57 protein-coding genes and 2 pseudogenes (2 of these 59 cut by a window edge) are annotated in these 55,800 nt (G+C 64.2%); 21 read left to right on the forward strand and 38 right to left on the reverse strand.

All coding sequences use genetic code 11. The features are described from left to right. The 4 genes in view from DPM33_RS11230 to DPM33_RS11245 are tightly spaced (at most 12 nt apart) and all read left to right on the forward strand, a layout consistent with a single transcriptional unit that may run on beyond the window. Positions 1-141 carry the final stretch of an Ldh family oxidoreductase gene (locus DPM33_RS11230; protein WP_245442075.1) on the forward strand. It extends 876 nt beyond the left edge of the window, so 141 of the gene's 1,017 nt are visible here — the last part of the coding sequence; the start codon falls outside the window, past its left edge; it ends in the stop codon at positions 139-141. Beyond that, positions 138-1,784, forward strand: a complete 1,647-nt coding sequence (locus DPM33_RS11235; protein ID WP_112097496.1) for a hypothetical protein — start codon at positions 138-140, stop codon at positions 1,782-1,784. Before DPM33_RS11230 ends, DPM33_RS11235 begins: the two co-directional genes overlap by 4 nt. Further along, positions 1,781-2,362, forward strand: a complete 582-nt coding sequence (locus DPM33_RS36645) for a DUF3726 domain-containing protein (RefSeq protein WP_208648383.1) — start codon at positions 1,781-1,783, stop codon at positions 2,360-2,362. The genes DPM33_RS11235 and DPM33_RS36645 overlap by 4 nt, the downstream gene beginning before the upstream one ends. Before the next feature lie 12 nt (positions 2,363-2,374). Next, positions 2,375-3,481: a class I SAM-dependent methyltransferase gene (locus tag DPM33_RS11245; protein ID WP_112097497.1), complete on the forward strand. Its 1,107-nt coding sequence runs from the start codon at positions 2,375-2,377 to the stop codon at positions 3,479-3,481. Between the two features lie 48 nt (positions 3,482-3,529). Here DPM33_RS11245 and DPM33_RS11250 read toward each other — a convergent pair whose 3' ends face one another. Then, entirely contained in the window at positions 3,530-5,599 is a 2,070-nt protein-coding gene (locus DPM33_RS11250) for an oxidoreductase (RefSeq protein WP_112097498.1), read from the reverse strand. Positions 5,600-5,819: 220 nt separating this feature from the next. Between DPM33_RS11250 and argE the strand changes: the two genes are divergently transcribed. After that, positions 5,820-6,974 (forward strand): acetylornithine deacetylase, encoded by a 1,155-nt coding sequence (argE, locus tag DPM33_RS11255; protein ID WP_112097499.1) that lies wholly within the window; start codon positions 5,820-5,822, stop codon positions 6,972-6,974. Between the two features lie 6 nt (positions 6,975-6,980). Here argE and DPM33_RS11260 read toward each other — a convergent pair whose 3' ends face one another. The 5 genes from DPM33_RS11260 to DPM33_RS11280 are packed head-to-tail and all read right to left on the reverse strand — an operon-like array spanning position 6,981 to position 11,883. Beyond that, a complete protein-coding gene (locus tag DPM33_RS11260; protein WP_112097500.1) occupies positions 6,981-7,916 on the reverse strand; it encodes a LysR family transcriptional regulator in 936 nt (311 codons plus the stop codon). 48 nt (positions 7,917-7,964) lie between these two features. Then, on the reverse strand, positions 7,965-9,455 hold the full coding sequence (locus tag DPM33_RS11265) for an aldehyde dehydrogenase (protein WP_112097501.1): 1,491 nt from the start codon (positions 9,453-9,455) through the stop codon (positions 7,965-7,967). Positions 9,456-9,476: 21 nt separating this feature from the next. Next, positions 9,477-10,151, reverse strand: a complete 675-nt coding sequence (locus tag DPM33_RS11270; RefSeq protein ID WP_112097502.1) for a DUF1028 domain-containing protein — start codon at positions 10,149-10,151, stop codon at positions 9,477-9,479. A gap of 5 nt (positions 10,152-10,156) precedes the next feature. Then, positions 10,157-10,573 (reverse strand): RidA family protein, encoded by a 417-nt coding sequence (locus DPM33_RS11275; protein WP_112097707.1) that lies wholly within the window; start codon positions 10,571-10,573, stop codon positions 10,157-10,159. 35 nt (positions 10,574-10,608) lie between these two features. Continuing rightward, the gene (locus tag DPM33_RS11280) at positions 10,609-11,883 is read right to left on the reverse strand and encodes a flavin-containing monooxygenase (protein WP_112097503.1); all 1,275 of its coding nucleotides are present in this window, start codon (positions 11,881-11,883) and stop codon (positions 10,609-10,611) included. Between the two features lie 348 nt (positions 11,884-12,231). On the opposite strand from DPM33_RS11280, the gene DPM33_RS11285 reads away from it, so the two are divergent. Next, positions 12,232-13,851, forward strand: coding sequence for a GMC family oxidoreductase (locus DPM33_RS11285; RefSeq protein ID WP_112097504.1), 1,620 nt, complete (start codon positions 12,232-12,234; stop codon positions 13,849-13,851). A gap of 88 nt (positions 13,852-13,939) precedes the next feature. Here the strand turns inward: DPM33_RS11285 and DPM33_RS11290 are convergent, their stop codons facing one another. From DPM33_RS11290 to DPM33_RS11305, 4 genes are all read right to left on the reverse strand, one after another. Then, positions 13,940-14,698, reverse strand: coding sequence for an ABC transporter ATP-binding protein (locus DPM33_RS11290; protein ID WP_208648390.1), 759 nt, complete (start codon positions 14,696-14,698; stop codon positions 13,940-13,942). Positions 14,699-14,817: 119 nt separating this feature from the next. Further along, positions 14,818-15,621: an ABC transporter permease gene (locus DPM33_RS11295; RefSeq protein ID WP_112097506.1), complete on the reverse strand. Its 804-nt coding sequence runs from the start codon at positions 15,619-15,621 to the stop codon at positions 14,818-14,820. 134 nt (positions 15,622-15,755) lie between these two features. Then, entirely contained in the window at positions 15,756-16,715 is a 960-nt protein-coding gene (locus DPM33_RS11300) for an ABC transporter substrate-binding protein (protein WP_245442076.1), read from the reverse strand. A 324-nt stretch (positions 16,716-17,039) separates the two neighbouring features. Then, positions 17,040-17,798 (reverse strand): GntR family transcriptional regulator, encoded by a 759-nt coding sequence (locus DPM33_RS11305; protein WP_245442077.1) that lies wholly within the window; start codon positions 17,796-17,798, stop codon positions 17,040-17,042. A gap of 87 nt (positions 17,799-17,885) precedes the next feature. Here DPM33_RS11305 and DPM33_RS11310 point away from each other — a divergent pair. The 3 genes and pseudogenes from DPM33_RS11310 to DPM33_RS11320 form a co-directional block, all read left to right on the forward strand. Continuing rightward, positions 17,886-18,554: pseudogene (locus DPM33_RS11310) on the forward strand (hydroxypyruvate isomerase family protein); the annotation flags it as partial. After that, positions 18,551-19,819: pseudogene (gene otnK / locus DPM33_RS11315) on the forward strand (3-oxo-tetronate kinase). The pseudogenes DPM33_RS11310 and otnK, both read left to right, overlap by 4 nt. An 87-nt stretch (positions 19,820-19,906) precedes the next feature. Beyond that, positions 19,907-20,662: an SDR family NAD(P)-dependent oxidoreductase gene (locus DPM33_RS11320; protein ID WP_112097509.1), complete on the forward strand. Its 756-nt coding sequence runs from the start codon at positions 19,907-19,909 to the stop codon at positions 20,660-20,662. A 173-nt stretch (positions 20,663-20,835) separates the two neighbouring features. Here DPM33_RS11320 and DPM33_RS11325 read toward each other — a convergent pair whose 3' ends face one another. From DPM33_RS11325 to DPM33_RS11350, 6 genes are read right to left on the reverse strand one after another with little or no spacing between them, the layout of a single operon-like run. Continuing rightward, positions 20,836-22,095, reverse strand: a complete 1,260-nt coding sequence (locus DPM33_RS11325) for an ABC transporter substrate-binding protein (protein WP_112097510.1) — start codon at positions 22,093-22,095, stop codon at positions 20,836-20,838. A 49-nt stretch (positions 22,096-22,144) separates the two neighbouring features. Next, positions 22,145-22,573 (reverse strand): DUF4440 domain-containing protein, encoded by a 429-nt coding sequence (locus DPM33_RS11330; protein ID WP_112097511.1) that lies wholly within the window; start codon positions 22,571-22,573, stop codon positions 22,145-22,147. A gap of 5 nt (positions 22,574-22,578) precedes the next feature. Further along, on the reverse strand, positions 22,579-23,634 hold the full coding sequence (locus tag DPM33_RS11335; RefSeq protein ID WP_112097512.1) for an aldo/keto reductase: 1,056 nt from the start codon (positions 23,632-23,634) through the stop codon (positions 22,579-22,581). Next, a complete protein-coding gene (locus DPM33_RS11340) occupies positions 23,631-23,984 on the reverse strand; it encodes a TIGR04076 family protein (protein ID WP_112097513.1) in 354 nt (117 codons plus the stop codon). The genes DPM33_RS11335 and DPM33_RS11340 overlap by 4 nt, the downstream gene beginning before the upstream one ends. Then, positions 23,977-24,474, reverse strand: a complete 498-nt coding sequence (locus DPM33_RS11345; RefSeq protein WP_112097514.1) for a DUF3830 family protein — start codon at positions 24,472-24,474, stop codon at positions 23,977-23,979. The genes DPM33_RS11340 and DPM33_RS11345 overlap by 8 nt, the downstream gene beginning before the upstream one ends. Further along, positions 24,471-25,199: a GntR family transcriptional regulator gene (locus tag DPM33_RS11350; protein WP_112097515.1), complete on the reverse strand. Its 729-nt coding sequence runs from the start codon at positions 25,197-25,199 to the stop codon at positions 24,471-24,473. Before DPM33_RS11350 ends, DPM33_RS11345 begins: the two co-directional genes overlap by 4 nt. Before the next feature lie 145 nt (positions 25,200-25,344). Between DPM33_RS11350 and DPM33_RS11355 the strand changes: the two genes are divergently transcribed. The 7 genes from DPM33_RS11355 (at position 25,345) to DPM33_RS11385 (ending at position 32,850) form a co-directional block, all read left to right on the forward strand. Continuing rightward, entirely contained in the window at positions 25,345-26,145 is an 801-nt protein-coding gene (locus tag DPM33_RS11355; RefSeq protein WP_112097516.1) for an ABC transporter ATP-binding protein, read from the forward strand. Continuing rightward, the gene (locus DPM33_RS11360; RefSeq protein WP_112097517.1) at positions 26,142-26,891 is read left to right on the forward strand and encodes an ABC transporter ATP-binding protein; all 750 of its coding nucleotides are present in this window, start codon (positions 26,142-26,144) and stop codon (positions 26,889-26,891) included. The genes DPM33_RS11355 and DPM33_RS11360 overlap by 4 nt, the downstream gene beginning before the upstream one ends. Next, entirely contained in the window at positions 26,888-27,796 is a 909-nt protein-coding gene (locus DPM33_RS11365; RefSeq protein WP_112097518.1) for a branched-chain amino acid ABC transporter permease, read from the forward strand. Before DPM33_RS11360 ends, DPM33_RS11365 begins: the two co-directional genes overlap by 4 nt. Next, positions 27,793-28,770 carry a branched-chain amino acid ABC transporter permease gene (locus DPM33_RS11370; protein ID WP_167449024.1) on the forward strand — a complete coding sequence of 326 codons (978 nt, stop codon included), beginning with the start codon at positions 27,793-27,795 and terminating at the stop codon, positions 28,768-28,770. Before DPM33_RS11365 ends, DPM33_RS11370 begins: the two co-directional genes overlap by 4 nt. Next, positions 28,767-30,065: an NAD(P)/FAD-dependent oxidoreductase gene (locus tag DPM33_RS11375; protein ID WP_112097710.1), complete on the forward strand. Its 1,299-nt coding sequence runs from the start codon at positions 28,767-28,769 to the stop codon at positions 30,063-30,065. Before DPM33_RS11370 ends, DPM33_RS11375 begins: the two co-directional genes overlap by 4 nt. A 156-nt stretch (positions 30,066-30,221) precedes the next feature. Beyond that, a complete protein-coding gene (locus DPM33_RS11380) occupies positions 30,222-30,695 on the forward strand; it encodes a hypothetical protein (RefSeq protein WP_112097519.1) in 474 nt (157 codons plus the stop codon). Positions 30,696-30,774: 79 nt separating this feature from the next. Further along, positions 30,775-32,850, forward strand: coding sequence for a sigma-54-dependent Fis family transcriptional regulator (locus DPM33_RS11385; RefSeq protein WP_112097520.1), 2,076 nt, complete (start codon positions 30,775-30,777; stop codon positions 32,848-32,850). Positions 32,851-32,951: 101 nt separating this feature from the next. Here DPM33_RS11385 and DPM33_RS11390 read toward each other — a convergent pair whose 3' ends face one another. The 10 genes from DPM33_RS11390 to DPM33_RS11435 all read right to left on the reverse strand — a co-directional run bounded on the left by DPM33_RS11390 (position 32,952) and on the right by DPM33_RS11435 (position 43,359). Beyond that, a complete protein-coding gene (locus DPM33_RS11390) occupies positions 32,952-33,431 on the reverse strand; it encodes a DUF1097 domain-containing protein (RefSeq protein ID WP_167449026.1) in 480 nt (159 codons plus the stop codon). Between the two features lie 154 nt (positions 33,432-33,585). Then, positions 33,586-34,275 carry an aquaporin gene (locus DPM33_RS11395; protein WP_112097522.1) on the reverse strand — a complete coding sequence of 230 codons (690 nt, stop codon included), beginning with the start codon at positions 34,273-34,275 and terminating at the stop codon, positions 33,586-33,588. Positions 34,276-34,347: 72 nt separating this feature from the next. Then, on the reverse strand, positions 34,348-35,391 hold the full coding sequence (locus DPM33_RS11400) for an NAD(P)-dependent alcohol dehydrogenase (protein WP_112097523.1): 1,044 nt from the start codon (positions 35,389-35,391) through the stop codon (positions 34,348-34,350). A gap of 30 nt (positions 35,392-35,421) precedes the next feature. Next, positions 35,422-37,053 carry a molecular chaperone GroEL gene (gene groEL / locus DPM33_RS11405; protein WP_112097524.1) on the reverse strand — a complete coding sequence of 544 codons (1,632 nt, stop codon included), beginning with the start codon at positions 37,051-37,053 and terminating at the stop codon, positions 35,422-35,424. 76 nt (positions 37,054-37,129) lie between these two features. Then, positions 37,130-37,927, reverse strand: a complete 798-nt coding sequence (locus DPM33_RS11410; RefSeq protein WP_112097525.1) for an iron-sulfur cluster assembly protein — start codon at positions 37,925-37,927, stop codon at positions 37,130-37,132. Between the two features lie 5 nt (positions 37,928-37,932). Continuing rightward, entirely contained in the window at positions 37,933-38,955 is a 1,023-nt protein-coding gene (locus DPM33_RS11415; RefSeq protein WP_112097526.1) for an amidohydrolase family protein, read from the reverse strand. A gap of 69 nt (positions 38,956-39,024) precedes the next feature. Continuing rightward, entirely contained in the window at positions 39,025-39,393 is a 369-nt protein-coding gene (locus DPM33_RS11420; protein WP_112097527.1) for an MmoB/DmpM family protein, read from the reverse strand. Positions 39,394-39,409: 16 nt separating this feature from the next. Beyond that, positions 39,410-40,468, reverse strand: coding sequence for an aromatic/alkene monooxygenase hydroxylase subunit beta (locus tag DPM33_RS11425; RefSeq protein ID WP_112097528.1), 1,059 nt, complete (start codon positions 40,466-40,468; stop codon positions 39,410-39,412). Positions 40,469-40,521: 53 nt separating this feature from the next. After that, positions 40,522-41,580: an NADH:ubiquinone reductase (Na(+)-transporting) subunit F gene (locus DPM33_RS11430; protein ID WP_112097529.1), complete on the reverse strand. Its 1,059-nt coding sequence runs from the start codon at positions 41,578-41,580 to the stop codon at positions 40,522-40,524. Between the two features lie 105 nt (positions 41,581-41,685). Beyond that, on the reverse strand, positions 41,686-43,359 hold the full coding sequence (locus DPM33_RS11435) for an aromatic/alkene/methane monooxygenase hydroxylase/oxygenase subunit alpha (protein ID WP_208648384.1): 1,674 nt from the start codon (positions 43,357-43,359) through the stop codon (positions 41,686-41,688). A 557-nt stretch (positions 43,360-43,916) separates the two neighbouring features. Here DPM33_RS11435 and DPM33_RS11440 point away from each other — a divergent pair. The 4 genes from DPM33_RS11440 to DPM33_RS36165 are packed head-to-tail and all read left to right on the forward strand — an operon-like array spanning position 43,917 to position 46,045. Next, the gene (locus DPM33_RS11440) at positions 43,917-44,372 is read left to right on the forward strand and encodes a hypothetical protein (protein WP_245442080.1); all 456 of its coding nucleotides are present in this window, start codon (positions 43,917-43,919) and stop codon (positions 44,370-44,372) included. Further along, entirely contained in the window at positions 44,372-44,716 is a 345-nt protein-coding gene (locus DPM33_RS11445) for a hypothetical protein (RefSeq protein ID WP_112097531.1), read from the forward strand. Before DPM33_RS11440 ends, DPM33_RS11445 begins: the two co-directional genes overlap by 1 nt. Beyond that, on the forward strand, positions 44,713-45,840 hold the full coding sequence (locus DPM33_RS11450) for a WD40 repeat domain-containing protein (protein WP_112097532.1): 1,128 nt from the start codon (positions 44,713-44,715) through the stop codon (positions 45,838-45,840). The genes DPM33_RS11445 and DPM33_RS11450 overlap by 4 nt, the downstream gene beginning before the upstream one ends. Positions 45,841-45,871: 31 nt before the next feature. After that, positions 45,872-46,045 (forward strand): hypothetical protein, encoded by a 174-nt coding sequence (locus tag DPM33_RS36165; RefSeq protein WP_167449027.1) that lies wholly within the window; start codon positions 45,872-45,874, stop codon positions 46,043-46,045. Between the two features lie 159 nt (positions 46,046-46,204). Here DPM33_RS36165 and DPM33_RS11455 read toward each other — a convergent pair whose 3' ends face one another. The 12 genes from DPM33_RS11455 to DPM33_RS11510 form a co-directional block, all read right to left on the reverse strand. Beyond that, complete coding sequence (locus DPM33_RS11455) at positions 46,205-47,095, reverse strand: D-glutamate cyclase family protein (protein ID WP_245442081.1); 891 nt, start codon at positions 47,093-47,095, stop codon at positions 46,205-46,207. A 92-nt stretch (positions 47,096-47,187) separates the two neighbouring features. Continuing rightward, a complete protein-coding gene (gene sctT / locus DPM33_RS11460; RefSeq protein WP_112097533.1) occupies positions 47,188-48,003 on the reverse strand; it encodes a type III secretion system export apparatus subunit SctT in 816 nt (271 codons plus the stop codon). Positions 48,004-48,012: 9 nt separating this feature from the next. Next, on the reverse strand, positions 48,013-48,282 hold the full coding sequence (locus DPM33_RS11465; protein WP_112097534.1) for an EscS/YscS/HrcS family type III secretion system export apparatus protein: 270 nt from the start codon (positions 48,280-48,282) through the stop codon (positions 48,013-48,015). An 18-nt stretch (positions 48,283-48,300) separates the two neighbouring features. After that, positions 48,301-48,954, reverse strand: a complete 654-nt coding sequence (gene sctR / locus DPM33_RS11470; RefSeq protein ID WP_112097535.1) for a type III secretion system export apparatus subunit SctR — start codon at positions 48,952-48,954, stop codon at positions 48,301-48,303. After that, the gene (gene sctQ, locus DPM33_RS11475) at positions 48,944-49,921 is read right to left on the reverse strand and encodes a type III secretion system cytoplasmic ring protein SctQ (protein ID WP_167449028.1); all 978 of its coding nucleotides are present in this window, start codon (positions 49,919-49,921) and stop codon (positions 48,944-48,946) included. The genes sctR and sctQ overlap by 11 nt, the downstream gene beginning before the upstream one ends. Positions 49,922-50,073: 152 nt before the next feature. Then, complete coding sequence (sctO, locus tag DPM33_RS11480) at positions 50,074-50,562, reverse strand: type III secretion system stalk subunit SctO (RefSeq protein WP_167449029.1); 489 nt, start codon at positions 50,560-50,562, stop codon at positions 50,074-50,076. After that, entirely contained in the window at positions 50,549-51,907 is a 1,359-nt protein-coding gene (locus DPM33_RS11485) for a FliI/YscN family ATPase (protein ID WP_112097538.1), read from the reverse strand. Before DPM33_RS11485 ends, sctO begins: the two co-directional genes overlap by 14 nt. Continuing rightward, positions 51,904-52,524: a type III secretion system stator protein SctL gene (sctL, locus tag DPM33_RS11490; RefSeq protein WP_112097539.1), complete on the reverse strand. Its 621-nt coding sequence runs from the start codon at positions 52,522-52,524 to the stop codon at positions 51,904-51,906. The genes DPM33_RS11485 and sctL overlap by 4 nt, the downstream gene beginning before the upstream one ends. A 4-nt stretch (positions 52,525-52,528) precedes the next feature. Next, entirely contained in the window at positions 52,529-53,146 is a 618-nt protein-coding gene (locus DPM33_RS11495; RefSeq protein WP_112097540.1) for a SctK family type III secretion system sorting platform protein, read from the reverse strand. Next, positions 53,143-53,973 (reverse strand): type III secretion system inner membrane ring lipoprotein SctJ, encoded by an 831-nt coding sequence (gene sctJ, locus DPM33_RS11500; protein WP_245442082.1) that lies wholly within the window; start codon positions 53,971-53,973, stop codon positions 53,143-53,145. The genes DPM33_RS11495 and sctJ overlap by 4 nt, the downstream gene beginning before the upstream one ends. 16 nt (positions 53,974-53,989) lie before the next feature. Continuing rightward, entirely contained in the window at positions 53,990-54,610 is a 621-nt protein-coding gene (locus DPM33_RS11505; RefSeq protein ID WP_146770229.1) for a hypothetical protein, read from the reverse strand. 19 nt (positions 54,611-54,629) lie between these two features. Further along, positions 54,630-55,268 (reverse strand): type III secretion protein, encoded by a 639-nt coding sequence (locus tag DPM33_RS11510; RefSeq protein ID WP_245442083.1) that lies wholly within the window; start codon positions 55,266-55,268, stop codon positions 54,630-54,632. A 237-nt stretch (positions 55,269-55,505) separates the two neighbouring features. Here DPM33_RS11510 and DPM33_RS11515 point away from each other — a divergent pair, with 237 nt between their 5' ends. After that, positions 55,506-55,800: the 5' portion of a L,D-transpeptidase gene (locus tag DPM33_RS11515; RefSeq protein WP_342634329.1), read on the forward strand. The gene runs 353 nt beyond the window's last position; the window shows 295 of its 648 coding nt (coding positions 1-295); the start codon lies at positions 55,506-55,508; the stop codon falls past the right edge of the window.

Consider the following 55,800-nt stretch of genomic DNA (forward strand, 5'->3'; position numbering starts at 1 on the left):
GTCGCCGGCGCCTTCACCGGCGAAGCGAGGCTTCCAGGCACGAAGCGTTTCGGCACGCGCGAGCGCAGCGCAGTCGAAGGCATCGAGGTGGCGGCTGAAACGCTTGCCACCTTGGAGAAGCTCGCAGGGACCACGGCATGACGGCGATCGCGCTTCGCCCGCCCGAGATCGTCATGCGCCTGCAGCGGCTTGGCGCGGCGCATCCGACGCGTCTCAGCTTCCTGCGTCAGCTGATCCGCCGCGCCGCCAGAGAGAAATGGCGCGTGCGCAAACATCTGTTCGATCTCGACGACAATGGTTTCGGGCGCGCGGTCTATGCGGTCGAGACACCGGCAAGGACCTACAGCCTGGTCGCGTTCTCGACCCCGCTCGACGACGAGAAGCGGTCCGACCGGGTGATCGCGCAGGCCTGGGACACCAGCTACGCGCTTTACGACGGATTGCCGGACTCAGCCGAGATCGCGCGGCTGGAAGCCAATGCGCCGCTGCAGGAAGCAGGCCGCTACACCAGCCGCGAACTCGTGCTGGCGCGCGCGAACAAGAGCGTGCGGCTGTTCGAGGAGGTTGCCGCAACGCTGGCGCAGGGCCGCCAGCCGGACGAGGAGCAACTGCTCGGCGTTGGCTATCTGCTTCGCACCACGGCGGTCTACGGCAACGGCAAGTTCGGCATCGCCGATCGCGACGAGATCGCCTCGCGACCGGAGCTTGCCGGATCCTTCCAGGCCGAGATGCTCACCGTCTGGCTGATCCGCTCCTTCACGCTCGATCTGGTCGATCACATCGCCCATCGCCGCAATCCGGCCGGCGCGGCCAGACTGGCGCCGGATTTGCGCAGGGCGCTCGGCGTGGGCAATGCGACGGGGCTGGGCATGGCTCCTTTCCTAGTTCGCCATCCGCTGCTGACGCATAGCTGGTTCCTGGCGCGCGAAACCGCGCTCGCGCGGGTACGCGCCGAACCACATGCCGGCAAGGTGGAACGAAACGCCTTTTCGAAATCTCTCGCCGATCTGCGCCGACGCGTCGCCCGCTGGCACAGCGACGACAGCCGCCAGGCCGCAGCAACGCGGTCGCTCGCCGACGACCTCGACACGCTGGCGGAAAATCTCGACCGGCTTCTGGCGAAGCCGCGCCCCTGGGATCCGCTCTACCGCTTCGCCGAACACCATTTCTCGCTCGAGGGGCAGGAAGCCTGCGTTTCGCTGATCCTCGAACCCCACGGCACCCTGGTCGACGATCTCGGCGACACGATGAAGGCCGACGAGACGCACGGCCACGCAATCGACGGCAGTATGAGTTGCGCCTCGCTCCGCCAGGCGCTTCTCGACTCCTATTCCTGGGCGGAAAGCGTCGACTTCGCTGACCCGGCCGCCAATGCGCGCTTCTGGTATGTTTCCGCGGAGAAGCTCGAGCCGAGGCTCGGTGAGCGCTTCGAGGAGGATGGCGCCGAGCTTGAACAGCCCTTGGCCACCGCGCGCGACGCGCTCGGCCTGGCCGCCGCGCTATCCGAGGAGCCGGCCTCGAGCCGCGTCGCGGACTTCCTGCTGCGCCGCCCGGAATGGCGCCATGCGGTTCGGCGCGCCCAGATCGTCGCCAAATTCCCCTACGCCGAGATCCACGACAATCTGATCGGCGCCGAATTGCGGCCTGTCGACATTTTGCGCGCCAAGCTCGCTTTCTTCGGCGCGCGCAGTTTCGATCCGCGCTCCGACCGCTGGCTGCGCATTGCGCTGTTCAGCGGCGAACCGCTGATCGAGGACGTCGGCACGGCAGGAGAAGCCGCGTGATCGACCTGTCGCTCAACGAGGTGGAAACGCTGAGCACCAAGGCGGCGCGGGGTGCCGGATTTTCGTGGGGCCTGGCCGAGGACATTGGGCGGGCGGCAAGGCGGATCGCGGTCGAAGACGAAGCCTGGGGCGTGGCCATGCTGAGCCTTGCCGAAAACGCGCAATCCTTCGCGGCACCCGATCCTGCCCGCGCGGCGCGCTGGCGGTGCGGCGAGGCCGACAAGCCGGCCGAAAGGCCGCTCTGCCCTATCCGGACCGCGGCCCTGCTGCTCGACGATCCGCCTTCGGCGAGCGCGATACCGCTGGCGATCCTGGATGTCGGCCTGCCGGTCTGGCTCGACGCAATGCTGCGCCGATCGAACATGCGCGTGGCGGAGCGGCCCGAGTTGCTGACGCCGCGGGCAGACGTGGTCATCGAAAACCGCGCCGAGGTGGCGCAGCCGGTCACGGGCCGGCGCGGGGCGATCGAGGAACGGACGCTCGCCGCGCTGAATTCCTTCGCGGCCAGAACCTATGTGCCCGAAAGCGAAAGGTCGCGCGTGCGCGGCGCCGGCGGAGGCCGCGTCGACGATGAATAAGGGGAGAGAAGAATGAGCGCAGCCGACGGCCAGAAGATCGCCATGCGGGGAGCGGGTTACTATTCGGCGAACACCGTCGGCGCCAAATACGTCATCGACAAGGTCGCCGATCTCGTCGTCGAGGCCGTCGCCAAGATGCCCCGGCTCGCAGACGGCCAGCCATTCGCGATCGCCGATTTCGGCGCGGCCGACGGCGGCACGTCGATGGACATGATGCGGCGGCTGGTCGGCGCCGTGCGGAAGACAGAACCGGATCGGGCGATATCGATCACCTACACCGACCTGCCGCACAATGATTTCTCGACCCTGTTCAGGCTCAGTCAGGGACTTCTCGGGACCTCCACCGAGGCGCCGCTGGCCGAGACCCCTTCCCTCTACATCTTCGGCAGCGGCACCAGCTTCTATCGCCAGATCGTGCCGGACAATTCGCTCTCGTTCGGCTTCTCCGCCACCGCGATGCATTGGATCAGCAAGCGGCCCTGCATGATCGCCGACCATGTCCAGGCGGTCGGCGCGAGCAATGCCGAGCGCGAGCAGTTCCGCGCGCAGGCCCTTCGCGACTGGGAGACGATCCTGCTTGCCAGGGCGCATGAACTGCGGTCCGGCGGCAGGCTCGCGCTGGCCAATTTCTGTATCGATGAAGAAGGCCGCTATCTCGGCCATACGACGGGCGCCGACATGTTCGATTGCTTCGCGCGCCATTGGCGCGACCTGCTGCGCGCCGGGCGGATCAGCGAGACGGAATACGTCAACGCGACGTTCCAGCAATTCTACAAGACGCCGGACGAGTTCGCAGCACCCTTCCGCGATCCCGCCTCGCCGGTGTCGCAGGCCGGACTAAAGCTGGAGACGATGTTCACCATGGTGACGCCCTGCCCCTATGCCGAGGCGTTCCGGACCCACCGCAACGCGCCGGATTTCGCCAGGGCCTATGTGCCGACTCTGCGCTCCTGGTCCGAAACCGTTTTCGCGAACGCGCTCGATCCCGCGCGACCGGCAAGCGAGCGCTCGGCAATCATCGACGATTTCTACAACACCTACGAAGCCGATGTCGCACGAACGCCGGAAGATCACCGCATGGACTACGTCCACTGCGTGACGGAGATCGTCAAATCGTAGCGGACCGGCTTCAGCGTCGCGCCATCCGACCACATGATCGGACGGCCTCTATTCGGCCGCCAGCGCCGTCACTTCCCGCCGGAACGGCAAGGCATCGCCGATATCGGCTTCGTCCAGTTCGCGGGCGAAGCGATGGCCGGCATAGGTTGCCCAGGCGATGGGTCCCGGCGCTTCGGCGTCGCCGATGACCTTGGCCGAACGGATGCCGTTGCCGGTCCACTCGTTTTCCCGGGCCTTGAGATCGCGCCACACGGCATCGTCCTGATTGCGCGACGTCACCAGGACGACGGCGTCGGCCGCCAGCTCGCGGCGCGCGCCGGTATAGACGCAGGCCGTGACGACACCGCCCGCAGCGATGTTCGTAACGGTCCTGTTGAGGACGATATCGACTCCCAGCTCCGCCAGGCGGCGGTGGATGGCCCCCTGCTCCAGCGTGTTGCGGGTCCAGTCCGAGACATAGGCCGATGGGGTCACCAGGGTCACCTTCGCGCCCTGGCGCGCCATCAGCTCGGCGAGCACGCCACCCATGTAGTAGTGGTCGTCGTCGAACAGCACGACATTGCCACCCGGCACCTTGCCGCCCATCAGATCGTCCGGTGTGTAGACTGGCGTGGCGGGATCGATCGGCATCGGCACGACATGGGCGCGCGCGACGCCGTCGCGACGCCATGTCGATCCGGTGGCGATGGCGACGTTCTGGAAGCCAAAGGACAGGATGTCGTCCGCCGTCAGCCGGCTTTCGAAATAGATATCGACATTCGGCATCCGGCTGAGCTGATACTGCCGGTAGTCGCGCACCCGGCCCCAGGCCGAGAGGCCGGGCAGCAGACATTCGCGCGCCACGCGTCCGCCAAGCTCGGTGTCGGCTTCCGCTATCGCCACCTGATAGCCGCGCAGGCCGAGCGCGCGGGCGGCTTCCAGTCCGGCGGGTCCGGCGCCGACGATCAGCACGCTGTCGCTGTCGCCCTTGGCCTGCATGCGCTCCGGATGCCAGCCCTTGCGCCATTCCTCCATGAAGGTCGGGTTCTGGGTGCAGCGCGAGATCGACATCGTCATGTCACCGGTGATGCAGATGTTGCAGCCGATGCATTCGCGGATGTCCTCGATCCGTCCCTCCTCGACTTTCCTCGGCAGGAAGGGATCGGCGATCGACGGCCGGGCGCAGCCGATGAAGTCGAGCGTGCCCGATTTGATCATCCGCACCATCACGTCCGGCGAGGTGAAGCGGCCGACGCCGACGACCGGCTTCGTGGTCAGCCTTTTGATGCCGGAGACGAGGCTTTCCTGCGCCGCCTCTTCCTTGAAGCGCGACGGCCCCGAGCAATCCTCCCAAGCGCCGTGCGCGAGGTCCCAGAGGTCGGGCAGCTCGGCATGCATCTCGATCATGTCGCGGACTTCCGAATTGGCGAAGCCGAGTTCGCCGATCATCTCGTCCAGCGACAGCCGCAGTGTCAGGCCGCAAGTGTCGCCGATCGCGTCGCGTCCTTCCTCGATCAGCTCGCGCATCAGCCGCGAGCGGTTTTCCAGCGAGCCGCCATATTCGTCGCTGCGCTGGTTGGTGGCGGTGGACAGGAAATGCTGGATGATGCCGAAGCCGTGCGCGCCGTAGAGGCACACCAGGTCGAAGCCCGCCTGCTTCGCGCGTTTGAAGGCGTTGCGGTGCCAGCGGCGCAGGTCGCGGATATCCTCTCTGTCCATGGCGCGCGCCTGCACCGGATCGTTGGTGAAGGTGCGGATCGGCAGGGCCGAAGGCCCGCGCGGAACCTCCTTGGTGTAAAGATTGGGCCCGTTGATGCCGGAATAGGCGAGCTGGACACCGGCGAGTGCCCCGTACTCGTGCATGGCCTTGGCCATCTTGGCCAGCGCCGGAATGTCGGCATCATCCCACAACCTGAGCTCGATGAAGGGCGTGATCTCGGAGGTGTGATGCATCTCCGTCTGCTCGGTGAAGATGACGCCCCATCCGCCTTCCGACTTCATGCGGCGCATCTCGGCCGCGGCCGACGGATCGCGATAACCACCGCCATTGCAGTGCGGAACCTGGTAGAAGCGGTTCTTGGCCGTCACCGGGCCGATCTTCATCGGCTCGAACAGAATGTCGTAGCGTGGGTCGCGCATAATAGCTTCCTTGATGCCGGTTCGGTCCTGCCGATCCGCCGAGACTACTCATAAGTTGGCGCTGGCGCGGGAAAACTATGGATTTCTTCTGCGCCGATTAGGACGCGCCTAATCGCCCTTGCATGGATTAGCCTCAGATGAACCGGGGCTGAGACAAATGCGACTTCAGCGCTGCCGCACCGCGGTGCTACACAGCCGGCTGCGGCAACGGACAAGAGACATGGACAGCATCAGTATCCTCGAAAAGCTGCTCGCCTTCCCGACGGTGAGCCGCGACTCCAACCTCGACCTGATCGGCTATGTGGCCGATCTGCTCCAAGCAAACGGCATAACCAGCCAGCTCATCCACAGCGCGGACGGCCACAAGGCCAATCTCTTCGCCACCATCGGGCCGGCCGACAGACCCGGCATCATGCTGTCCGGCCACACCGATGTCGTTCCCGTCGACGGCCAGAACTGGACATTGCCGCCCTTCGCGATGACCCAGCGCGACGGCAGGCTTTACGGGCGCGGCGCGGCGGACATGAAGGGCTTCGTCGCCTCCGCCCTCGCGGCCTGCCTGAAGGCTTCGAAAATGGCGCTTCGCACGCCCCTGCATCTGGCGCTCTCCTACGACGAGGAGGTCGGCTGTCTCGGCGTGCGCGACCTGATCGAAATGCTGAGCGCGGCGCCGCAACGCCCACTGCTCTGCATCGTCGGCGAGCCGACCAACATGCAGGTGGCGACCGGGCACAAGGGCAAGCTCGCAGCGCGCGCCGTCTGCAAGGGACGCGAAGGCCATTCGGCGCTCGCTCCGCTGGCGCTCAACGCCATCCATCTCGGCTGCGATTTCGTGCGCGCCCTGCGCGACGAGCAGGAGCGGCTGGCCCGCGAAGGCGCCCGCGACGGCGACTACGACATTGCCTACACAACCGTGCATGTCGGCAGGATCAATGCCGGCGTGGCGCTCAACATCGTGCCCAATCTCTGTCAGGTCGATTTCGAGATCCGCAACGTCGCCGCCGACGATGCCGGCGACGTTCTCGACAGGCTGCGCGGTGCCGCGGCACGCATTGCCGCCAACGCCGCTTCGATCGCGCCCGAAGCCGCGATCGACATCGAGATCACCAACACCTATCCGGGCCTCGACACGCCGGCCGCCTCGGAAGCGGTCGCCTTCGTCAAATCGCTGACCGGCGCCAACGGCACCATGAAAGTCGCTTACGGCACCGAAGGCGGATTGTTCAGCCGCGATCTAGGCACGCCTGCCGTCGTCTGCGGGCCGGGCTCCATGGCGCAGGGACACAAGCCGGACGAGTATGTCAGCCTCGAGCAATTGCGGCGTTGCGACGAGATGCTGGAGCGACTGCTGTCGCGTCTCACTGACGGGCCGTGAAATTCCTCATTTGACGATGCGTTCGGTGCCGAAGACGCCCTGCTCGACGACGAAGCGCCGGCAGTGGTCGATGAAAGCCTGCACCGTCAGCGTGCGATGCTCGGCATTGGGCAGCGCAATTCCCATGGTCAGCGGCCTGATGTCGCCCAGCAAGGGCACGAAGACCAGCAGCTTGCCGTCCGGCGACATGGTGTTGAGCGGCCGCATGTTGGCGATGCCGTAGCCGAAGCCGTTGGCCACCATCGAACGCATCACGGCGATGTCGCCGGTGCGCTCGGCGATCTTGGGCCGCAGGCCCTTGGGCTGGAAAGCCGAGAGGAAATATTCGCGGCTATAGGGCAGGTCGAGCAGCACCATCGGCTCGTCGACCAGTTCCTCGGGCGTGATGCCCGCCCTAGCCGCCAGGTGGTGCGCGGCCGGCAGCATCACATAGGCCGGCAACTGCATCAGCGGCTCGAAGGTCATGTCCTGCGACAGTTCGAGATCGTAGGTGAGCGCAGCGTCTATTTCGCCACGCTGCAGCATCTCGAACAATTGGCCCTGGTTGCGCTCGAACTGCCGGACGCGCACATCCGGATAGGCGTCCTCGAACTTTTTGCGCAGCGCCGGCAGCACGATCTGCGCGAAGGTGAGCAGGCAGCCGACCGCCAGCGGTCCGCGCACCTTTTCCGCGATGTCGCCGGCAATGTCGTGCAGCGCGTCGGCGTCGTTGAGCAGGCGCGCGGCTTCCTTGAGGAACAGGCGGCCGCCCGCCGTCAGTGCAAGGGCGTGCGAATGCTTGCGCACGAAGAGCTGGACGCCGAATTCCGCTTCGAGCTGCGCGATCGAGGCCGAGATCGACGGCGGCGAGACATTCACCTGCTCGGCCGCCTTGGCGATCGAACCTGCCTCGCCAACGGCGACGAAATATTCGAGTTGTCTGAGCGTGAAGCGGAGCGGCATGGCGCTATGTTGCCGGTTTGCACCCAGTGATCAAGTCGCGGCCGCTCCTCAGTACTTGATCCAGGTGGTCTTCAACGCGGTGTATTTGTCGAGCGCGTGCAGCGACAGGTCGCGTCCGAAGCCGGATTGCTTGACGCCGCCGAAGGGCGTCATCGGGCTCAGCGCATCGACGGTGTTCACCGATACGGTGCCGACCCGAAGCCGCTCGGCGACACGATGGGCGCGCGACAGGCTGTCGGTCCACAGCGACGCTGCCAGGCCATAGATGCTGTCATTGGCAATCCGCAGCGCCTCGTCTTCGCTGTCGAAGGCGATCACCGACAGCACCGGGCCAAAAATCTCGTCGCGGGCAAGCGGATCGTCGGGCGCGACATCGTCGAAGATCGTCGGCTGCACGAAACTGCCGCGGCCGTCGACCGCGACCCGATCGCCACCGGTGACCAGCCGGGCCGACTTCCTGCCGCCATCGATGAAGCGCATCACCGTCGCGGCGTGCCGCGCGTCCACCATCGCCCCCATCCGGGATGCCGGGTCGAGCGGGTCGCCCGGCTGCGACGCCGCCGCGCGCTCCGCCAGTTTCTCGACCAGCGCATCCTTGACGCTGCGCTCGACCAGAAGCCTGGAATTGGCCGAGCACACCTGCCCCTGGTTGAAGAAGATGCCGAAGGCAGCCATGTCGGCCGCGGCATCGAGATTCCCGCAATCCGCGAAGACCAGATTGGGACTCTTGCCGCCCGTCTCCAGCCAGACCTGCTTCATGTTCGACTGGCCGGAATACTGCAGGAACATCTTGCCGACGGCGGTCGACCCGGTGAAGGCAAGGCAATCGACATCCATATGGCGGCCAAGCGCCTGGCCGGCCGTCTCGCCGAGGCCCGGCACCACATTGAGCACGCCGGCGGGCAGGCCGGCCTCCATGGCGAGCTCCGCCAGCCTGAGCGCCGAGAAAGGTGACTGCTCGGCCGGTTTCAGCACCACCGAATTGCCGGCCGCCAGCGCTGGCGCGCATTTCCAGGTCGCCATGTCGAGCGGGAAATTCCAAGGCACGACGGCGCCCACGACCCCGAGCGGTTCCCGCCGCACCAAAGCGAGGTCGCCCTGCCCCGTCGGCGCCACCTCGTCATAGACCTTGTCGATCGCCTCGGCGTACCACTGGAAGATCGCCGCCGAGCCCGGCACGTCGATGCTGGCGGCATCCTTGACCAGCTTGCCCATGTCCAGCGACTCCAGCAGCGCGAGCTCCTGCAGGTTCTCGCGCAGCAGCTGCGCCAACCGCAGCAACACCTCCTTGCGATGCGCGGGGCTCGTTCGCGACCAGACGCCGGCCTCAAAACTGCGGCGCGCCGCGGCGACGGCAAGGTCGATGTCCTCCTCGCCGCAGGAGGCGACCTCGGCGAGCGTCGCTCCCGTGGCCGGATTGATGCTGGCGAAGGTCCGGCCGGAGCGCGCCGGCACCGCCTTGCCGTCGATGAAGGCCTTGTCGCGGAAACGGATCGCCGACGCCTTGCCGATCCAATCCTCGTGGCTGAGTTGGCTCATGCTGGTTCCAGACTGTCGGGGCTACTCGTCGCCGGGAACGCCGTAGCTCGGCGCATCGGACGGGTTCAGGGCGCGGGTGACATAGGCGTCGAGCTGGGGCTTGTAGATCTCCCACAGCGTTGCCAGTTGCTCGATCGGGCAGTCCTCGGTCCAGTCGCAACGCAGGTCGGCGACGGGCCACGACACATCGCGCACCAGCTTCATGCCGGCGGAACGGACCGGCCCTGCCTCGCCGCCGGCCTTGAGCGCGGCGCGCATGGTGGCGATCAGCCGGTCGCCGAGATCGCCTTCGGAGGCAAGGAAAGCGTCGACCATGGCCTGCGGGATGCCTTCATTCGCAAGCAGGTTACCGCCGCAGGCGACGTCCTCGCCGCGCGCCTCGGCCCAGATGCCGAGCGCTTTCGGCCCCGAATGAATGGCGCTGCCGCCGGCCACATCGACCGCCAGGACCTGCCGGTATTCGCTGAAAGCGGCGGTACGCTTGATGATCGCGACGGCCTCGGCGGCTGAGGCGCCGCGCGTCATCAGTTCCAATGCCCGCGGCCCGAGCGTCGGGTCGGTGACGTTCTGGCTGGCGACCGCGCCGACGCCGGCCTGCGCGTAGGCGCAGCGGGCCGCGACCGCGGGAGACGACGAGGACACCGCCACCCCGAACATGCCTGTGCGCCGGCATCGCGCGACGATGGAGAAGGTCATGGCGCTCAGTCCGGGATGACGGCGGTGCCGTCGATCTCGACCAGCCAGTCCGGCCGCGCCAGGGCCGACACCACCAGGCCGGTCGAAACCGGATGGACGCCCTTGATGTATTCGCCCATCGTCCGGTAGACGGCTTCGCGGTGGCGGACGTCGGTGATGTAGACCACCACCTTCACCAGATGCTCCATCGTGCCGCCGCACTCCTCGATCAGCTGCCTGATGTTCTGCATGACCTTGTGGGTCTGCTCGACCGGATCGTGGCTGTCGATATTCTTGGCCGTGTCGAGATCCTGCGGGCACTGCCCCCGCAGATAGACAGTGCGGCCGCCGCGCGTGACGACCGCCTGGCAGAGGTCGTTGTCGAGCTTCTGCTCCGGATATGTATCCTTCGTGTTGAATTTGCGAATTCGCGTATGCGCCATCTTGGTCTCCATGAAGTCGGGCTCGCAGCTTTTGGTCAGGCGTCCACGGGCTCGCGCGTCGCGGCGGCGTGATAGGCGAGATATTTGCGCTGCGTCGAAATACGGTCGGCCACGTGCTTGGCATCATGCCAGACGCCCCAGATGAAACTCGATCCCCTGCGCGACTGCCAGGGCAGCCCCAGGAAATAGATCCCCGGCTCGACCGAGACGCCGCGCTGGTGCCTTGGCCGGCCCTTCTCGTCGAAGGTATCGACCTTCAGCCAGCTGTAATCGACGGCAAAGCCCGTCGCCCAGATGATCGACGTCACCCCGGCCTCGGCCAGATCGAGCTCGAGGATCGGATTGGTCACGCATTCCGGGTCCGAGCCGATTTTGCGGAGGTCAGGCTCTTCCGGAAGGTCGAGGCCGTTGCGCGCGACATAGGCGTCGGCTTCGTCGAGCAGCGACATCAGATTGGCGTCGCCCCGGGCAATGTTTTTGGCAAGGTCGGGCGCGAAGCTCATCACGCCGTCCTGGTAGGTCTTGGCCATGCCGACCAGCGTCATCCCCTGCGCGGCCAGGCGACGGAAATCGATCGTCTCGCCGCCGCGCGCACCGCTGACGGCGATCGTCACATGTTCCGTACCGGGTCCGGGGGTTTCGAGGTCCCACTTGCCGAGAACGCCCAGCCACCAGCAGAAGTCGCGCCCGCGATAGGCGCGCGGCGGACGGTCATGCGCGCCGACGGAGAGATAGACGCGCCGGCCGGCGCGCTGGAGCTCGTCGGCAATCTGGACGCCCGAGGATCCCGCGCCGACCACCAGCACCGCGCCTTTCGGCAACTGGGCCGGATTGCGGTAGGCGCTGGAATGTATCTGCAGGATGCCTGCGTCCGCGGGTACGAGAGGCGGGATGACAGGGACCTGGAAAGGTCCGGTCGCGGCCACGATACTGTTGGCTTCGATCACGCCATTCGACGTCTCGACGCGGAATCCTGGACGGCCGGCATTCTTCTGCACCGACTTGACCTCGACGCCGCAGCGGATCGGCGCATCGATCCGCTCGGCGTAGGCGGCGAAATAGTCGGCAACCTCCTCCTTGGACGGAAACCCATCGGGGCCGGTCACGGGAAACTCCATGCCCGGGAACCGGTCGTGCCAGGCAGGACCGTTGGCGACCAGCGAGTCCCAGCGCTGCGAGCGCCAGCGCTCGGCAATGCGGCCGCGTTCGAGGACCAGGTGAGGCACCCCGCATTTGCTCAGGTGCTCGCTCATGGCCACCCCGGCCTGGCCGCCGCCGACGACAAGCGTGTCTACCTTCTCAACCGACATGCTCAGTCCTTTTTCTGACCATCCGACAGCTTCCGCTGCGCGGGATGAAGTCGATCTTGGGCGGATGGCGCATGCAGACGGGCTGCGCCATCCGGCCGCTTCTCTACTGGCGCCCACAAGTAGCAGCACGTGCCGGCGCGCGCCCATAACGAATCTCCGAAGTCACGCGTAACCATTTCCGAATTTCTCGCGCCGATGGACGAACCTACAGTTCCAGCGGTGGGATCGGCGCCGCCGCATGAGGTGGCGGGCGAGCCAGGCACGTGTCGGCGCGGAAACTGGTTCCGGAACAGGGATGCGATCCGTTCCGTCATGCCTCGAGCGCCGGCATTCTCCAGGGGGCTGGGCATGCAGACTGAGAATTTCGACTACATCGTCGTCGGCGCCGGCTCGGCCGGTTGCGTGGTCGCCAATCGGCTGAGCGCCGATCCATCCGTCAGGGTATGCCTGACCGAGGCCGGCGGCAGCGACGACAGTCTGCGGGTGAAGGTGCCGGCCGGCATCCTGTCGCTCTACGGCAACCCCAGTTACGACTATTGTTTCGTCGGCGTGCCGCAACAGCATCTCAACAACCGCAGCATTCCGGTCAATCGCGGGAAGGCGCTGGGCGGATCCAGCTCGATCAACTCGATGGTCTATATTCGCGGCGCCGCCGAGGACTACGACGAGTGGGCCGGTCTCGGCTGCGCCGGCTGGGCTTACCGCGACGTGCTGCCGGTGTTCAGGAAGCTGGAGCGCAATCTCCTCGCCCAGGACCCGCGCTATCACGGCGCCGACGGCGAACTGCTGGTCGACAATCCGCGCGACCCGAACGTGCTTTCGGGCATGTTCGTCAAGGCCGGGAAAAATGCCGGCCTGCCCGCCAATCCCGACTTCAACGCCGAGAGCCAGTTCGGCCTCGGCATCTACAACGTCACGCAGGATCGGGGACAGCGCTTCAGCAGCTTCAGCGCCTTCATGCGTCCCGTGCTCGATCGCAGGAACCTGACGGTGCTCAGCGAATGCGAGGTGATCGATCTGGTCATTTCCGAGGGCCGCGCCACGGGAATGCGCGTGCGGCATGACGGCCGGCAGAAGCAGCTCTCGGCCAGCCGCGAGATCGTGCTTTCGGCTGGTGCCATCAACTCGCCCAAGATCCTGATGGCCTCCGGCATCGGGCCGGCAAGTGAACTTCGGCAGATCGGCATCACGCCGGTTCTCGATCTGCCCGGCGTTGGCAAGAACCTGCAGGACCATGTCGACGGCATGATCACCGTGCGCTCCAGGAGCACCAGGACGCTCGGCCTGTCGCTTACCAACCTGCCGCGCGTCGCGGCGGCGCCCTTCCAGTATTTCGCGCGCCGCAAGGGCATGCTCACCACCAATTATGTCGAGGCCGGCGGCTTTGCCAAAACCCGGCACGCCAACGGCCTGCCCGACATCCAGTTCCATTTCGTGCCCGGATATCGCAGCCATCGCGGCAGGCTGATCGAATACGGCCATGGCTACGCCATTCACACCTGCGTGCTCCGGCCGAAAAGCGTGGGCGAGATCAAGCTCTCACGCGACAGTTCCCGACGCGACGTTCTCATCGATCACCGCTTCTTCGCGGATGAGGAGGACGCCATGGTGCTGGTCGAAGGCATCAAGATCGCGCGCCGGATCCTTGCCGCATCCGAGTTCGACGAGGTGCGCGGCAAGGAGATGCTTCCGGGCAAGGATATAAGCAGCGACGACGAGATCCTCGCCTATCTGCGCGCCGAAGCGCTGACGGTCTATCACCCGGTCGGAACCTGCAAGATGGGAACGGACGACATGGCCGTCGTCGATCCGGGGACGCTCACGGTGCGCGGCGTGGAAGGGCTTAGGGTCGCGGATGCCTCGATCATGCCGAAGCTGATCGGCGGCAACACCAACGCGCCGAGCATGATGATCGGCCAGAAGGTTTCCGAGATGATCCTCGGTTCGGCACATAGCGGCCAAAGGTAGAGATCGCCTCGGCCTTCGACGTTTGGGGGCAGTTCAGCGTTTGCGCGCAGAACTGCCCCCAACTCCTTGCGTATGCTCGCGATTGCTCTCAGTGATCCTCGTCGATCTCGTCGTGCAAAAGGCCAAGGATGCGGCGCTTGAGCGCGATGAAGTCGGGCTCGAGGATCACGTCCATCGAGCGCGGCCGCGGGATGTCGACCTTGATCTCGGCCTTGATCTTGCCAGGCCTCGCCGTCATCACCAGAACGCGGTCGCCCAGCACCAGCGCCTCGTCGATGTCGTGGGTGACGAAGAGCACGGTCTTCTGCTGGCGCTCCCAGACGCGCAAGAGCAGCTTCTGCATGGTGCCGCGCGTCTGGCTGTCGAGCGCGCCGAACGGCTCGTCCATCAACAGGACGGCCGGGTCGTTGGCGAGCGCGCGCGCAATCGCCACGCGCTGCTTCATGCCGCCTGAGAGCTGCGCCGGGTAATGGTCGGCGAAGGGCGCAAGGCCGACCTCGTCGAGATACTGGTCGACGATCTGCCTGCGCTGTTCCGCCGGCAGGCCCTTGCGCTTGGGCCCGTATTCGATGTTGGCGCGCACGGTGAGCCAGGGAAACAAGGTGTAGCTCTGGAACACCATGCCCCTGTCGGGACCGGGTTCGATCACTTCCCTGCCGTCGACCTTGATGGTGCCTGAAGTTACATCGTTGAGGCCGGCCGCAAGATAGAGCAGGCTGGATTTGCCGCAGCCCGAAGGGCCGACGATGACGCAGAACTCGTTTTTGGCAACCTTCAGCGAAACGTCGTCCAGCGCTAGCACGCCATTGGCGTCGCCGTAACGCAGTGTCACGTCCTCGATGGCCATCGTGGTGCCGGCCGACCGCGGATCGCCGGCTGCATGGGCGGTACCTGCCGGATTGTTCGCCTTGATGGATTCGCTCATGGCCCTTGATCCGACTGCGGTTTGCGAAGATGCGTTCAGGATCAAGCTGCCCATGGCGCGACCCTCGCTCGGATGATGCGGAATGCCGTGTCGGTGATGAGGCCGAGAAGCCCGATCGCGGCGATCGCCATGAAGATCACATCGACCTGGAAGCCGCGCATCGCCTTGAGGCTGATATAGCCAAGCCCGCTCGACGCCGCGACGAGCTCGGCCACGACGAGATATGTCCACGCCCAACCCATGGTGACGCGAAGCGTGTCGAGGATCGCGGGAAGCGCTGCCGGGAAAATGACATGCCACACCGCTTCGCTGCGCCTGGTGCCGAGCGTGTAGGAGGCGTTGACCAGGTCCCTCGATACGCTGCGCGCACAGTCGGAGATCATCACCAGCTGCTGGAAGAACGTGCCGAAGAAGATCACCGCTATGCGCTGCTCGATGCCGATGCCGATCCACAGGATGAACAAAGGCACGAAAGAGGTGACGGGCAGATAGCGGATGAAGTTGACCAGCGGCTCAAGCGGCGCCTGCACAGCCCGGTAGGTGCCCATCCACAGCCCCAGCGGCACCGCGATCACCGAGGACACGATGAAGCCCAGGATCACCACCTTGGCACTGGTCAAGGTGTGGTAGAACAGGCTGCCGTCCAGGGACATGCGATAGGTCGTCTGCAGCACCGTTCCGGGTGTCGGCAGGAACATGTTCGGCACGACGCGGCCGTAGGACAGCAAAGCCCACCCGCCGATCACGACGACCCACATCGCCAGCGCGAGCGTCGTTGCCGTGCTGGCGGGAATGTTGGCGAATGGGGTCGTCAGGCGCGTCCACGCCGTCCGCCTCTGAGCCATTAGATGGCCTCCGTTGATTTAAGCGCCAAACCCTGGCTTCGGGAAAGCAGGGACGGCCCCGAGAGGCCGACCAATCCGGGCTTTCGGAAAAGCGGGGCCGGCCGGTCCAGGCCAGCCCCGACGATCTCAAAAGCTCACTGTTCCTTGATGAAATCGGTGTCGAGGATGGTTTTGGCGTCGATCGTCATCTTGAGCTTGCCGGCCTTGCCCCAGATGTCCTGCGCGAAGTTCACCAGGTCGGAGGCTTCGCTCTTCTCGGGTGTGCCGAAGAATTGCAGGTTGCGATCGCGGTCGTAGTAGCGCACGCCCTTGGCGCCGGCGGCGAAATCCTCTGGCTTTTCGAGATAGCCGCCAATGCCCTTGGCCATGATCTCATAGGCCTTGTCCGGGTTGGTCTTGATGTAGTCGACCGCCTTGTAATAGCCCTTGATCAGAGCCTTCACGTCCTCCGGATGCTTCTCGATCAGATCGCATTTGAGCGCGATCACATCGACGATCAGGCCAGGAGTCGTGGTGGAATCGATCAGCACCTTGCCCTTGCCGCCCTTGCGGACTTCGGTGAGGTGCGGCTCCCAGGTCACGGCGGCGGGAACCTGGCCGGCGATGAACGCGGTCGCGGCGTCGTCCGCGGTCATGTTGGTGATGGTGACGTCGTCCTCGGTCATGCTTTCCTTTTTCAGCAGCACGTTGAACCAGAATTCGGAAATCGAGCCCTCGTTCAGGGCCACCTGCTGGCCCTTCAGATCTTTGAGCGACTTGACGTCTGCCTGTGTGACGACCCCGTCGCCGCCATGGCTGTCGTCGAGCGCCAGCACATATTTGAAGCAAAGCTCGTCCGAGCGGTACTTCATCAGCTCGTCGACGGTGGAGGCCGCGCCGTCGAGGTCGCCACCGGCCACCGCTGCCATGTAAAGCGCTGATTCTTCGATGATCTTCAGGTCGACATCGACGCCGGCTTCCTTGAAGTAGCCGAGGTCGCGGGCAAGAAACAGCGGCCCATAGCCGACCCAGGTGGTCATGCCGAGGCGAATGGCGCCGGCGTCGGCGGGAGCGGCAAGCCCCAGGCCGAGCAGGCCCGCGCCGACCGCGGTCATCAAGCAATTTCGGAATGTCTTCATTGTCGTGGTTCCCCATGGCTGTTGCCGGCATCGGCCCATCCAGTGGCCAATGCCGGGCGGTGTTTCGGCAGCCGCTCTCTTGTTGTGCGTCGCCTCCCAGGCGAGCCTTGCGTGTTCTTAGGCTCCGCAAGAGAGCATTCGGGCCAGACCGCCAAAAGAAGTCTTTTTCTGTCCTTTGCTTCGCCGAAACCGAAGCAGCGGGCCATTCCTCGTCGACGGGCTTATGGCAGCGCGGGCGGCCGCGGTTCCGGCGGCGCGTCGGAGGCTGGATAGCGGGCGACTCCGGCCACCCTTGCTTGATTATTTCCGGCCTGACGGTCGTCGAGGATCGGCCTGCACGCCATCGCGGCTTGCGCCATCCGATTCGCTGTCGGCAATCAGCGAAAGGTAACGCTCGAGCGCCTTCGCGAACTTGGCGTGCCAAATCTCGTGCGCGGTACGCAGATCACCGTCGCGCAAGCTCTTGAAAAGCTTGACCACATACTTCTCGGCGTCGCCTTTCCGGTCTGTGTAGACGACCCCCAGCTGTTGGTTGAAGCGCCGCACGTCCGCCGTCAGCTCGGAAAAGTAGCGAATGGTCCGCTGCAGCCCCGTCGCATCGATGATCGCCTGCTGGAACTCGAGATCGTTTCGGACCGTCTCGGCCTGACTGTCGAGGTTGGCAAACTTGACGGCGTTCTCAGCCAATTTTTCGAGCCGCTTGAGCTCGGCCGGGACCAGGCGGCCTGGCTCCGCGAGCAGATGATCCAGGGCAATTTTTCCCAGCGCCATGCGGATGTTGTAGACTTCAATGACGCTGTCCGCATCAACCGCGCTGACGGATGCTCCCTTGTTCCGCTTGAGCTCGACGAACCCCTCGCGGGCAAGCAGGCGCAAGGCTTCCCGGACCGGATGCCGGGACACGTTCAGCATGTCGGTGAGTTGCTGCTCGACCAGCCTGTCACCCGGCTTGAAGTGCCCGGCAATGATCGCCTTGCGGATTTGCTCCGCGGCGAACTGCGTGCTTTCCATCTGCGTCATGGGAGCCATGATGGCGCCGGTTTCATTTGCATGTCGCATCAAGAGCCTCCCAAGGCGACCGCAGGAGATCGGCTGCACAGGCATTCGGAATGTAGACTATATACGAATATGATCCCCTGATGAGAAGAATTCGCGCCCGAGGCCATCGAGAGGCGGCTGAGGCAGCACGCGCTCGACCTGGCCTTGTTCAACCTTCCCCCGGGAGACTGGGCTTCCGGCGAGCGCGGCATTGCCGCCTTGCCTAACCGTTTCGAAGAATTCCGGTCAGGCGTCGACAAGGCGCTGGACTACGCGCAAGCGACAGGCGCGCGCTCGCTCCACATGATGGCCGGTCTTGCCGATCCGTCAGACGCCGATACGGCAAGAAGCTACCGGCGGGCGGTGGACTTCGCCGCGCCAAAGCTGGCGGCCCACGGCCTGAACCTTCTCCTGGAACCGATCAACGGCCGCAGCATGCCCGGCTACTTGCTGAACGATTTTGCGCGCGCCGCGGCACTGATCGAGGAACTCGACCAGCCGAACCTCAGGCTTCAGTTCGACGTCTTCCATCGCCAGATCATGCATGGCGACATCACCGAGAGCTTCCGCTGTCTGCGGCCGATGATCGGGCATGTGCAGATCGCCGGCGTGCCCGCGCGACACGAGCCGGACGCCGGCGAGGTCGACTACCGGTACTTCTTCGAACTGCTCGAAAGGAGCACCTACTCCGGTTTCGTCGGCTGCGAGTATCAGCCCGCCGGTTCGACGACGTCCGGCCTTGGCTGGTTCACGCCATACCGGAGACGCCGCAAATGACGGTCGTCCTCGCAGCCATCGCCGATGACTACACGGGCGCCTCCGACCTTGCCAACACCTGGCGCAAATGCGGTCTTCGAACGGCCCAGACCATAGGCATCCCGACCGACCGCGGCCTGTTCGAAACCATCGATGCGCTTGTGGTCTCGCTGAAGATCCGTGCCGCGCCGGCAGTCGACGCGGTCGCGAGAGCGCTGGAGGCCGAGGAATTCCTGCGGCGGATCGGCGCCCGCCACGTCATGTACAAGATCTGCTCGACCTTCGATTCGACCGACGCCGGCAATATCGGTCCGGTCACCGATGCGCTGATGGAGCGGGCCGGACAGGACTGGGCCGTCGTCACGCCGGCATTCCCGGAAGCCGGACGCACCGTCTACAAGGGACACCTCTTCGTCAACGATGTCCCGCTCGACGAAAGCCCTTTGCGCCATCACCCCATGAACCCGATGCACGACGCCAATCTGGCGCGCGTTCTCACCAGGCAGTCGAAGCATGCGGTCCATATGCTCGATGTCCAAACGGTCACCCTCGGCCCGGATCGTTGCAGGGCGAAAATCGCCACCATGCCCGGACGGCGGAAGTCGATTATCGTCGACGCCATAGGCGACCACGATCTCGATGTCCTGGGAGGAAGATTGGCATTCTCCGGCGCCGTTTCGACAGGCGCCTCCGGGCTCGGCGGTGGGTTAGCCAAAGCGGTTCTGAGCGAGCGCCCAGCCGAAGGATCGATGGCGAAGCTTGCCGCCGTCGGCGGCCGGGCGGCAGTCATTGCCGGCAGCTGTTCCGCCCGCACGCTGTAGCAAATCGATGCCGCCGAGAGACAGATGCCGGTTCTGCGCCTCGATCCCCGTCATATCGTGACCGGTGGAAGCGTCGTCGAGGACGCCCTCGATTTCGCGCGACGCCATCTCGAGGCCGGGCCGGTGCTGATCGCAGCCTCCGGCAGCCCCGAGGCGGTTGCGGCCATTCAGCAGGCGTACGGCAAGCACGAGGCCGGGCAGGCGATCGAGAACGCGTTGGCGGAAATCGCCATCGGTCTTGTCGAAACCGGCGTTCGCCGACTGGTGGTCGCGGGCGGCGAAACCTCGGGCGCCGTGGTCGACAGGCTGGCGATCGGAGCGTTCGAGGTCGGCGACGAACTTGCCGCCGGAGTGCCGATGCTGCGCACCATCGGACATCCAGGAGGCGATCTGGCGATGGCGCTCAAGTCCGGCAATTTCGGCGGTGTGGACTTCTTCGCGGAAGCGCTGTCCCGGCTCGCCTGAAATCAGGGGAGACGCCGACACTGGAGATCCCCCTATCCTGCCGGTGCTTATCGACCCTGGTGTAACCATCAACGACCGGAGACCATCATGACCAGAAGCTTTGAAGGCAAGACCATCGTCGTATCGGGCGCGGCAGGCGGGGTCGGCCGAGCTGCTGTTGCACTCTTCATCGAAAGCGGCGCCCGGGTATGCGCAACCGATATCAGCCCGGCCGTTGCCGATCTGGAACGGGACGCGCCTGGCGACATCGTCGCGGTTGCCGCGGACGTCACCAAGGCTGCCGACGTCGAGAATATATTCGCGACGGCCGAGCAGCGGCTCGGCCCGGTCGACGTGCTCGTCAGCAATGCCGGCTTCATCATTTCCAAGTCCGTGCACGACACCAGCGAGGACGAGTGGGACCGCGTCATGAACGCCAATGCCAAATCCTTCTTCCTGATGTCGAGGCGCGCGCTGCCGTCGATGCTCGCGCGCGGCAACGGCTCGATCGTGGCGACGGGATCGATTTCGAGCGTCGTCGGCTTGCCGGAACAGGCGGCCTATTGCGCCGCCAAGGGCGCCCTCCTGCAACTGGTGCGGCAGATGGCCGTGGACTATGCCTCACACGGCATCCGCGTGAACGCCGTGGGAGCGGGATCCATCAATACGCCGTTCCTCACGCGCTACCTCGAAGGCCTGGATGACCCGGCCGCCGGCGAGGCGGCGATCAAGAGCGCGCATCCGATTGGCCGCTGGGCCGAGCCCAGGGAAATCGCCGACGCGATCCTCTATCTGGCGGGCCCGAACGCCTCTTTCGTGACCGGGCATATTTTGATGGCCGATGGTGGCTGCAGCGCTCGCTAGAGCAAAGGCGCGAAGCGGTTGGGCTCGGCTGCTGCGCCGTTGCCTCTATTCGGAATTGCGTAAAAACAAAGAGATAGAGCAGCTCGGCGTTTCCGCGAAACGCGGAAACATTCTAAGCCGCTGGTCCAGCGGCGATCCAAGTCGGAAGGATCGCCGCCGGGCAAGTATTCCCCTTACTGCAGTTTGGCCTGCAGCGCGTTGACATCATCCGTGGTCATCTCGCCGTCGGTCGTGACCTTGCCGTCGACGATCTTCCACAGCCGGAATGGCCCGGTGATGTCGCCATATTTGTCGAAGGAAACCGGGCCGATGACACCTTCGTAGCGGATCGGCTTGCCGTCCTTGATCAGGCCGAGCGCCTTGGCGAATTCCTCCTTGCCGGCATAGATCGGCGCGCCTTGCGGATCGACCGCCTTGTACATGGCGTCCTTGATCTTGGCCGGGTCGTCGGAACCGGCGATGGCGATGGCAAGCCCGACAATGGCGCCGGCGTCGTAGGAACGGTCGGCGGCCGGGTTCGACGGCTCGATGCCGGAGAAATCCTTGTAGTTCTTGTTGAAATAGTCGGTCGACGCGGTCGGGCTGGTGCCGGAGGACGTGCCATAGGCATCCTTGAGATAATCGGCCCCGACGGAGTCGATGAAGTCGGGGCTGTTCATGCCGTCATTGAGCAGGAACTTCTGCACGCCGCCCTGCGAGATCCAGGTGCGGGCGACGGTGGCGCCGTCGACCGGCGTGCTGACGAGATAGAGTCCGTCCGGCTCGCCGGCCATCGCCGCCGTCACTTCCGAGGCGTAGCTCGACTGCTTCTCGTTGTAGGGCGTGTCGGAGACGATGGTGCCGCCGAGCGCCTTATAGGCGCGCGAGAACTCGGCCACCATGTTGACGCCGAAGTCGTTGTTGACGTGGATGATCGACAGTTTCTTGAAGCCCTTGTCGACGGCGTATTTGGCGGCGGCCACGCCCTGCAGGGCATCCGAGGTTATGGTGCGGAAGAAGATGCCGTTGGTCTTGCCGTCGCGGCCGAGCGCGGTCAGCGTCGGCGACGAGGAAGCGGGCGAGACCTGGACGATCTTCGCCGGCGCGGTCACCGAGGTGAGGATCGGGATCGACACCGAGGAGATGATGCCGCCGATGATCACAGGCACCTTCTTGACCTGCACGAGCTGGGTCGCGGCGTCGACCGCGACATTGCCTTGGCTCTGGCTGTCGCGCGTGTCGGTCGCGAGGTCGCAGCCGCGCACGCCGCCGGCGGCATTGATGTCGCGGAAGGCCATCTCGACCGACTTGGCGCCGGCCTGGCCATATTCGCCGGCCGGGCCGGTCAGCTCCATGACGAGGCCGACGGTGATCTTGCAATCGGCGGCGTGAGCCGCACCGGCCACCGTGACGAGAGCGAGCGCGGTGGTGATTTTCAGTATCGTGCTTCTCATTGTTGTTCCCCTTGAGTTACTCGACTGTGGTCTGATCTCTCGAGCCTGTTCAGCGTTCCGGCACCTGCAGCCAGGTCTCATGCAGATGTCGCCATTCGACGCCGTTGGGCGCCGATGAACTGGTGGTGAAGACGGCGCTCGACCGGCGGCGGCTGCGCTTGCCGTCGCGCAACTGCGCCTCGACATAGAGGACGACGATCGTGTCGTCGGTTCGCCAGCCGGGCCTGATGTCCTCGATCGAGATGGCAAAGCCGTCATCGCAGGTGGCGCGGCTTTGCCAGACATGGTCGATGACCGCATCGCGATCGAGGATCGCGCCGCTCGGCGCGATCATGGTCAAGTCTTCGCCCATGACGGCTTCGAAGCGGCCGAAGTCGACGGTGTCGGCACGCGCGGCGACGAACCAGTCGACGAAGAAGCGGTGCAGATCGACAATCTCGGTGCTGGCGCGGGAAAACAGCGAGGCCTCCTGGCTCATGGCGCTCACACCCGGCCTGCGTTCAAATTGTAGTGCATGATCGAGCCGTGGCGGCCATGGCGGTCGCGCTCCAGCGCGTAGACGTCGCCTTCGAGACCCGGGCTTTGCGCGATCACGGCGCCGATCGCCGCCTTGTCGTCAGGGCTCAGTTGCAGGTCCATGATTGCCGCGTTGGCAAGCGCATGCGCCTGGTTGCGGGCGCCGACGATGACGGCGGCCACCCGCGGCTGTTGCAGCACCCAGGCGCTGGCGATGGTGGCGATGTCGACGCCGTGGCGGTCGCCGACCGTCTTCAAAGCCCGCAGCAATTGCTGGAAAAGGTCCCAGCCGCCGAAGTCGTCGATGATCAATTTGTATTTGACCAGCGAGCGGTTCTCGAGCGGCGTCGCCGGTTCGGCAGCGCCAAGCCATCGATCGCTGAGGAAGCCGCCGGCGACGGAACCGTAGCACAGGAAATGCATGCCATGCTGCTTCGCCAGTGCGGCAAGGCTTGCCGCCGGTCGCTGGTCGAGCACGGAATATTGCAGTTGCTGGCTGACCAGCGGAATGCCTGCCGCCAGGATCTCGGCGAGCCGTAGCGTGTCGAAATTGGTGGTGCCGAGATTGCGCAACTTGCCTTCGAGCCGCAGCTCGTTCAGCCAACCCATCGCTTCGACATAGCGGGGCTGAGCATAGTCCCACCAATGGAACTGCACGAGGTCGATGCGCTCGGTCTTCAGCCTGCGCAGCGACTGGTCGACGATGCCCCTGATGTAGTCGCGGCTGATGCCGGCCAGCCTTTCGAGATCGGGAACCAGCTTGGTGTGAACCTTCATCCTGGCGGCGGCATCGAGACCGCGTTCATTGGCGAGCCGCAGCCGCGCGGCGCCGATCAGCTCCTCGACGCCGGTATAGATGTCGGCGCAGTCGTAGGTGAAGATGCCGGCGTCGAAAGTGGCGATCAGATCGGCCACCGCCTGCTCGCGGTCTATCGCGCCATGGCCGCCGGCCAGTTGCCAGCCGCCACGAATGACGCGCGAGATGGTATAGCCGGTGGCTAGCTCGAAAGTCCTGGCGGTCATTTGTGCTCCGTCTTCCCCGGCATCGGCACCGCCGTCGTTTCGGCATGGCTGAACCGCCGCTTGGCCACCCTGACGATTCTCAGCCGGCTGGCGCAGTTCGGGTCGGGACAGGCAATCTCGGCGTCCGACGTCATCCAGTCGTTGGCGTGCGTCGGCCGCTGCTTGGCCGCGAGCAGCGGCAGCACGGCGGCAATGGAATAGATCGAAAAGCCCTGCCCCGCCGGCAGCGACAGCATCTCGCCCTTGAGTTCGAAATAGTCGCCGGCCTTGGCGCCGCAATAGATCGGCTTGCCCTCGGGAATGACCGCTTCGACGCGCAGGTCGAAGAGCTCGAAACTGTCGTCAGCCATTTGAGGCCTCCACCAGGCTGAACGAGATGTCGCACGCGCCGTTGCGGCGGATGATTCCGCAGGCGGCGGCGAGCTGCTCGCGCTGTTCGGGCAGCACCTGCGCCACCACGCTGCCGGCGAGCCAGCCGATCGGGAAGAACAGGCGCGCGTCCTGGCCGTAGAACAGGCCGATGTCGAAGATCGCGTTCGGATTGCCGCCCCACATGCGTGGCGGCACATAGGAGAGCACGATGTCGCCGGGCTGCGGCGTCAGGGTGGCGTTCTCAGCAGGCAGCGGCCGGGCGTAGCTCTGTCCATGAAGATGCGGCGGCGGCACAGGGCAGGAAATCTCGGGACCGGTCCACATCGCATGGATGCCGGCGACGACACGCGGCTCGGCCAGATAAGCCCACAGGAAGGCGGCGTTCTCGGGCGCCTTTTCCGGCAAAAGCAGCGCGGTCGCGGACAGGCCGGAACGCGGCTCGCTGATTTTTATGGCGCGTCGTGTCATGTCGCCTGCATCCCGGATTTCAGTTTGTCACGCAGGAAGGCGAAGGGCCGGCTGATGTCGGCGACCAGCGCCTCGCGCGCTGCCTTCGCGTCCTGCACCGCTAGTGCCGCGACGATGCTTCGGTGATAATGTGCGGTATCGACCTCGCCGGCTTCCGAAAAGGCGTAGATGGCGACACGGATGCACGGCCCCGATTGCAGCCAGAGGCTTTCGATCATCGGGATCAGCACCGCCGACCCGCAGGCGCGGTAGATCTCGAAATGGAAGCTCTGATTGAGCGTCACCTCGCGGTCGACGTCCTTCTTGTGCTTGAGCGCGCGGATCTCGTCCCATTCGCGCAACAGACCTTCGACCGTCGCGATCTGGCGCGGCCCCATGCGCGAGGCCGCGAGCGAGATCGCCTCGCCCTCGATCAGGATGCGGGCGCGCAACAGGTCGTCTATGCGATCCAGCGTGATCGGCGGCACGCGTACCGAGCGGTTGGGCAGCGCCTCGAGCGCCTTTTCCGTGATCAACCGTCCGAGCGCCTCGCGCACCGGCATGGTCGAGGTGACCAGCGCGTCGGCAAGGCCGCGTATCGTCAGCACCTGGCTCGGCTCGAACAGGCCGCCGATCAGAGCGCGGCGCAATTCGGAATAGACGCGATCCTGCACGGTCTCGCGGCCGACCGGCGCGAGCTGCGCGGCGATCACCTCGTTGTTGCGCTCGATAGCGGCCTTCTGCATGGCGCTCCCAATCTCGACCCTCTGGGGTCCGGCCGTTTTCAGTCTTGCGAAAGAAAATAAAGCCGAATAGCGTGATCAAAGCAAGTGTGATCACATATCAAAATATTCATGAGGCGGGAAACAACCGCTTCGGCCAGAGGGACTGATGAGCGAGACGGCAAGACAGCATGGGCCGCAGACCCATGCGCCGGTTCTGGCAGCCACCAACATCACCAGGCGCTTCGGCGGCCTGGTGGCAATCAACAATGTCTCGTTCGAGGTGCGGCCGGGCGAGATCCTCGGCCTGATCGGTCCCAACGGCGCCGGCAAGACGACGATGTTCGACCTGCTCGCCGGCAGCATCCTGCCGACCAGCGGCGAGATCCGGCTCAACGGCGCGCTGGTGTCGGGCGAGGCCGCGCATCTGCGCATCGGACGCGGCCTGGGGCGCACCTTCCAGATTCCGCGGCCGCTGCCCAATCTGACGCTGATCGAGAACGTCATGCTTGCCGCGCAAGGGCAGAGCGGCGAGCGGCTGCTCGCCAATTTTCTCACGCCGTGGCGGGTCGCGGCCGAGGAGAAGGTGGCTGCGAAGAAAGCTGCCGATCTGCTGGAGCTCGTCTCACTCACCCGGCTGGCGCACGAGCCGGCGCGCGTGCTTTCCGGCGGCCAGCGCAAGCTGCTCGAGCTCGCCCGCGTGATGATGGCCGATCCGGCGATCATCCTGCTCGACGAGCCGGCCGCCGGCGTCAACGCCACGCTGCTCGAGGTCATCATCGACCGCGTCCGCGATATCAACCGGAGCGGCATCACCTTCCTGTTGATCGAGCACAACATCGACATGGTGACGCGGCTCTGCCATCGCGTCCTGGTGATGGCGAGCGGCGAGCTCCTGTGCGAGGGCACCGCCGACGAGGTGGCGCGCGACCCGCGTGTCATCGAGGCCTATCTCGGAGGCGCGGCATGAGCGAAACCGTGCTCGACGTGCGCGATCTCGAAGCCGGCTACGAGCCTGGCGTGCCGATCGTGCGCGGCGCCTCGATCACCGTCGACAAGGGCGAGATCGTCGTCGTTCTCGGGCCGAACGGCGCTGGCAAGTCGAGCCTGATAAAGGCCGTCGCCGGCCTTGTCCCGATCAGCCGGGGCACGGTGCTGCTCGACGGCAAGGACATCACCGCGGCGCCCGCCCACACCATGGTCCGCCTCGGCCTCGCCTTCGTGCCGCAGACCGAAAACGTCTTTCCGCTGATGTCGGTCGAGGACAATCTGAAGGTCGCCTGCGGCATCCTCGAGCGGCGCCAGGCGCCCGCCAGCATCGAGGAGATGTATGCGATGTTCCCCGACCTCGCGCGCCAGAAGCGGAGCGCCGCCGGCAATTTGTCGGGCGGCCAGCGCCAGATGCTGGCCGTGGCGCGGGCGCTGATCGTCCATCCCAAGGTGCTGGTGCTCGACGAGCCGTCGGCTGGCCTGTCGCCGAAATTCGTGGCGGTGGTGTTCGAGATGCTGGCAGCCATCCGCAAGTCCGGCGTCACCATCCTTCTGGTCGAGCAGAACGCCAAGGCAGCCCTTGCCATCGGCGACCGCGCCTATGTGCTTGTCGAGGGCAAGGAGCGGCATGAGGGCGTCGCCTCGACGCTGTGGGACGATCCTGTCGTCGCCGAGCTCTATCTCGGCCAGCGGCCGCTCAAGCGGGAAGCGGGAGGCGCGGCATGAGCCTGCAATTCATCGTCGACGGGCTGCTCGCCGGCTCGATGATCGGCCTCGGCGCCATCGGCGTGACGCTGACCTATTCGATCCTGCGCTTCTCCAATTTCGCTCATGGCGACTTCATGGCCTGGGGCGCCTATGCGACGCTGGTTTGCGTCGGCGCCATCGGCGCCCTGTTCGGCAAGGTGGCGCCGATCGCGCCGCTGTCCTTCGGCTGGCCGCTCATCCTCGGCCTGATCGTCGGCATGGCCTTCACCGCTTTGCTGGCGCTGCTGCTCGACAAGCTGCTCTTCTCGCGGCTGCGCCGGCAGGAACAGGCGATCATTGTCGTCATGGGCAGCTTCGGCGCCTCGATGGCGCTGAGAAGCCTGCTCGAATTCGTCTTCACCTCGCGCCCGACCTATTTCAGCCGCGCCATCCAGATCGCCATGCCGGTCGGCCTTGGCATCCGCATCACGCCCGACCAGATCGCGCTGCTCTTCCTAACAGCTGCGTTGGTGCTCGGCGTGCACCTTCTGACGACCCGCACCCAGACCGGCCGCTCCATGCAGGCGATGAGCCAGAACCCGGCCCTTGCCCGCATCGCCGGCATCGACGTCGCCGGCGTCGTGCGGGTCACCTGGGTCATCGGCGCGGCACTTGCCTGCGTCGCCGGCGTGATGATCGGCGTCTTGGTGCAGATCCGTCCGCTGATGGGCTTCGACATGCTGCTGCCGATGTTCGCCGCCGCCATCCTCGGCGGCATTGGCAGCATTCCGGGCGCCGTGGTCGGCGGCCTGATCATCGGCCTCGCCGAAGCCGGCGCGGTACAGCTGATCGGCGCTGAATGGCGCGCCGCGGTTTCCTTCATCATCCTGATGGCAGTGCTCATCGTGCGCCCCATCGGGCTCTTCGGGGTGCGCGAGAGATGATCGATCTGGTGGGCTACGGCGCCTTCTTCCTGACGACGGCATTGATCTTCTCGCTGATCACGCTGGGCCTCAACCTGCAATGGGGACTGACCGGCCTGTTCAATGTCGGCCTCGCCGGCTTCGTCGCCATCGGAGCCTACACGTCCGCGCTCTTGACCACGCCCGACGATCCCGCGCGACTGGGCGGCCTTGGCCTGCCGATCGTCGTCGGCTGTCTGGGCGCGATGGTCGTCGGCGGTCTGGCCGCGGCCCTCACCGGCTTCGCCACGCTGCGCCTCAGATCCGACTACCTGGCCATCACTACCTTCGGCGTCGCGGTGGTGGTGCAACTTGTGGCGCTCAATGCGCAGACGCTGACCGGCGGACCTTTCGGCATCGGTTTCATTCCACGCCCGTTCGGCGGCCTTGCCGAAACACCGCTGCTCTTCAATCTGACTAACCTCGCCATCGTCCTGGCTGTGACGCTGGCCGCATATCTTGCGCTGGAACATCTCGCGCACAGCCCCTGGGGCCGGGTGCTGAAGGCGCTGCGCGAGGACGAACGCGCGGCGGTCTCGCTCGGCAAGAGCGCGCGCTTCTATCGTGTCCAGGCCTTTGCCGTCGGCGGAGCGATCATGGCGCTTGCCGGCGCGCTGCAGGCGCATTTCATCGGCTTCATCGCGCCCGACAACTACCTGTCGATCCTCACCTTCCAGGTCTGGGTGATGCTGATCGTCGGCGGCTCCGGGAGCAACGCCGGCGCCGTTGCAGGCAGCGTGCTGGTCTGGGCGATATGGGCGGGCTCGGGCGCGCTCACCAGCGTGCTCTTCGCTCCGGAACAACAGGCACGAGCCGCATCTCTGCAAATCGTCGCCATCGGCGTTATGCTGTGCGTCATCCTGCTGGTTCGGCCAAACGGCCTGTTCGGTCAACGTCCACGGCAGGTTCGTTTCGGCAAAAAGGCGAAGGTCATCGCCGGCGAAAGCGGATCCTGAACGCAATGGCGCGGCAGGAGGCGCTTTCCCTGTGGCACGCGGTCAGCCGCGATCGCCATGCCCGGCCAATGCTGGATGAGAGGCTCGATGTCGACCTTGCCATCGTCGGCGGCGGTTTCACCGGCCTGTCGACCGCGCTCCATACCGCCGGCAAAGGCCTTTCGGTGGCTGTCGTCGAAGCCGAAATCATCGCCTGGGGGGCGACCGGCCGCAACGCGGGCTTCGTCGTCCCGAACTTCGCCAAGATGGATCCGGACGCCATAGTGACGCATCTCGGCGCGGAGCGCGGCGAGCGGCTGATCGGGTTCGCCGCAAGCAGCGCCGACCTCGTCTTCAACCTGATCGACAAGCACGGCATCGCCTGCGACGCGGTGCAGAACGGCTGGATACAGGCGGCGCACTCACCGGCTGCTCTCGAAACGATCCGGTCCCGCGCCCGGCAATGGGCGAAGCGCGGCAGGCCGGCGGTCATGCTCGACCGACAACAAACCGAGGCGATGACCGGCGCACGCTTCTATGTCGGCGGCTGGATGGACCGCTCGGGCGGCGTGCTCAATCCGGTCGGATTCGCGCGCGGATTGGCCGATGCGGCCGAAAAAACCGGCGCGCGGATTTTCGAGCACACGCGCGTCGCATCGATCGACCGCGCGTCCGACGGCTGGACGCTGAAGATGCCGTCGGGTTCACTGCGTGCCGGCAAGGTGCTGATCGCCACCAACGCCTATGGCGGCGCGCTCAATCCGACATTGCGGCGGACCTATTTTCCACTGAAGGTTTTCCAGATCGCGACGGCGCCGCTGTCGTTGAGGATGCGAGAGCGCCTGCTGCCCGGCGGTCAGGGTTTTTCCGACACCAGACGCAATCTTCTCACCTTCCGCTTCGATGCCCAGAACCGCCTGATCAGCGGCGGCATGCATGTGGTAGGCGCGGGCGCCGACGGGCGCGTGCCGCAAACAATCTGGCGGCGACTTTCGACGTGTCTGGAGCTGCCTGACTTGCCGCCGCTCGAGTACAGTTGGTCGGGGATAGCCGCCGTCGAGCCGGATTTCCTGCCGCATCTGATTGACCTCGGCCCGGGTCTGATCGCCGCGCGCGCCTGCAACGGTCGCGGCATCGCCATGACCACGGCCATGGGCAAGGTGCTGGCCGACTGGGCGGCCGGGACAGAAGCCCGCGACCTGCCGCTGCCATTCGCGCCGCCGGCGCCGATCCCGTTCCACGGCCTGCTGCGCTATGCGCCCAACATTCTGTTGCCGTGGAGCATGCTGCGCGACCGGCTGGATCGGACCGGTTAGGACAGATTTCGAACAGCCTGTAGCAGCCGCCTGCTACCAGCTACGCACTTTTTCGTGCTAGCCAACGAACGAATGGCGAACCCCGCCGAGGTCGTGTAGGGTCAAAAAAAAGAAACCGCGACCCGTCACGAACGGCGAGTGAATCTGGGAGGATTCATGGTCGAAATCATCTCCAAGCGGGACGGCCCGCGGCGCGAGGATGTTCAGGTCAAGCGAATGATCGAACAGAACCGCTCGACGATCGTGCGCCTTGCCGACCAGATCAGCGGCGGGGGCTATTCGGCGTCCAGGAAACCGCGCCAGAAACCGCGAGCCGAAGGACTGATCATCCATGTTGGCGGTGGTTCGCCGGTCGCGGCCGAGGCCGATCCATCCATTCGCGTCAGCATCAATGGCCGGGTGGTCTCGGTGGACCGGAATACAGGCCGCCAACTCCACCATATCGGCGATATCCGCAGCCGCGACGGTGCGCAGGTCTTTGTCCTGGCGACGAAGCAGAACGGCTTCTTTTCGCCCGTCGATGAGGCTGTCGCACAAGTGCTTGCCGACCTGGACGGGTCCCGGCTCGGGGCCACCTACACCGAAGAACAGCTTGCCGCCGACATCGGAGTGAAACTCGGCATCGCCTAGCGCATCTGCGAACGACCATCCGAGCGCAGCCCGACAGCATACAGAAATAGCATGCCCCCAAAGGTTCTGTGATGGCTGAATGAAACGCGGGATCGATACCAACCAGATGAAGACCGGTGCTCTCCCGGCGCGTGCGCCGATGACCACTGGACTGGTCCTGGACTCCATCGACTATGACGAGCGCGCCACCATGCGCGCCTGGGAAAATTTTCTGTCCGACGCGCCGCAATGCGCGCGCGATCCGGTCCAGGTCCGCTCGCTGATCCACGATTCCTGGTACCGCAGCGCCACTGGCGGGATCAACGCGCAGGGTGTCGAGGCTCCCCTCAACAGCAACCGCGACGAGATCGAGTATCTGACCCGCGCCAACGCCGAGCTGCTTTCGGCGGCGCGGCGGCCGTTCGCCTCTCTTGGTCCGCTGCTGGAGGGGACGGGAGCGATGCTGGTGCTGGCCGACAGCGACGGCGTGCTGATCGAAGCCATCGGCGACAAGAAGACCCTGCATGACGGCATGGACATCCATCTCGCCATCGGCGGCAAATGGAACGAGGGCGCCGTCGGGACCAACGGCATCGGCACCGCGCTCTGGACCGGCGAACCGATCTTCGTCCACGCGGCCGAGCATTTCTGCGCCGGCATCAAAGGCTGGACCTGCGCCGGCGCGCCGATCCGCGACCCGTTGGATGGAAAGATCATCGGCGTCGTCGACCTGTCAGGCTATTCGCCGATCTTCCGCCCCCACAACACCGCACTCGTCGCCGCCACCGCCAGGCAGATCGAAAAGGCGCTGGCCGAGCAGCAGCAGGAACAGCGCACCCGCCTGCTCGAAGCCTTCATTTCCTCGTCACCCGGCTATCGCGGCAAGGACGGCCTGGTGATCGTCGATCACCGTGGCCGGGCGATCTTCTGCAACAACGTGCCCAATGGCGACACGACGGAGATGACGGACGGCCCGATCGAGCCGGGCCGCGGTCGTTGGCTCATGAACCTGCCGGCGTCCGGCTCCGACAGCGATCTGGCCAAGGCGCTGCCGGCGCATCTGCGGTCCTGCCATGTCACGCCGCTGAAGTTGGACGGCAATCTCAGCGGCGCCGCTCTCGTGTTCCCGGCCGCGCCGGTCGTTTCCGGTGTCGCGGTGATCAACCGGGCAGCGGACAAGCAATTGCAGGCAGTGACGTCGATGATCGTCGGCGAAAGCGAAAAGTTGCTGGCCGCCATCGATGTCGCCTGCCGCGTGGCTCGGTCGAGCGGCGTGACATCGCTGCTGATAGAAGGCGAAACCGGCGTCGGCAAGGAGCTGTTCGCGCGGCTTGTCCATGCCGGCAGTCGGCGCACCGACAATGACCCGTTCATCGCGCTGAATTGCGGCGCCATCACCAGGGAGCTGTTCGGCAGCGAGTTGTTCGGCCATGTGGCCGGCGCTTTTACCGGCGCCTCGCGTGACGGCAAGGCGGGCGTTTTCGAGCAGGCCAATGGCGGCGTCCTCAGCCTCGACGAAATCGGCGAGTTGCCGCTCGAGATCCAGCCATTCCTGTTGCGCGTCCTGGAAGAGCGTGTCGTTCACCGCATCGGCGACAGCAGGGGGCGCCCGGTGGACGCCCGCCTCGTCGCCTCGACCAATCGCGATCTCAAGCAGGAAGTCGCGGCCGGGCGCTTCCGCAGCGACCTCTATTACCGCATCGGCGCCGTCTCGATCCGCGTCCCCGCGTTGCGCGAGCGCGGCGAGGACGCGCTGTTGCTGGTCGAGCATTTCAACCGCCATATCGCGGACAAGGCCGGCAGCGAACCGCTGCGGTTTTCAAGCCTCGCGCTCGACGCGCTGCAGGCCTATCGCTGGCCGGGCAATGTGCGCGAGCTGAAGAACCTGATGGAACGCCTGCATATCCTGGCGCGCGACAGCACCATCGACCTCCGGGATCTCCCATGGGAGATCACCGTCGGCAATCGCGATGGCGCAACCATGCACAACGACAATCCCGCCGCCATGCTCGAGGTGCCGGTATGCACATTCGAGGATGCCGAGCGTCAGGCGATCAGGAATGCTCTTGCCGCGGAGAACGGCAATCTGAGCAAGGTCGCCCAGAGACTGGGCATTTCGCGGCCGACGCTCTACCGCAAGCTCGACCAGTACGGCATTCGGCGCGGTTTCCTCTAGACCCAGGCCCGTTTTCCGGCACAAAAAAATCCGCGGCATTAGCGCCGCGGATTGGGGAAGTTCGTCGCCCAGCCGCCTTCAGGGGGCGGGTCCGGGAATGATCAGACCTTTACGACAGCACCGGTCACTTTCTCCGAGACGTAGCCGAGGATGTTGCCGATGATCAGCGAGATAACCACAGCGGCCGCGACCTTGGTAATGGCGCCGATGCCTTCGCCATAGGCGGCGGCACCAAGCAGAAAAAGCGCGGCAGTCGTTGCATAGCCGTAGACCGCTGACGGAATGGCGCTCAGCAACGGCAGCTTGGCGGCGAGTATCAGCGCGACGATTGAAATGCCGACGCAAATGCCGGCCATGACCGCCGTAACACCAATGGACGTCAGTGCTATCAGTGCGCCGGCTGCGCAGACCGCTCCCCAGAGGTTTGCAACCGCCGAATTCTTGAAACCGGCTTCCTTGCCGCCACAGTGATAGAAACTCCCCCAGCCTACAAACACCGCCCAGATCAGCAGATAGGGGTTGCCGATGGTGATCGCTGCCCACGTTGCAATGCCGCCCATAATGCCGATGACGACGGCCAACCCTGTGATAAGATCCATATTGTCCTCCCGTTTTCCAAAGCTCGAAGCAAAGAAACTCGTTTCAGGATCGCGCTTCGTTGACGTCCCGATGCGGAAAACGCCATGGCATCAGCCACAGGGTTCAGAAGAAAAGGTTGCCGGGTCCGGCAAGCCGTCAGGCCGGCTGAGCCGCGGGCTCGCTCGCGCCGATCACCCCGGCGCGCAATGCCAGTCCGGCTACGGCGGCACCAAGGCAAGGCGCGACGATATACAGCCACAGCTGCGACAGTGCAGCTCCGCCGGCAAAGAGCGCCGGGCCGAGCGAGCGGGCCGGATTGACGGACGACCCGGACACGGCGATGCCGGCAAGGTGGATCATGACCAGCGTGAGCCCGATCGCCAGGCCGGCCAGAGGTCCGGCGCCGCCCTCGGCGGTCGCGCGAAGGATGACGACCAGAAACAGGAAGGTGGCGACTGCCTCGAACAGGAAGGCCGACGTCGCCGAATAGGCCGACCAGCCGTTCTGGGCAAAGCCGTTCGCGGCGACGTCGTAGCCGCCGCCCTTCCCTTCCACGATCACATAGAGCACCGCCGATGCGACGATCGCCCCCAGACATTGCGCGACGACATAGCCGATCAGATCGCCGGATTTCATCCGGCCGGAAACAAAGACGCCCAGGCTCACCGCCGGATTGAGATGCGCGCCCGAAATCGGTCCGATCGAATAGGCCATCGCCACCACCGACAGACCGAAGGCCATGGCGACGCCGAGCAGGCCGACCTCGGCGCGCATGAACAGAACCGTTGCGCAGCCGAAGAAGACCAGCGCGAAGGTTCCGACGAATTCACAGATGTATTTGTTCATATGCTGTCTCCCTCTGGATGATGATGGGACCGGGGCACCGCACCGGTCGGCGCGGCGTTCGGTCCAGGCGTTTCACGGCACGATGACGCCGCGGCCGATGAACCGCCGGTTCTTGAAATCGTCGAGCGCGGTGTTGATGCTGGCGAGGTTGTATTCGGTGTAGTGCATCTTCACCTTGCCGTCGGCGTTGAGCTCCATCAGCTCGACGAGCTCGGTGAAATTGCCGACCAGGCTGCCGCCGATGTTGATCTCCTCGATGACCAAATGCGCGGTCGGCACGTTGACCGAGCCGCCATAGCCGACGACGAACAACTGGCCGCCCTTGCGCACCATCTTCCAGCAGATGTTCTCGACGCCGAGCTCGCCGACGAAGTCGATGACCACATGGGCGCCGCCGCCGGTGATCGCCCTCACCTCCTCGACGACGTTCGGCCCGCCGTCGAGCACGAAATCGGCGCCAAGATCCTTGGCCAGCACGCGCGCGGCCGGCTCGCGGTCGACGGCGATGATCCGGCAGCCCGAGATCGCATGCAGCGATTGCAGCGCGATATGGCCGAGCCCACCGATGCCGAGCAGGACGCAATAGCTGCCGGGCCGCAAGAGCTTCGCGGCGCGTTTGGCCGCGCGATACGCGGTGATGCCGGCATCGGCCAGCGGCGCCACCTCGATCGGCGTGACGTTGGCGTTGAGCTTGATCAGCGAGCGTTCGCTGGTGATGAAGTATTCGGCGAAGCCGCCATTCATGCCGAGGCCGGGGAACTGGCCATTGTCGCAGTACATGTCCTCGCCGTGGCGGCAGTTGAGGCAGATGCCGCAGGAACGGAAGGGATGGCAGATCACCGCGTCGCCGCGCTTGACCGATCTGACGCCGCTGCCGACCTCCTCGACCCAGCCGGCATTCTCGTGGCCCATGATGTAGGGCAGCAGCGTGCCCTCGGGGTCCATTGTCGGCTTCCACACCCCTTCGATGATGTGGAGGTCGGTGCGGCAGAGGCCGGCGGCGCCGACCCGCACGATCACCTCGTCAGGAGCCGTGATCGTCGGCGCCCTGACCTCCTCGATCTTGAGCTTCACGTTCATTTTCGGGTCGTATTCGTAAAGTCTGGCAGCTTTCATCGTCGTATCCTCTCAGGTCCGGAAATTGGTTCAGGCGCGGCCGAGCTTTTCGGAGCCGCCGCCGCGTGCCGGCCCGGCCGTCGGGTCCTCATCCTCGGCGAGATCGCCGATCAAGGTTTCAGTGGTCAGGATCAGCGTCGCGACGGAAGCCGCATTGGCGAGCGCCGTATAGGTGACGCGGACGGGGTCGATGATCCCGGCTTCGAACATGTTCTGGTAGTTGCCGGCGGAGGCGTTGTAGCCGTAGCCGCCGTTGATACGCGTCACCTCGGTCACCACGGCCTCGGGATCGGCGCCGGCATTGGCGGCGATGCGCCACAGTGGTCGTGTCAGCACCGAGCGGACCAGGCGCACACCCTCGGCGACATCGCCATCGACACTGGTCGCCACCTTGTCGAGCAACGGCGCGATCTGGGCAAGCGCCGAGCCGCCGCCGGCGACCACGCCCTCCTCGGACGCCGCGCGCACCGCATTCAGCGAATCCTCGATCAGCTGTATGGTCCGCTTCTGCTCGACCGGCGTGACGCCACCGGCATAGAGGATCGCCGTGCCGCCGGACAGCTTGGCCAGACGCTCGCGCAGCTTGTCCTGCTCGATGTTCGGCGGCGCGGCTTCATATTGGCGCTGCACCTGCGCGCGCCGTGAGGCGATCGCATCATGGTCGCCGCCGCCACGAATGATCGAGGTGTAGGACGAGCTGGTCTTTACCCGGTCGGCCGTTCCGAGATCTTCGGCGGTGATGTCCTCAAGCCGGCCGCCGAGATCGCGGGCGATCACCTTGCCACCGGTGATGATCGCCAGGTCCTCCATCATTGCCTTGCGCCAGTGGCCATATTCCGGCGGATGGACGATGAGATATTTGCCAGGTCCTTGCTTGCCGAGCAGCGTGACCACGACTTCCGGCGACACTTCCTCGGACACGATCAACAATGGCCGCCCGGCCTCGTCGGCGATGCGGCGCGCGGTCTCGAGCGCCTTGGGCTCCTTGATCTTGAGATCCGTCATCAGGATGTAGGGCCGCTCCAAGACGGCCTCCATCTTCTCCTGGTCGGTGACCATGTGATGCGAGAGGTAGCCGCGGTCGAAGGACATACCCTCGACCACGTCGAGCGTGGTTTCGGTGGTGACGCTGAAGTCGGTGGTGATGACGCCTTCCGCCCCGACGCGCTGATGTGCTTCCGCCACCAGCGCGCCAAGCCTGGCATCGGTCGCGGCGATGTTTGCCACGGAGGCGAGGATGCCGTTGCCCTTGGCCGGCTTGGCGGAAGCCTTGAGAGCAGCCACCACCGCCTTGACCGCGAGCTCGATGCCCCTGCACAGATCGACCGACTTGGCGCCGCGCTCATTCGCTTCGATACCGCCCTGGATCAGCGCGTTTGCCAGCACGATGGCGGTCGTCGTGCCGTCGCCGGCGACCTCGTTCGTCTGCATCGACACTTCGCGGACGACTTGCGCGCCCATGTTCTCGAAGCGATCGTGGAGTTCGATCTCGGAGGCGATGCTGACGCCGTCGCGCGTCACCATCGGCGTCCCGATCGGCCGGTCGATCATGGCGTTCATGCCTTTGGGCCCGAGCGTCGGCTCGACGGCCGTCGCCAGCCTGAAGACGCCTCGGGCAAGGGCGCGACGCGCCTCTGAATTGTGCAGCATGATTTTGGCCATGATTCCTCCTTCCGCCTTACGGGCGGGTTGTTGGTTAGGGGCCTCGTGCGAGGGAGGCCGTTGCTTTCGGTTCTGCTTAGGTGACCGGCGCGCTTCGCGCCGGCACGCGGTCCATGATGAAATCGACGAGCGTCGGTTCGCCGTCGACCACGTCCAGTTCCTTGTACCTGGTCTGCTTGAGCCCACGGCAAAGCGCGCCGTTGAACTCCATGTTGACGCGCACGCCGCGCAGTTCGGCGAGATAGGCGCTGAGCGCATCGGCCGGTATGTGCTGCCCGTCCCAGGTCACGAAGACCGGGCCATCCGTCCGGTGATCGGGAAAGCGCTCGAGCAGAGCCGCCCTGTATCTGGGTTTCTGTTTCGCGGCTTCGCCCGGTTCGAACCGCGCGACGTCGTATGCCGGCAGGTCCATGCCGACGATTTCCCGGTCCGTCAGGCCGTGTTGCCGCAGGCCGCGCAAAACCGCCTCCTGGCGTCGCTTGAATGCCTTCATGCTGAAGGTTTCGCGCACGGCGCCGAGATCCGTATCCGCGGCCAGCTCGGCGAATATGTCGCCGAATGTCTTGCCGGCCTCGATGCCGCGATTGACCTCGTCGGCGAACATATGGTCGTGCAACTTGACCGCATAGGCCGGTGACCAGGGGAGTTGGTCGAGCGCCCTGCGCACTCCGTCGAGCATGAGGAAGGCGAAATTGGGCGAGCACCAATAGGTCGGCAGACGGAAATCGACCTCCACGCTGCCGTCACCCTTCACCTCGGCCCGCTCGACGAAGCCCATCTCGGTGATCGGTTCGTCGAGTTCCGGGTCGTTGACCTCACCCAGGCGCCGCCAGAGTTCCTTCTCGCGGCTATCGGAAACGCTGGCGGTTGCCATGGCTCCTACTCCGCCGCGATGCTGAAGGGCGAGCTTGCGAGCGCCTTCTTCTTCGCTTCGATGTCGATGTTGTAGAGGCGCGCGGCGTTGAGGCCGAGGATCTTTTCCTTGATCTCATCGGTCAGTTGCACACCACGTTCCGCGGCGATGTCCTGCGGGATCTGGTAGGCCCAGAATCTCTCGACGAGCCAGCGGGGCGTCCAGATCGCGTAGTCGGAGCCGAACAGGATCTTTTCCGGCCCTATCCAGAACAGCAGTTCGGCGATGACCTCGCCGAAATAGCGCGGGCGGGAGTGGATGAAGGGCAATGCCACGGCCAGCCCGCCATAGACGTTGGTTTCCTGCGTCGCGATCCAGCAGAAATCGTCGAGGCGCGGCAGGCCGCAATGCTCGATGATCCAGTTGAGGCCCTGGAAATCCGTCGCCGCATGGTCGACGTCATGCACGTCGAAGGCGTCCTTGCTGAGCGGGATGATGGTGGGTCCCTTGTGGACGTGGATGTTCCTGATGCCGAGCTTCTCGCACAGCTCGAAGCATTTGTAGGCATCGGGGTCGGTCAGCTTCCAGCCCTTGGAGGCGCCGTTCCATTCGGCCGTGTACATCTTCACGCCCTTGACGTCGTAGGTCTCCTTCAGGAAGTGGATGTACTCGAGCGCCTTCTCGCCGTCGCGCGGATCGAAGGCGCCGTTGACGATGAAGCGCTCCGGATAGCGCTTAGCCACCTCGGCGTTGCGCTCGATCGTGTTGAAGCCGTTCTTGTAGAAATCCTTCAGATAGGTCGACTGGACGATCGCCACGTCGTCGGGGCCGTCGATGAACAGGTCGCGATAGAGATCGTCGGCGCTGTATTTCTCGAACTTGCCCTTCTCCCAGAGCTGGTCCTTCGGGCTCAGCCCGGTGTGATAGGCGTAGAAGCAATCGATGAACTGCTTGCCGTGAATATTCTTCTGGTTGTCCGGGCTGCCGTCCCAAAAGTGGGTGTGGCCATCGACCACGAATATGTCCTTGCCTTCCGGTGTCCTGTACATTTCTTGCCTCCGCAATCGTCTTGTTGATGGGGCCGGCGCGCCGCACCCAGGCAGCGCGCCGGAGCTTCCTCAGATGTATTCGAAGACCTCGTCCATGTTGCCGAACAGGATCACGGTGTTGTCGTCGACGCGCACCATGCGGCCGTAGTGGGTGGAGGTGTTGACCTCGAAAATCTCGGCGGTCATATCGCGCCCGAGATATTCGCTGATCTCGTCCATCTTGAAGATCAGCTTGCCGTTGCCGTCGATGCGGATCATCGCCGGCTGATAGGTGACGATGACCCCCGGTTTCTTGCCCATGAATTCGGCGATGGCGCGGGCCTCGACCGAGTCGTTCATGGTGACGCCGCACTGGTGCGAGATCGTCTGCTCGAAGGTGATGTCCTTCATCGACTTGAAGATGTTGGACTGCGAGGCGTCGCGTGCTGCTACTGACATGATCTTCTCTCCCTGTTCAGCGCTTGAGGCCGAGTTCGCCGAGGATCCGGCCGATCCGTTCCTCGGATTGGGCGCGAACGTCGGTGAAGGAAACCGGCTTGGAATGCGGCATCGACCAGATCGGCTGCAGGCCGGTGGCTGCCTTGTCGGCGAGCGCGCCGTGCTTGTTCACCCAGCCCTGGAACAGCTTCCTGTTCGCCGCGCCGTGCTTCTCGTCGTTGGCGAGCAGGTAGATCAGGTCGATGGTGTTGGCGAGGTTGCGCTCGTAGTCGGCTTCAGCCGCCGAGATCACCGGCGGCGTGATGAAGTCGTGGTTGGCCGCCGCTGCTTGCATCAGGAAGCCGGAGCGGAACAGCTCGCCCACCAGCGGCTCGAACACGATGTTGATGGCGAAGTATTGCTCGAGATAGTCGGCCGTGCCCATGATGGTCTCGACCGCCTCGCGCGTGCCCTGCCACACGCCATCCTCGAGCCAGTGCTTCTTGCCGAGCTCGTCATCCCAACCGGCGATGTCCATGCCGATCTCGGCGAGATAGAGCGTGATGTCCTGGGCGAGCCTCAGCTTGTAGGAAGAGTTGGTCAGCGTCGCATTGTTGATCATCTGAGTGTAGCCGTAGCGCTGCGCCTGCATCAGCGACGTGCCCAGGCCAAACTCGGCATGTTTCCACGCGCCGAGATGCGCCTGCAGGAGCTTGGCCCAGACCTTGTCGAACGTCTTCGGCGCGCCGGCCCGGCGGGCGTTGGTGATGACGCTCTGCACCATCGTCTCGATCTTCGACTGGCGCTGGTAGTGCGTACGTTCCCATTCCTGGTCGGGAGCGCGGAAGGCATGCCAGTTCGAGCTCTTGGCGGCCGTGTTATCTTTGACATAGGCGCCTTTGCCGTCCGGGAAGTTGATGATCCAGTCCTGGATCAGGTAGCGCTCCGGGTCGGGCTGCACGTCGACCGTGACATCCTCATAATGGGTGGCGCGCTGACCTTTCGGATCGAAGTACCGATATTTGCGGCTGTCCGAATCGGCGAAGATCGCGGCGCCCGCGGCTCCCGATCCTACTGAACTCGACGTTGCTACCATTGTTTTCACTCCCTTTGTTGCAGTTGCTCTAAAGTCGTCGGCTCCGGCACGCCTCAATGGGCCGGGGTGGCGTTGGACGATGTGGTGAACCTGTCGAAGAAGATGCGTTCGGCCTCGAAGCCGTTCATGAACAGGACGGGCTGCAGCGCATCGATCATTGGCGGCGGGCCGCAGGCGTAGACGTCGCCCTGCCCGTCGACCGCGAGTTGCTTGAGCTTGGCGTCGACGCTCTGGTGCACGAAGCCGCGCTCGCCGTCCCATGCCTCGCCATTGACGTGCGAGAGAACCGGGATGAAGTTCAGCTCCGGATGGCGACCGGCGAGCTCGGCGATCCTGTCGAGATAGAACAGGTCGGCGGGCGTCCGCGCACCGTAGAAGAAATAGACGTCCCGCTTCTCGCCGCTCTTCAGGTGATCGTTGAGGATCGACCAGACCGGCGACATGCCGGAACCGGCGCCGACCAGGATCAGGGGGCCCTGCCGTTCTTCCCGCCGGAAGCAGGTTCCATAGGGTCCGACAACGGTGACCTCGGCTCCGACGCGAATTCCTCCGGAATCGAGTTCTCCGGAGAATTTTCCTTCGGGATACTTCTTGATGATGAAGCAGAGCTTTTGGGTTTGGTCCGGCGTATTTGCCATGGAGAACGAGCGCGTAATCGTCTCCCCTTTTTGCGTGGTGACCGTGATGTCGACATATTGCCCAGCCCAGAATTTTATCGGCGAGCCGAGTTCGATCTCGATGCCGCGGATGTCGTGGGTCAGATGCTCGAATTTCGAGATGCGGCCTTTGAACGTCTTCACCGCGATTGATTTCGCCAGAACCTCCTCGTCGTAGTTGAGGAGCTCGACCTGCATGTCGGAATAGGCGATCGACCGGCACAACAGGACGTGGCCGCTCTCCTTCTCCATGTCGTTGAGCGCGAAGGTCGAATATTTCAGCATGTCGACTTCGCCTTCGAGCAGCACGCATTTGCAGGCCGAGCATTGCCCTTCCTTGCAGCCATGCGGCAGCGCGATGCCCTGGCGGAATGCCGCGTTCAGGACTGTCTCGCCGTTTTCGACCTCGAACTCGACGCCGACCGGCTCCAGGCGCACCGTGTGAGCACCAGTCATCGATAACCTCCCAATTCCTCTCCGTTCCCCGCCCTTGCGGGCGGGAAGTGGCCTTCCTCTGGATGGAGCGGGGGGTCGGGGACCCGGCCCCCCGCGCACGGATGGTCAGTTGAACGGCGTGATGGTGAAGCCTGCCCGATACTCGGCCAGGTGCTTCTCGCGGTCCGCCGGCGACATGCCGCGAAGCGCCTTGAGCGGCGATCCGAGGACGTTGCCGCGCACGTCGTCGAGCGTCCACTGCTCGTCGGCGCCGAAGCGCAGGTGCGGCTGCGGGATCAGCGTCTTGCCGTCGGAACGGACGAAGTTGAGGTCCTTGATCGCGTCTGCGAGGTCCCAGCCGTCATAGAGCGTCTCCCATTCGCGCTTGCCGCTGAAGCGGCCCATAGCGGGCGTCGGACGGCCCTGATACTCGTCGGCGAAGGCTTCGACGGCGGTCCAGCGATCGAGCTCGTGGGCGAAGGTGTGCAACTGCCCGTCGATCTCGTCGACCACCATGTCCTCGCGGATCAGGCAAGGCACCAGGCAGGACCAGCAGCGGTGCGGATAGACGTAGCCGACATCGCTGTTGAACAGCAGCACCTTCTCGCCCTTGTGGCTGAGCTTGGCGTACCATTTCCAGAAATCGCCGAACTCGGCATACCAGCCCGGATATTTGTGCTCGAACCACTCGAAGTCCTTGTCGGTCTGCGCCTCGATGCGCCAGAAGTTGACCGGCCAGCCGACGGCGAAGAACTGGCCGACCTTGTGGACGTAGTTCTTCTTGGTGATGCGCTCCCAGGCGGCCTGGACATCGTCGTGATGGACCTTGATGCCGTATTTTTCGAGCGGCAGCATGTAGGTGCGATAATAGTCCTCGTAGATCCAGCGGTGCCACATCTCCGCGTAGGATTCCTTGTTCTTGTCGCGGTTGGTGGTGCCGTATTCGATGAAGGTGCCGATGGCGGCGTCGACGATGGCGTGGTTCTGCCAGAAGGCGTAGCGCAGGTCGCGCTCCAGGAGCAGATGGTTCTCCGGTTCCTTCAGCGCGGCCATCAGCAGCGAGTGGCCGTTGCCGATGTGACGGCTCTCGTCGGACTGCACCGACAGGAACACGGTCGGCAGCGCATAGTCACCGTTGCGGGCGGCCTCCGAGGGCATGGCGACGAAAAGCGTGTTGGTGAACGCGGTCTCGGCGACGACGGTCAGGTACATGCAGGCGGCCGTCATCGTATCGCCGGTGATGAAGCCTTCGCCGAACTGGCGGCCGATCGTGGTCGCGTAGCACTTGCCGAAGGCTTCCTCGGTGATGTCGAAGCCTGCCGGATCGATGTAGTTCTCCATGTACCACTTCTTCAGATTCATCTGGATGGTGGAGTGGCGGAACTCGTCGACCATCTGCATGGTGAAGCCGGTCCTGAGGTCCTCGCCGGGCGCCAGCCGCGCCACCATCGCCATCGAGCGGGCGGCGGAAATTTCCGGGAAGGGAATGATGGCGAGGAAGAGCTTCATCCACTCCACCCAGCGCGGCTCGACATTGCGGAACATGTCGCCGCGCAGCGCCGCATCGAGCGCGCCATAGACGCGATTGTCCTTTTCCTCCTGCATGGGGAAATAGGAGCGCAGCACCTGCTTCATCGGATCGCGCGGCGCCTTGGCGATCTTGTAGTCGGTCGGAAACGTCATCGCTTCCTGGACATAGGTCGGGTTCCAACCGAGGTCGGAAATCTTCTTGGTCGCCTCGCCCACGGAAATACCGCGCTGCGAGGTAATCTTGTTAAGTGTCAACGACGACATCGTCATAAGCCTCCACCAGGTTGAGCCGTGGATCCCTCGATCCAGGCATGGGACGGCACACAAATGCCGCCAGTGAGTTGGCGAACGGCACGACAAAGGGTTGCGCCTTCAGGCGCGACACAGGGTCCAGCCATTCAAGTGGATCGCGGCAAAGGTGTTCGGGGGTCTGCGGGAGCCGCGACACGCCAGTCGCATCCGCGATGGGCGTATCGAAGCGCTTGTCCTGCTGCTTCCTCCGGTCCTTCGTTCTTTTGGCACCGCGTCAGAGCGCGATGGGCTTCTTATGCCAATGGTGAAGCAAGCACCGTGCCAAGTTGAAATAGGTGCCTGCGATAAGCGTCTGGGCCAAGATCACAGCCATATCCACCCGGCGAAATCCGAATAACTGTAACGATATTTTACAGTTGTATATTACATATGTAATATTTGAGCGTATTCTTGTGCACTGCGATATAATGTTAGCAATTGCAATATAAATAAAATATCTTGCCTCTATTCATTTCGGAAACCTCGTACATTATTTGATGACGGATCGCGGGCGAGAGGCAAAGCCGAGAACGATGATGCCGAGTGACAATGACAGCCCAGACCGTTCCGGGCCCAACCAGCCGGACGACGTGAGCGCCGAACTCGTCAGGCTGATGCCGCGCGATCTGGTTTTTGTCATGCGCTTCATGGGCGAGAGCCAGCACCGCCTGCAAGGCCACTTCCAGGACTTCATCCGCGCCGAGCTTGCCGCCCGAGGCGTGACCGCCGAAACGCATCCGATGATCCATCTGTTCATCGAGAGCCACGCGATCCTGTTGCGCGACTTCGTCTTTTCCGGCGTTTCGCTCTCGCGGCAGTTTCGCGTTGAAGAGATCGAGCGCCTCACCGGCGACACGACATCCATGATCCGCGTCGATATCTGGGATCAGTTGAAGAGCCATATCGAGACCGCCGAGAAGCAGTTTCACGCGCAGGCCGATGGTCTCCCGAGATTGTTGTCGGCGTTTGAAAAGCCAGTGGAAGGCCAGTGATGGGCGGCTCGGAGAAAGGACACGCCGCTGCTCTGACCGTGCTGGCCACTCGCCGCTTGGCCCTTGTCGCCGACGTCTCGGCGCTCACGGCCGAAGCCCTGCGGCTCAATCAAAAGCTTGCCGGTATCGAAATGGACGTGCTGCGCCTGCAGCTCGAAATCGGCAGAACCGGCGCCGGCATCCAACTGGTGCGGGATTTGCATGACGCCGAGCAGAATGCCGTGGCCGCGAGGGAGGCATGCATGACGAGCGAGGAACGCATCATGGCAATCGAGGGCGAGATCGCAGATGTCGACCGCGCGCTTGCGAGGGCAACCAGCGGCAGTGAGGGAGACGCGCGGTGAACCAGCAAACAACACAGAATCTCAGCCCGTTCGACCTTCTGGCGCGAAGCTGGCAGCGGCCGGCGGCGGTCGCCGCCGCTTGTTTCAGCGCCGATGGCTCTGCCGTCGCATTCACCTCCATCGATGGAACCGTCGCCATCGGGCCGGTGGCTGATCAGGAGCCGCCGGAATCGAGGATCAGGGTAAGCGGCGACCTCGGACAAGCGACGATCCGACCGCGCCAGAAGCCCCCGGCTCCACTGATCGCCACCTCAACTCTGGGAGATGGCGACGTGCCGATCACGAGCTATCTTCGCTCCGGCTTCCTTGTCGGCACGATGGCCGGCCAGGCACTGCAGCTTGCGGCGGATGGCGAAGCCTCGCAGACATTTCTCAACATAGAGGGACCGATCGTCGCCATCGATCATAGCGCCGGGACGGCCAGGACGGCGATCAGCAATGGACATGATGTCTTCCTATCCCGTGCCCATGATGATGTGGTGAAGCTGCAGCAGGCAGCGTCGTCATCGACGCATGCGGTTGCCTTCTCGCCGGACGGGAAGCGACTTGCCTTCGATTCCGGCAAGGGAGTGTCGATCTGGACGGTCGATGGCGATCTCGCGCCGATACGCGAATTTCCGACGCCGGCAGGCCCGACGTCGCTCAGCTGGAGCAGCGACGGCTCATGGCTGGCATGCGGACTCGAGACCGGAGGCTTTGCCCTTGCCAGCCTGGCCGATGGTCAATCGGGCGTTGTCGGAGGCTTCCCCTCGCCGGTCCGGACGGTATGCTGGAGCCAACCAGCGAATGCGCTGTTTGCATCGGGCGCTTTCCGCGTCGCCGGCTGGTCGATGGCGGCCCCGCCGCTTCATGACGCAACGTCCGGCGCGCTGGAGACAGGTCGCTCCGGGCTGGTGCCAGTCGAGACGGTGACAGCGCACCCGCAGAGAAAAATCATTGCCGCCGGCTACGCCAACGGCCGTATCACCGTTGCCCATATCGGATCGCGGGACGAACTGGTCGTGAAGCTCTCCGGCAGCACGATCACCGCGCTGGCCTGGTCCGGCGACGGACAGCATCTGGCCGCGGGCATGGCGGATGGCACCGCCGCGATCATCACCTTCCCGGCGCTGCTTTTCAAATAGCAGCGGCGATCCGCATTAACAGGAGGATGGAATGCAAACCGAACTCACAGCCGAGGAAAAGAGCAAGGACGAATTTTTCGAACGGCTCGCCAAAATATCGGAAGAGATGGTGGCCAAGCACGGCAAGGATTTCAGCATGGGAGCGTTGGTGCTGGCTGCACGGTGGATTGCCGAAAACCGAGCGGGTTCCCTGAAGACGAATTGAATGCCGAGGCGCTTTCGACCCGGCCACCCGAGACATGCCCCGCCAGAGCTCGTCGAATGTAATCCTGGGCGCAGCCGCGAGCCGCGGCTCCGCCAATTCTTGGTCGCCAACTTCGGGACTTGACGACAATGGTATCGCTGGAAGCCGAAACCGTTGCTATCAAACCCTGAAGGTCACCGCGTCCGCTTTTGCGTCAACGTCGGTGATCAACATATGCCCTGGCGATACCGTGATCGAGATCGCAAGTTCGGCGCGAGCAAGCGCATCTTGCGCGGTCAGGCTGCTGGCCCAGAACACCGGGACCTCCCCTTCCATGATCTCGACCGCGTCGCCCCAGTCGGGAGCCATCAGGTCTCTTACTCCGATGATCGATGGGTCCCCGACATGGACAGGAGAACCATGGGCAAGCGGGAAGCGTGCGGTGAGGGCGCGAACCTTGTCGACATCGCACCCTCTTATGGGACGCATGGAGACGACCATCTCGCCGCCAAAAGGTCCTGCGCCGCGCGTCATGATTTTGGTCCGGAACTTTGGGAGGGCCTTGCCGCAGCCGATGCTGCGGAGTTTGACGCCCTTTTCCACGAGGGCCGCTTCGACGGTAAGCGCACTGCCGAGCGCGAAGGCGGCAAAATCGTCCCGCCAAAGGTCGATGATATCTGTCCTCTGACGGATCACCTCCCCAAACTGGTAGATATTGTATTGCGGAGCATCGGTGCGGATATCGATATCGCCTAGCGCTGGAAGCAACGGGCTGCCGGCGCGGCTTACCCCCACCAATGGGCAGGCTTTGGGGTTGCGGAGGCAAAACTGATGGAAATCGCCGGCAAAGCGCCGGGGCACAATCACGACGTTGGCTTGAAGCTTGCCCCTCGCGAGCCCTCCTGTACGCCCTTCATAGGCCCCCGTCCTAACCAGCCTCCGCAGTTTGTCTGCATCGACCAGCCGCAAATTGTCATAGAACAATGAAGTGACTTGGCGAGGCATGGCTTCCGGAAATATGCACGTTTCACGAAAGAGTGTAAGATCATCGGTGAGATAGCCGATTGTCAAATTACCAGAATCTTTCCTCTTCGATAAATTGTATTTATTGATTGGGTGGCAAACTCTAAGTTATTAGCAATTTTGCATAGACATACTGACTCTCACTGACAATCGCGGCAGCCGATCGCTTCAATCTGCCGGCCTGCTTCGCGCAGAAAGCCGAGATCGCGGTTGATGTAAGAGAGCAGGAAAGCCGCGTAGAGGACGAAGACGAGACTGAAGACCAATGTCTTGACGACGAGCGAGAGCGCAAAAACATTCAGGTGCGGCGAGGCACGCGCTAGGAAGGCCAGCACAATGTCGGACAAGAGCATGCTGATGATGAGTGGGAAAACGAGGGTCAGCGCCATCACCAGGATGCGGTTCAGCAGACCGAGAAAGACGCCAGCCGCGTCCTTGCTGAACACAGGCAGAAGATGGTCGATCGGCCAAAGGCCATAGCTGTCGTAGAGACCGGTCAACGAAAGCTGCAGGCCTCCGGCTGCAAGGTAGATCGTGACCATGATGATGGCGAGCAAGGTGCCGGTGGCCCCCGTCTCATGCGTCATCATCGGGTCGATCAGCGCACCCATCGAGGAGCCGCGCTGCAGATCCAGGATATCGCCCGCCGCTTCCGCGGCCCAGAACGGGATGCCCATCGCCAGCCCGAGCGTTACCCCGACCACGATCTCCTTGAGCATGTACAGCACGATCATCGTCGTCGGCAGATCGGTAGCCGTGAGCTTGTCCACGATCATCGGGAAGATCGGAACCGCCAACGCCAACGCCACACCACTGCGCAGAAGCCCTGACAGCGGCACGCGCGAGAAAAGCGGCATGAGCAGCATGAACCCGGTCATGCGCGCGAGTGCGAAAGCGCCTGCCAGCAGATAGAATTGAAGCTCTTTGACCGAAGTGAAGAGCGGTTCGACCGGCATCCTCGTATCTCAACGGGTGACGACGGGAAACTCGTCAAGCGCCGTCGAGGCCTGCTGCGCGATCTGCTGGCCAAGCAGCGGCCCAAAGACGATGATGACCAGCATGATCACGACGAGCTTGATGGTCTGCGGCAGCGATTGATCCTGAATCTGGGTCAGCGCCTGGGCAAGGCCGACGAGCACGCCGACGGCCAGCGCCGCAATGATGGCCGGACTGGAGGCGAGCAAAACCGTGAGGAGCGCGCCTTGGACCTTCGCCAGGATGAAATCATTGCTCATGCAAAACCCCCGGCGGCGTCACGAGTAGCTCAGGATGAGGCCATGCATCAGCCGCGACCAGCCGTCTATGGCGACGAAAAGGAACAGTTTCAGCGGGATCGAAATAAGGACTGGCGAAACCATGATCATGCCGAGCGTCATCAGCACGTTCGCGACAACGATATCGATGATCAGGAAAGGCAGATAAAGCAGGAAGCCGATCTCGAAGGCGCGGGTAAGCTCTGATGCGACAAAAGCGGGGACAAGGATCGACAGGTCGTCATCCCTGAGGTTCTGCCGCGCCTGTTCCGGCCAAAGGCGGTTCGTTCCATCGAGAAAGAATTGCCGCTCCTGCGGCTGGGTGAACTTCATGAGGTGGCGCTGCAACGGCTCCCTGACCAGTTGCGCTGCCCTGGCAAGGTCATCGGTGGTCTGGAACTGCACCTGCCCTTCCTGAAGGCGGCTCGACATTTCGCTCAGCAACGGCGTGGTGACGTAGACCGTCAGCACGAGCGCTATGCCATAGAGCACCAGATTGGGCGGCATCTGCTGAATGCCAAGCGCGTTGCGGATGAGAAATAGCACGACCGAGATCTTCAGGAAGCCCGTCATCGTGACGACCGCCAGCGGCAGCAACCCGACCACACCGACGGCGATCAGAATTCCAAGCAGGTTGGGCGAGTTATCGAGCATTGTCGAACATGCGCACGATCCGCACGCCCAGGCTTTCTCCGATCCGCACGATCTCGCCGCGACCGACACGCCTGCCATTGGCCAGGATGTCGACAGTCGCCTCGGCTGCATCGGCGACCGAGACGATGGCGCCGGGCGCAAGCTGCCTTACTTCTCCGAGAGGCATTGCCGTGCGGCCGATCTCGAAGGCCAGGGCGACCGACAATTCGTCCAGCGTCGACTCTTCCAAGGTGTCCGGCGGCGACGTGTTCTGGTTCATGGTCCACTCCCAATTCGATCCAGCGATTGCAGTCGGCGCGGCAAGCAATTGCGGGCCAGCGGCGGTCAGGGCCACCGGCGCGAAAAGGCGCTCGGCAATGATGAGCGCCGCCATGCCCTCTTCCGCCGTATCGTCGACGAGCACCACATCGTCGGTCTGCAGGCTTTGAAGCTCGCCAAGGGTGATCGCAAGCGGGCTGCGCCGAAGGCAGACCGGCAGCGGAAATTCGGCCGGGACCGGCGGCTTTGTCGTGCCGAGCTCGTCGAGAAGGCGGCCGATCCGCACCGGCAGACCGGCATCATTCGTCGTCAGGACGCAGCCTATGGTCTCATCCTTGTTGGTCAGGACGAAAGCAAATGGAATTTCACCCGAAACGGCATCTCCCGGTGCCAGCGAGGTGATCGCGATCCTCTCGTTCAGCCTGTCCTCGATCCATTCGAGATCGTCTTCGAACATGGCTTCCAACAGAAGCGCGGCGTGAGCGGGCGCCAGCCGTTTCATATCGACCGCTCCTTCGACCCCGGCGAGACCTCGCTCGACAACGGAAAGCGGCAGGCGCAATTGCCCGGTCATGTCCCCGACGGTGAAGCCAACAGCGCATAGCAGCTGGTTCGCGGAATTCAGCCCCGGCCAGGCGGCCGCCATCGCCATGGTCTTCCCGGCAATCGTGATCTGCGCGGCAGCCCGGCGACGGTAGAACGCGTTCAAGGCACCGACATCCGCGGGCGCTACAGTTTCCAACGTCAGTTGCTCTCCGCCGCTCGACCGTGCGGCCGCGCGTTTCGCTGGTTTTGCCCGCGCTTTCGTTCTTGCCGGCGCGAAGTCTTGAGGCATCACATCCATATCGATCACGGATTTGGCTATCGTTCTGTGGACAAGCGCGGCTGACCGCGCTCCTCTTCCTCGGAAAGCTCGGCGAGAGCCTGGCGACGACGCGCGTTGCGTCTCGCCAATTGCTCCGACAGCCTGTTCAGCTTGGTCACGGCCTTCATGCTCGCGCGGTGGTCATTGCGGGCTTCCGACAATTCGACTTTCCGCCGCTGCTCGGCGACGCCAGCCATCTTCTCGCCTTTCCGCAACTGCCCGGTCTTCCTTGCGGCGACCTCGAACCGTCCCTGAACCCGATGGAGGCTGGCGGCATTCACCGGCTGTCCAACCAGCGCACCGAAGGCCGCATCTTCGGCGTTTGCCATGCGCTGGAGGTGTTCCGTGACGGCGTCGGCCGCCTCCTGGACTTCCCTTGCGGCCTGGTTGGCGGCGGCGCGCCTTCTGATCACCTCTTCCTGCGCGCGCTCCTCGCGGCAGCTTCTGAGGTCGCGCAGTCGAGCGATCATGTCACGCTCCTTCATTGACGATCTCCCGCATGCGTTGGCGTGTCCTGTCGATGGTTTCGCGTGTTGCGGACGGCTGACGCAGGAAGGCGTTGATGGCATCGATCTTCGCCACCGCCTCGTCCGCCGCGGCATCGCTACCCTTCTCGTACTCGCCGACGCGCAGCAGCAGTTCGATGTCGGCATAGCGGGCGAGCAGCTCGCGCAAGCGGCCGGCGTCGGCACGATGCGTGGCCGGCACAACGGCATCCATCAGGCGGCTTCGGCTGCGCAGGACGTCGATGGCAGGGAAATGGTTGCGTTGCGCGAGCTCGTTCGACAGGAAGACGTGGCCGTCGAGCAGCGCCTGGATTTCCTCGCCGACCGGATCCAGCGTGCCGTCGCCTTCCAGGAGAACGCTGTAGAGGCTGGTGATGGACCCTATGCGACCGGGTCCGGAGCGCTCGAGCAGGCGCGGTAGGACCGCAAACAGCGAAGACGGGAACCCACGACGCGTCGGCGGCTCGCCCGAGGCCAGGCCGATCTCGCGCTGCGCACGGGCAAACCGCGTTATGTTGTCCATCGCAAGCAGCACATGCTTGCCCTGGTCGCGGAAAAATTCGGCTATGCTCGTCGCTACATAGGCGGCCTTGACGCGCTCGATGGCGGGCCGGTCCGAAGTCGCGACGACGACGATCGCCCGCTCGCGCCCTTCCGATCCAAGCTGGTGTTCGAGGAATTCGCGTACCTCGCGCCCGCGCTCGCCGACCAGGGCGACCACGGCAACATCGGCGTCGGTGCCGCTGACGATATCGGAAAGCAGGATGGACTTGCCGACGCCTGGCTCGCCGAAGATACCGACGCGCTGCCCGCGCGCGCAGGTGAGCAGCCCATCGAGGGCGCGGATGCCGAGCTGGATCGGCTCGGAAATCAGGCTGCGTTCCAGCGGGGACGGCGGATAGGCATTGACCGGATAGCTGCCGGCAATGCCGTCCGGCGAAAGCGGCTTGCCATCCAAAGGCTCACCGAACGCGCTGATCACCCGGCCCAGAAGGCCGGGTCCGACGGGCACCACCTGGTCTTTGCCGGTCGCAACGACCTCGGTCAGGCTTGAAAGACCAGTCAGATCGCCCAGTGGAACAAGGACGGCCATCTCATCCATGAGGCCCACGACTTCCGCCTTGGTCGTCCTGCCGGTTCTGGGGTCGACCAGCTCGCATATCTCGCCGATCCTGGCTTCTTCGACGGTCGCGTGAATGACCGTTCCGGTCACCCGCCGCACACGCCCCTTGCGGGGACGGCTGGAATCGTCGCGAAGGCCGGAACGGAGATTTGGAATGATGGACGCCAGACGGCTTTCGATATCGATGGCGGGACCTGTCATGCCGGCGCCTCGGCCTTTGACCGGATTGCGGCGGCGACGGCATCCAGCTGCGCGTCGATGCTGGCGTCAATGACGGCGATATCGGTCGAAAGGATGCAAGCCGCCGGCGCCAGCGCATCATCCGCATCGATTTCAACCGTCATCCCCAGATCGCTGTTGCGCAAGACCGCATCGAGCTCCTCGCGAACCCTGTCCACGGAAGCGGGATGGACACGGATTTTCAGATATCTGGCGCGGCGAATTTCGGTCACGGCCTGGCTGGCGGCCTTGGCTACAAGCGCGCCGACGTCGAACTCCCCCAGAATTCGCCTGACGACTTCGAGGGCGAGCCCAGTGACTTCGGCTTCGAGCCCACCGAGATAGCGATCCACCTTGACGGCTGTTTCGCTTATCAGCCGGCTGGCATCCGCGTCGCCTTGCGCCTTGCCGTCCTCATAGCCCTGCGCGTATTCGGCTGCGTAGGCGCGCCGGGCGGCTTCGCGTATTTGCTGGGCATCACGCGTCGCAGCATCGAGAAATGCATGTCCATCCTGCCAGGCCCGCGCCTCGGCGGCGCGCAGGATGCGGGCATAAGGGCGCCTTGGTATTTCAACGGTCGCGGTGTCCGCTTCGGCCATTACGCTAACCCATCGCTCGCCGCACGATTGCCGGACCGGCCTCGATGAACGGCTCGGCGGTCCGGTCGACGAATTCGTGCGGCATGAGCTTGATGCGGACGCGCGCAGCCGTCTCGCCAGGCATTGCCCGGCACCATCCGCCAAGGCAGCTCAAACCATCGCCATAGACACGACTGCGAATATCCTCAATCGGTTGCAACGACCGTGTCGGACCGGCAAGATCTCGGTTGGCGACCGCAAAAGTGCAGAGATCCGCGCCAAGTGCCGCTTGCAGCGCATCGGCTTCGCGCCCGTCAATGACGGCAGCAAGATTGCCGGCCCAGTAAATCGCGCCCGAGCGAAGGGCGAGGTCCTCCAGTTCCTCGCCCGACGACAAGGCAATCGCCCGATCCACGTCGTCCGACGGTTCATCAGCCGCGCCAGAGAGCCGGTAATGCTCGAGCAGAAGCTTCGACAACCGCTCATGCAGGCGTTGCGACTGCAGCATGCGCTGGCACGCCGCGTCGCTGACCGCACCGTCAAAGCATCCCGCGAGTCGGGCCGCGTCCGCATAGGATGCGGGACCGGAGATGAATGCCTGCCATTCCGGGCTGGCGGCTTGCTCCGAACCGATCCCGGTCATGTCTTCCTCGCGGGCATTGCGGAAGCGTCGAGGGCGTAGACATCGGGCCGTCTGTACCACTGCAGGTACGCCAGCCGGGCAGCCAGCGCGACTATTGCCGCCGCCATGCCGTAGAACAGCCACATCGCGGTCGCCACGCTGTCCGGATGCAGCCAGAGACCAAGGAAGGGCGTGAACCCTGGCTCGGATGCCTGCTCCGGGGCCGTCGCGGCGACCGGAATGAGCGTGACGGAGACGTTGTCGTAGGTCAGTCCGGCGATGCCCTTGGCCACCAGCATCTTGATCTGCGGGATCAGCTCATTCATCGGCACGGATGCGCGATGCCTGATAAATACCGACGCGGACGACGGCACCAATTGCTGTCGCAGCGGATCATTCTCGGGCAGGACAAGGTGAACCCGCGCGGAAAGGACGCCGTCGATGTCGGAGATCGTCTGCGAGAGCTCCTGGCTCAGGCCATAGATCATCGTTGCGCGCTCTTCCACCGGCGAGGACACGAGCCCGCCCCTCTTGAAGACGTCGCCGAGCGTCTGGAACTCCTGTTTGGGCAAACCGCTTTGGTCGAGAAGTGCCATGGCTTCGGCAAAGCGGCCCTTCTGCACCGAAACCGTCATCTTGCCGTCCTTGCCGGCCTCGCGCTGGGCCGGGATCCCGTGACGCATCAGCGTGGCCACGATTTCGTTGGCCTGCTGCTGATCGAGGTTGGAATAGAGCTCAACCGAACAGGCCTGGAGCACAAGCATGCCCGCGACGACAAGCGCGACGCGGCACCCTGCGCCACATCGATAGAACAGCGTCGACCGCCGCGGCAGGAACAATTCGGGCACGAGCACTCCGCGGCGCCTACTGTTGCTTGATCAACGTGCTGGTGGACGACGTCACGGCCTTCACGCTGCTGGTCACGACTTCGAGATTGGCTGCCGCCCACATCACGGAAATGGATCGCTCGAGCAGCTGCTGGGCATTCTTTGCCGGCGCAGTTTCGGCTTCCTTGCCTGACGGGGCGGCCTCCTGGGTGGCGGCCGTTTCGGCTTGCGCCGGCGTGTTTGCCTTGCCGAGGGCCTTTTGGACCTGCTGCATGGTTCCTTCCAGCGACTGAACAGCAGAACCGAACAGGGCCGAGGGATCCGTGGCCGCACCCCCTCCGGTCTTCTCCACCTCGGCCAGATAGTCGAAGAGTTTGCGCTCGACGATCGGCTCTGCCTGCTTCGATCCGGAAGATTGACCCGCCATTGCCGGATTGGCTCCGGACGATGCCTGCGCGACCTGTTGGCCGGCGCGAGTGGCGACATCACCGCGCTCGGGCGTGTTGACCCTCCCGGCGTCTTGCTTTTCCTGCTTGGCGTCGACCATTCGATTGCCAGGCTGCGCTGCTGCACCGGCGGTGATCTGCTGTTGCGAGCTTATGCTGGTGGTCAAGTTTGCAAGCGTAGCTTCCAGAGCTCCAACCGGCGCGATTTGCATGGACCTGCCCTCCTCTTTCCTAGTTCGGATTGGCGGAGGGGACATTATACGTCTCCGCCTGCGTTCCGCGGAAAACGCGGATCGAAACGACTTTGCCCGGCTCTTGCTTGGTGCCCGTCACCGCAGGAACTCCGAGCGTTTTCCTGACGAGCTCGATATAGGACGGCGGCCCCGATACCGAGACGACGTCGTCCTGCCTGGAAACCTTGACCGGAAATTTCGGATCGAGGACGCCCAGCCGCGAAAGCCGATCTTCCGCCCCGGCGGCCGTGCTGGCATCGAGCGGGATCAGCTCGGTCTGGACCTCTGCTTCGGTGGCGACATTCATGACGATACCGTCGAAATGCCAGACCAGACCGTATCGATTGCAGATCTCTTCCAGGAATTCGCGCGCCGTTCCAACCGGCATACCGGCGCTCAAACGTCCCTTGACGAGCTTGCTGACGCGCATCGGCACCCGCATGTTGCGGCCAAGCTCGGCGAGCGCATCCGTCACCGACTGGTCGATGGTGATGTATTTGTAAGGACCCTCGGGCCACCGTGGCTCGGCGGCATTCGCCTGCGAAGCGGCCAGCGTGAACAGCAGGATCACGCCAGCCACGAAGGCGGCGTTGGCTTCCGACAACCGGTCCACAAGGCAGGTACCGCGTCCCGTCAAGATTGGTCCTATCGCATGCGCGCGGAGCGCTAGCCCGCGTCGCCCGTCTCATGGTTTACCCGCCGAGTTCACCCTATCGCGCGCCTCGCCAAAATGGAAGTCCAATTGGATTGAACTCATGTATTTGGTTCCAAATGTTGCGATCGGTGAGCAAAGCGATATGGTGCCGGCTGGAATCGAGGCAGCGAAGGCTCGCGGTCGCCGGTTTGTTGCTCGAATTCGAAGGGATCAGCCCTGGTGGCGGCACGCAAGAACCTGCTCTTGAGCTTGAATGCTCTGGCCGGCATTCCTTGGCGCGGGACGGTCGGGTCGCGCCTCGGCAAGGGCTTGGGTGAATCGGTTCTGGCTGCTGCCATGTTGACGGCCGTGATGGCGCCGGCGCAAGGTCAATCGAACAGCGGCTACGATCCGCGAAGCTGGAGCTACGATCAAGCCCGAAATGTGCTGGTCTCGCCATCCGCCCCCGACCAGGCCGCGGATGGCGAAACGCGGCCGGCATGGTCGGCAATCCCAAGGGAGATCGTCGATTTCG

Source organism: Mesorhizobium hawassense (assembly GCF_003289945.1).
In the GTDB taxonomy this organism is placed as follows: Bacteria; Pseudomonadota; Alphaproteobacteria; order Rhizobiales; family Rhizobiaceae; genus Mesorhizobium; species Mesorhizobium hawassense.

Coding starts and splice junctions, on each gene's coding strand:
- DPM33_RS11235 (WP_112097496.1), top strand. CDS start 138: ATGACGGCGATCGCGCTTCGCCCGCCCGAGATCGTCATGCGCCTGCAG.
- DPM33_RS11245 (WP_112097497.1), top strand. CDS start 2,375: ATGAGCGCAGCCGACGGCCAGAAGATCGCCATGCGGGGAGCGGGTTAC.
- DPM33_RS11250 (WP_112097498.1), bottom strand. CDS start 5,599: ATGCGCGACCCACGCTACGACATTCTGTTCGAGCCGATGAAGATCGGC.
- argE (WP_112097499.1), top strand. CDS start 5,820: ATGGACAGCATCAGTATCCTCGAAAAGCTGCTCGCCTTCCCGACGGTG.
- DPM33_RS11260 (WP_112097500.1), bottom strand. CDS start 7,916: ATGCCGCTCCGCTTCACGCTCAGACAACTCGAATATTTCGTCGCCGTT.
- DPM33_RS11265 (WP_112097501.1), bottom strand. CDS start 9,455: ATGAGCCAACTCAGCCACGAGGATTGGATCGGCAAGGCGTCGGCGATC.
- DPM33_RS11270 (WP_112097502.1), bottom strand. CDS start 10,151: ATGACCTTCTCCATCGTCGCGCGATGCCGGCGCACAGGCATGTTCGGG.
- DPM33_RS11275 (WP_112097707.1), bottom strand. CDS start 10,573: ATGGCGCATACGCGAATTCGCAAATTCAACACGAAGGATACATATCCG.
- DPM33_RS11280 (WP_112097503.1), bottom strand. CDS start 11,883: ATGTCGGTTGAGAAGGTAGACACGCTTGTCGTCGGCGGCGGCCAGGCC.
- DPM33_RS11285 (WP_112097504.1), top strand. CDS start 12,232: ATGCAGACTGAGAATTTCGACTACATCGTCGTCGGCGCCGGCTCGGCC.
- DPM33_RS11290 (WP_208648390.1), bottom strand. CDS start 14,698: ATGGCCATCGAGGACGTGACACTGCGTTACGGCGACGCCAATGGCGTG.
- DPM33_RS11295 (WP_112097506.1), bottom strand. CDS start 15,621: ATGGCTCAGAGGCGGACGGCGTGGACGCGCCTGACGACCCCATTCGCC.
- DPM33_RS11300 (WP_245442076.1), bottom strand. CDS start 16,715: ATGACCGCGGTCGGCGCGGGCCTGCTCGGCCTGGGGCTTGCCGCTCCC.
- DPM33_RS11305 (WP_245442077.1), bottom strand. CDS start 17,798: ATGCGACATGCAAATGAAACCGGCGCCATCATGGCTCCCATGACGCAG.
- DPM33_RS11320 (WP_112097509.1), top strand. CDS start 19,907: ATGACCAGAAGCTTTGAAGGCAAGACCATCGTCGTATCGGGCGCGGCA.
- DPM33_RS11325 (WP_112097510.1), bottom strand. CDS start 22,095: ATGAGAAGCACGATACTGAAAATCACCACCGCGCTCGCTCTCGTCACG.
- DPM33_RS11330 (WP_112097511.1), bottom strand. CDS start 22,573: ATGAGCCAGGAGGCCTCGCTGTTTTCCCGCGCCAGCACCGAGATTGTC.
- DPM33_RS11335 (WP_112097512.1), bottom strand. CDS start 23,634: ATGACCGCCAGGACTTTCGAGCTAGCCACCGGCTATACCATCTCGCGC.
- DPM33_RS11340 (WP_112097513.1), bottom strand. CDS start 23,984: ATGGCTGACGACAGTTTCGAGCTCTTCGACCTGCGCGTCGAAGCGGTC.
- DPM33_RS11345 (WP_112097514.1), bottom strand. CDS start 24,474: ATGACACGACGCGCCATAAAAATCAGCGAGCCGCGTTCCGGCCTGTCC.
- DPM33_RS11350 (WP_112097515.1), bottom strand. CDS start 25,199: ATGCAGAAGGCCGCTATCGAGCGCAACAACGAGGTGATCGCCGCGCAG.
- DPM33_RS11355 (WP_112097516.1), top strand. CDS start 25,345: ATGAGCGAGACGGCAAGACAGCATGGGCCGCAGACCCATGCGCCGGTT.
- DPM33_RS11360 (WP_112097517.1), top strand. CDS start 26,142: ATGAGCGAAACCGTGCTCGACGTGCGCGATCTCGAAGCCGGCTACGAG.
- DPM33_RS11365 (WP_112097518.1), top strand. CDS start 26,888: ATGAGCCTGCAATTCATCGTCGACGGGCTGCTCGCCGGCTCGATGATC.
- DPM33_RS11370 (WP_167449024.1), top strand. CDS start 27,793: ATGATCGATCTGGTGGGCTACGGCGCCTTCTTCCTGACGACGGCATTG.
- DPM33_RS11380 (WP_112097519.1), top strand. CDS start 30,222: ATGGTCGAAATCATCTCCAAGCGGGACGGCCCGCGGCGCGAGGATGTT.
- DPM33_RS11385 (WP_112097520.1), top strand. CDS start 30,775: ATGAAACGCGGGATCGATACCAACCAGATGAAGACCGGTGCTCTCCCG.
- DPM33_RS11395 (WP_112097522.1), bottom strand. CDS start 34,275: ATGAACAAATACATCTGTGAATTCGTCGGAACCTTCGCGCTGGTCTTC.
- DPM33_RS11400 (WP_112097523.1), bottom strand. CDS start 35,391: ATGAAAGCTGCCAGACTTTACGAATACGACCCGAAAATGAACGTGAAG.
- groEL (WP_112097524.1), bottom strand. CDS start 37,053: ATGGCCAAAATCATGCTGCACAATTCAGAGGCGCGTCGCGCCCTTGCC.
- DPM33_RS11410 (WP_112097525.1), bottom strand. CDS start 37,927: ATGGCAACCGCCAGCGTTTCCGATAGCCGCGAGAAGGAACTCTGGCGG.
- DPM33_RS11415 (WP_112097526.1), bottom strand. CDS start 38,955: ATGTACAGGACACCGGAAGGCAAGGACATATTCGTGGTCGATGGCCAC.
- DPM33_RS11420 (WP_112097527.1), bottom strand. CDS start 39,393: ATGTCAGTAGCAGCACGCGACGCCTCGCAGTCCAACATCTTCAAGTCG.
- DPM33_RS11425 (WP_112097528.1), bottom strand. CDS start 40,468: ATGGTAGCAACGTCGAGTTCAGTAGGATCGGGAGCCGCGGGCGCCGCG.
- DPM33_RS11430 (WP_112097529.1), bottom strand. CDS start 41,580: ATGACTGGTGCTCACACGGTGCGCCTGGAGCCGGTCGGCGTCGAGTTC.
- DPM33_RS11435 (WP_208648384.1), bottom strand. CDS start 43,359: ATGACGATGTCGTCGTTGACACTTAACAAGATTACCTCGCAGCGCGGT.
- DPM33_RS11440 (WP_245442080.1), top strand. CDS start 43,917: ATGCCGAGTGACAATGACAGCCCAGACCGTTCCGGGCCCAACCAGCCG.
- DPM33_RS11445 (WP_112097531.1), top strand. CDS start 44,372: ATGGGCGGCTCGGAGAAAGGACACGCCGCTGCTCTGACCGTGCTGGCC.
- DPM33_RS36165 (WP_167449027.1), top strand. CDS start 45,872: ATGCAAACCGAACTCACAGCCGAGGAAAAGAGCAAGGACGAATTTTTC.
- sctT (WP_112097533.1), bottom strand. CDS start 48,003: ATGCCGGTCGAACCGCTCTTCACTTCGGTCAAAGAGCTTCAATTCTAT.
- DPM33_RS11465 (WP_112097534.1), bottom strand. CDS start 48,282: ATGAGCAATGATTTCATCCTGGCGAAGGTCCAAGGCGCGCTCCTCACG.
- sctR (WP_112097535.1), bottom strand. CDS start 48,954: ATGCTCGATAACTCGCCCAACCTGCTTGGAATTCTGATCGCCGTCGGT.
- sctO (WP_167449029.1), bottom strand. CDS start 50,562: ATGAAGGAGCGTGACATGATCGCTCGACTGCGCGACCTCAGAAGCTGC.
- DPM33_RS11485 (WP_112097538.1), bottom strand. CDS start 51,907: ATGACAGGTCCCGCCATCGATATCGAAAGCCGTCTGGCGTCCATCATT.
- sctL (WP_112097539.1), bottom strand. CDS start 52,524: ATGGCCGAAGCGGACACCGCGACCGTTGAAATACCAAGGCGCCCTTAT.
- DPM33_RS11495 (WP_112097540.1), bottom strand. CDS start 53,146: ATGACCGGGATCGGTTCGGAGCAAGCCGCCAGCCCGGAATGGCAGGCA.
- DPM33_RS11505 (WP_146770229.1), bottom strand. CDS start 54,610: ATGCAAATCGCGCCGGTTGGAGCTCTGGAAGCTACGCTTGCAAACTTG.